Genomic DNA, 56,879 nt, shown 5'->3' on the forward strand with positions numbered 1-56,879 from the left:
CATGGCACTGTCTGGGTGAATGGCGGTAATGGCTATATTGCCATGCAGGTCAGTGGGTTAGAAGTGCTTCCGGGGGCCGGTCTCACGGATTCAGGATTCATTATATGAGTTGGTCGAGCAAGAATTAAACCCTGGTGTTTCCAGAAATGGGTTCGGATTGTCAGTTCAAGAACTTTACCGAGTTGAGAAAATTCATTGTGAGGCCATAGAAATACAAAACAAAATAATAGAAAAATTAGATTTTGTCAGGGGAGAAGGAGAAGTATTAAAGGGCCTTTTTAATCATTCTATAGATGCTTTTAATGCCTATCATGAAGCTGAGACGAACTTCAGGCTTGAATTGCATGGACTATTGTCATCCTCCGCTATGCGCAACATAGAGTCAGAAGTTACTGAGGCTAATTGGCGTTTTAGGAGTAATTATCTTAATGAGCTTGATGAGCACGTAGACTTTTATGCGGGCCCCTGTGAGTCCTGAAGCAGTTACTCCCTTTTTGACAAGAAATGGTATATTTAAGGGTATACTGCATCTCTATAAAATTATTTTTATTTTTTAAAAACAAATACTTATTAGGTTGGTGATGCTCCTGCCAGGGACGCCAACGGTCAATACGAACCTTCTAACTCTCTAGCAACCCCCATTTGAACCCCATCCCACCATCGCAATAGGTGCCCTAGGCAACTATTTGCCTACCTAGATGCATAATAACTACGCGTTCCCACATTGCTCCCCCATACTGCGCAGACAAATAATAATTAAAAGGAAAGCCCGTGCTGATCAAAGCAATGATGTTGATGCTGGCGCTATGTTTCACGAGTGTGGCCAGTGCTGAGCAACCGCCGGATGTGATCGATGAGTGGGTGACCCAAGCCGAGCTTATTGTCAGCGGTGAGTCCGTGGCGTGTGAACTGGCGTTCGATGCGATCCCCGAGGAGCTTTTACTGGCTCAAGGTGGATGCTGTCGTACGTGCTCCAAAGGGAAAGCCTGCGGTGACTCATGTATTAGCCGTAACTACACCTGCCATAAACCCAGGGGGTGCGCTTGTGATGGGTAGAGAAAAGGGTGGAGAGAAGGGCTGCAGCTTTATCTTTGAGTAGAGGTTAATCTAGCGAACATGCTTGGTGTTATCTGCTGTTTTGTTTGCCAGCATCCGCTATGGTCTTCGCCTGTCCACCTCTTGGCTGTTAATTGAAAAAGGATCTATCCATGCTTTTCGCAAAGCGCGTTGCCATCAAAACGCTAATTGTTGTGTTGGCGTTGCTTCCGACGATGTTGCTACCGACTATGGTGTTGGCTCAGGACGCCCACATTGGTAGCGTGCGCACTGAGTTCAGGATGCTAGGCCCTAACAATACTATTGAGGTGGAGCGTTTCGATGACCCTAAGGTTCAGGGCATCTCTTGCTATATTTCTTACTCACAGATTGGCGGGCTCTCCGGGGCGGTGGGGTTAGCGGAAGAGGCCAGTGAAGCAAGCGTCGCTTGTCGGCAGACGGGCGAAATTGTCTTTGACGCCGATGAGATCGAGCAGCAAGAGGTGGTTTTTTCACAGCGGCGTTCGGCGCTGTTTAAGAATATGCGAGTAGTGCGCATGCATGATTTGGAAACACAAACCTTCGTGTACATGTCATACAGCGCCAAATTGGTAGATGGCTCGCCTAAGAATGCGATTACGGCCGTCCATTACGGCGACCTTTAATCTAAACATTAGCCCGCAGCGAAAAGCTGAGGGCTAATGGTGTTAGGCATTTGGTGAGCTTAACGAGGATTGGCCAGTACTTGCGCCCAGTAGGATGAGTAGCGTGATTCGGTGCTATTGGGCTTGGCATTCGCCATGCCCATCTCGGTGAAAGCGTCACTCATAATATTGCCACAATGGCCGGGGCTCTCTAGCCACCCTTCAACAGCAGCTGCGCTAGAGGAGTGGCCAGCGGCGATATTCTCGCCTACCGCTTGCCATCGATAGCCAGTGTCGCTGACCCGGTGCTGGATCTCATTACCGTCGGGGCCGGTATGACTAAAATAGTCGTTCTCGGCCATGTCTTTGACGTGCATCTCAGCAGCCGCTTCAAGCTTGCAGTTCCAGGCTAGCGGCTCTGCCGCCGCAAAGTGTTGGCTTCCACACTGTCGCTCTTGGCTACGGGCCTCGTTGATCTGTGCAAGCATTTCGCGCTTCTGATCGGTGAGTTCGCATTCGCCCTGAAGACTTGCCGAGTCACTCTGTGTCTCATCACTTGCCCATGAGCTACTTGCGCCCATGAGCATGCCTATCAATAGAATGGTAAGCAACGAAATGGTAAGCAACGGAGTGGCAAGCGCCCAGGGAGCCGGGCGCATGCCTCTGGTGTCAGCCACCAAATTTTTCATTCTCACCTAAATTGGGCGTGGCATCTTTCTTAAGATTCGCCTTGGCAATCTCATAAAGCTGGTACGCTTTGCTCTCCTCGGACTTCCAGTGTTCGCCCATTTCAACCTTGATTTCCAGCAATGCAACGTCTGGGTCATCTTTGCCTTCAGGGAACCAAGCGCCAACAAAGGAGTTCCAGTATTTATCAATCAGCTCGCGGTTATCGGTCAGGTTGGCCTTGCCAGAAAGGGAAACGTAAACACCATCTTCTTGATCGGAGAAGCTAAGGCACACATCGTGATCGCTCTTTGCCTCAAATACCTTTTCGGCACTGCGACGGGTGAAGAACCACAATGTGCCGTCGTACTCTTCCTGTACTAGATGCATCGGGCGAGCCCGGGGCGTGTCGTGATCCAGGGTCACCAACATGCCGACTTTAATATCTTTGATCATCTTCCAGATCTTCTGCTTATGTTCTGGGCTGGACATAATTTCACTTTCCTTATGAAATGGGTTTTCTAGATGAACACAGTTAGCTTTGTGTACATGACCTGTATAAGGCTAGCTGTCATTTTCGATAACAGCAAATCGAGTGATCTGCATCTCGTCTTTAATCCAAGGGCTGCATTAGTGCTTCTAGCTCATCTGCGCGATCAGTCGTTTCAGTCAGTACGCAGGAGTTGGCACTCACCCGCGCCAAGGTGCCGCCTTCTGGGTCGGCATAAAAATCACAGTTAGCGTCTTTATATGCAATCCATGCACGCTGGGCGGTTAGCAGTTGTTCTTGGCGACCGTCACTCAACTGGTTGCGCAGTTTCTGATAGTTGTCGTTGAGACGCTGATCTTCGCGCTCAAACTCTTCACTAATGCATGCCACTATATCGGCCGTGCTAACGGCGTTTTCCATACAGACTTCGTGAGATTGCTGGGATTCTTCGCTATAAGCGATAGCACTCACCAGTAGGGTAGCGCTTAGCAGGCAGTGCGGAAGTAGGGAGTGTTTCATAAGGCTCTTTCTCACATTCGGGGCTGACACTAAGCCGACACCAGGTTGGTGGGATTGGCAACTTTGCCAATGTTCTACGAGTATGTAGGGTAGCCGATAAATGGCTAGCGACGCAGGGAGAGCACAATGTTGGTATATATTGGTAACGGTTATCGCTACTTAGCAATCCCCGCTGTACTTCTGCTCGTCGGTTGTGCCAGCAGTGGCGGAGGCCCAGATTCTCAAAATCAGATGACCCAATATGCCGCTGAATATTGCAGGAGCTTAGGCGGGGAGAATGAAATTCGTGAAAGTAGATTAGGCACTGGCAGATACTGTCGCTTGCCCGATGGGCGGGTCGAAAATGAGTGGCAGCTCTATCGCTCAGAACGTCTCTATAATCAGTAGCGCTGCTTGAGCGCTCTTCGCCGTTTAACGCTTAATACTGCTACTACCAAGCTACATGCTAAAGCTGGCAACACCACATCAAGAACTGAGTCGAGGGTCCAGCCGCGCCAAACGCCTTCGAATATGCCTACGGGGAGTGTTTCTCCCCACTCCCAGCCTCGCTGAATACCTAGCCTATATTCGTGCTGAGCGATCTCGCGCCCCATTAGCAACGCAACGGCGATAGAGCCTGCTACGCTAGCGGAGGCCAATGGCAGTAATGCGCCCTGAATGATTAGCGCAATAATGACATGCTCTAAATGGGTAATATTCAAGTGCATGCTCCATCATGATGACAAATTTTTTTCTAGATTACTGGTCTCGGCAGGCTAACACGCTATGGTAGAAGCGCTTCCACATTCTACATTTTGACCTTTAGGCAGTGCTATGCGTCTTAGTTACCAGGGCCCTTTGCCAGAAATGGTGGGGTTTTTACTGTTGCCGCAGTTTTCCATGATGGCGTTTTTCGCGGCGGTTGAACCGTTGCGGATTGCAAATCGTATTGCTAATCGCCCGCTGTTTGACTGGATCTTGATTAGCGCGGATGGCGAGCCAGTGACGGCGTCCAACGGTATGACGCTAATGGCTGATCACTCAACGGCGGATCTTCACCATCTGCCCTCGCTGGCGGTATGCAGTGGCTTTACTCCAGAGGCGCATCTTACCCGGCCGTTAATGGCCTGGCTGCATCAGTTAGATCAGGCGGGTTGCTGTTTGGGAGGCATTGATACCGGGGCATTTCTGCTCGCTGCCACCGGGTTATTAAAGCACGAGCGGGTTGCGCTGCACTGGGAGAGTCTGCCCGCCTTTCGTGAGCGCTTTCCGGGCATTGATACTACCGATGAGCTTTATGAGTTAGGCGAGCGGCGCTTCTCCTGCGCGGGCGGGGCGGCGGCGATGGATATGGCGCTGGAAGTGATCGCTCGGCGACATGGGGATAAGCTGGCCATTGATGTCTCTGAGCAGCTTATTCATGACCGTATTCGCACCCGCAGTGACCAGCAGCGTATGGCACTGGTCAAACGTTTGGGTAGCCACAATCGGCGCGTGATTGAGGCGGTGGCGTTGATGGAGCAGAACCTTGAAGAGCCGCTTACGCTTGAAGAGGTGGCGAGTCGTATCAATGTGTCGGTCCGCCAGTTACAGCGTTTGTTCGAGCAGGAGTTATCGGCAACACCACGCCAGTGGTACTTACAGCTACGCCTTAAGCGAGCCAGGCGATTGCTGGCAGAGACTGATTTAGCCGTATTGGCGGTGGGCATTGCCTGTGGATTTAGTTCGTCATCAAGCTTTGCACGTGCGTTTCGCGGCTATTATGGTTACTCGCCTCGGGCGGTGCGTTCTTTATCTACCATTAAGGACCTTTAAAGCCAAAATGGCGCTTTGTGCATAGTAAGAGTCGCTTCATACCTAGTTGTCGGTCAGCAGCGGCGCATACTCATTGAACCCAATTAATAAAAGGTTCAGCAAAATGTCTATCACTACCAAGTCGTTGTCGCTTAAAGCGGGTTTTTTGCTCTCTGCATTTGTTGCTGCACCTGCCATGGCAGAGCTGGATGAGCTGCGCTTTGGCGTGCCGCCCTGGCCTGGGGTCACGGTTAAATCTGAAGTGGCTGCTCAGTTACTTGAGACAATGGGGTACAAAACCCGCCAGCAAGACTTAGCCGTGAGCGTCATCCTGGCAGGCCTATCGCGTAACGACCTGGAAATCTATTTAGGTGGCTGGTATCCCGTTCAGACCGATATGGTCGAACCGTTGGTGGCCGAAGGAAAAGTAGAAAAAGTAGCTTCCAATATCCGCGGTGCTAATTCCGGGCTCGTGGTTCCCCAATATGTTTACGATGCAGGCGTCACCACGGTGGCGGAGTTGGCTGAGCATCGTGATCGTTTCGATGGTGAAATTCAGGGCATCGAGGCAGGCACCGGCATTAATGATGCAATTCTCAACGCCATTGCTAACGACCTGGCGGGGCTCGGAGATTGGCAGCTTCGTGAAAGCTCCACCTCGGTCATGTTGGCTCAGGCAGAGCAAAAAATGGCCGATGAGGAGTGGGTGACCTTTGTTGGTTGGGAGCCTCACTGGATGAACGTGAGTTTCGATTTGGCCTATCTAGCCGATAGCGATGACTCGGGCATTGCCGCTATAGAAAGCACTGTGTGGACCATTACGCCAGCGAGCCTGGCTGACGAGGCCCCCCAGGTTCATCGCTTCTTGTCACAATACGTGATTGATATTGAAGACCAGAACGAATGGGTGCATGAGTACAGCTATGAAGATCGCCCGGCGGATGAAGTGGCCCATGAGTGGATAGGTAATAATCTAGACACCGTGGCTGAGTGGCTCGACGGTGTCGAAACCCGCGATGGCGAATCCGCGATTGAGCAGGTGCGAGCCAGCTATGATTCTTAAAAACATGATTCTTAAAAAACATGACTCTTAACAACACGGCTCTTAAAGCCTAGTTTTAATTTGACTCTAAGCGGCGCCTTATCGATTAAGGCGCTGTTTTAGTGTGTGGCAAAAGTCCTGCCAAGCGGCTTCCATGTTGGGTAGCTGCGCGTGGGCGTGAAGGGCGGCGTGAACCATATTTGGGGCACAGCGATAGCCAATTGATGTGCCTGCTTTCTGCCAGTGAGCTACCGCTATCTCAATGGGGCGCGTTAATGGATCCCGCTCTACAGTGAGTATTTCCATGCTGGATGAGGGAGGTATGCAATCACGCTGCGTGGCGTTGATCTCGGGACAGAGGTGGCGAATGCTGAGCACATCGTTGCGCGACAGCAGTGGGGCATCTTCTCCCAGATATTCATGGGATAGCTCGCCAACGGGTGGATAGATCAAGCCCAACGGGGGCGCTTCGCTCAACGGGTGGGCAAGGTCGATAGCTAATCTTCCACCCGCGCTGTCACCCACTATCCCCATAGGTTTAATCGCTTCTAACACCGCTCGGCAGTCAGCCAGCATGGCGGGGTAAGCTACCTCTGGTGCAAGCCGGTAGTTAACGCTTACCACCTCACGTTCAAGCCGCTGGGCCAAGCTGGCGGCGGGGCCGTGGTGGCTCTCGTTGGAACCGCTGGTAAAACCGCCGCCATGTATAAACAGTATGCGGCCGGGCATTTTTTGCTGGGGGATAAAGCAGCGCACGCTAATGCCATTGATAGTGCCATTTTCGACCCGCATTCCTGCCGGGTCGTGTGGTGCGAACGTGCGGCAGAGCTTGTCGTAGGCGCGCCGTGCTTGAGGCAAGGGCAGTCCTTCCATGGCGGTCAGCCCTGCTTTAAAGCGCTGAATAAAGGCGTCTACATACATTGCTGTTGTTGCCCTTAGCGCCGTATAGCGATGGTTCGGCCAGCAAGCTCAGACCACGCATCGCTATCAACCTGGGGTAGCGCTGCCACCGCGCTAGCAATTGCTTCAGGGAATGGGCCTGGGCGGCCAGACGCTTTTTCAATACCCATAAGCATCTGTTCGCTGGTTGCCAGTAGGTTGCTCTCTTCATCCAACATGGCGAAAAACACGTGCAGACGTTTTGCATCGCTATCGAGCAGGGTTAAATCCACGTTTAACGACTGCCCTTGGTGCGCCTCGCGGCGATAGCAGAGGTGAGTTTCCAGCGTATAAATCGTATAGCCGTGTTGTTCACGACCTGCGTCATCCAGCCCGATATGTTCAATAAGGGCATCACAGGCTTGAGAAAAGACGCGGGCGTACTCCGCGTCGTTCATGTGCCCGTTGTAGTCGACCCACTCAGGAGCCACCTGGGTTTCATGGATAATCATTAGATGCGTCCCTTAAGGCCTTCGGCTTCCGGCCAATATTTTTGTACTACCTCAAGTAGCTCGACTAAAAAGTCATCACGGCGCCGGTCCAGCGTCGCGACCGACCGCCCCGCAGCTTGATGCTCACACCCCTCGACGACTTTATCAATCAATTCGTCGGTAAGTTCCGGGGCTTCCAGCTTGGTCCAGGGAAGTTTTAACGCCGGGCCAAACTGTTCCAGCATATGGCGCATGCCAGGCTCGCCGCCCGCTAAGTGGAAGGTTAAGAAGGTGCCCATTAATGGCCAGCGTAAGCCGCAGCCATAAACCACCGCCGCGTCGATCTCTTCAGTAGTCGCCACGCCATCATTGACCAAATGCAGGGCTTCCCGCCATAACGCTTCCATCAAGCGGTCGGCGATATGACCCTCTATTTCACGGCGCACCACTAGTGGCCGCATGGCGAGCGATTGATACAGCTCTTGAGCGCTGGCAATTTGCGAGGGTTGGGTGGCCTCTCCGCCAACCAGTTCTACCAATGGCAGTAAATAAACCGGATTGAAGGGATGAGCGACGATCACGCGCCCAGCTGATTGTTGGCACTGCTGCTGCAGGTCGGTGGGCTTAAAGCCAGAGGTTGACGAGCCAATGATGACATTCGGTGCAGCCGCGGCATCAATGGTGGCTAAGATCTGTTGTTTAAGCTCAAGGCGCTCAGGCACATTCTCCTGAACCAGATCGGCGTCGCTCACCGCCTCATCTATGGTGGCCACAAACAATAGTCGTTCAGGGCTGGCATCGGGCGCTAGGCCGAGCTGAGTTAACGAGGGCCAGGCGTTTTCGATAAACGCGCGGGTGCGTGCTGGCGCTTCAGGTGCGGGGTCGAAGGCGACCACATCCCAGCCTTGGGCGAGGGCGCGAGCAATCCAGCCGTTGCCAATCACGCCGGTACCAATCACGGCTAAGCGGCTCATATGTCACCTCCTGCCGGGTTACGCAGGTTGAGATGGGCGCGGGTTTCAGCGGGGGTCATTACTCGGGCGCCGAGATTCTCGATAATGGTTGAGGCTTTTTCGACCAGTTGGCCGTTATTGGCCAACACGCCTTTCTCTAAAAACAGATTATCTTCCAAGCCAACACGGGCGTGGCCACCCAGCAGCACTGCTTGAGCAACCATGGGCATTTGATGGCGACCAATGCCGAAGGCCGCCCAGTTAGCGTTGGCAGGTAATTTGTTGCGCATCGCCAGCATGGTTTCGGTATCGGCTTCGGCGCCCCAGGGAATGCCCAGGCAGAGTTGATAGAGTGGGTCTCCGTCGATAAGGCCCTCTTGCTGAAGCTGGCGGGCAAACCAGACATGGCCTAGATCGAAGCACTCCAGTTCTGGCTTAACGCCCGCGGCTTGCACCAGGCGGGCGTGCTCGCGCAGCCAATCTGCAGGGTTCACGTAGACCATATCGCCAAAATTGAGGCTGCCGCAGTCCAGAGTGCAAAGCTCGGGAAGCAGTTCGCCGACCGGCGCGTGGCGTTCGGCGGGCGTTTGAATATCTGTGCCAGGGCCGCCACGGGTAGGGTCTGCGGCATCGGGTATCCAGTCGCCGCCACCGCCCGCGGTGATGTTCATCACGATATCCACATCCGCTTCGCGGACACGTTCCATCACTTCGCGAAAGTGCTCAGTCGAGTGGCTAATGCCGCCGGTTTGCGGATCGCGAACATGGATATGCGCGATGCTGGCCCCGGCGCGGGCAGCTTCAATGCAGGAAGCTGCGATAGCCTTTGGGGTAATCGGGACGTTGGGGTTCTTAGCGGTGGTATCACCCGCGCCAGTAACGGCACAGGTAAGAATGACATTGCGGTTCATGGCGCACTCTCTAGTCAGCAGTTGATTCGCTATCTAGTGTGTCGCGATAAGGTTTATAAAGTTGTCGAAAAGCGACATTCGCTATACATAATCGGCTTCGCACGCGGAATTTTAGCTAATTTCGCCGCAAAAAAAAACTTGTCGCATAAAGTAAGGGGAGTCAGCCCGCATGGGAGGTGGCATCAACGGAGTAGCGGCTGCCTAGTCGATAGCGCATGGAGGGGTGCAGAAACTTAACGTAAGTGACCACCCGGGATGCACTCCAAGTGCGGCGCATCAGTGCTAAACAGGGCTCGTTTACATCAATCTCTAGCGCTTTAGCATCTTCTTCCGAGGGCAGTAGCGCGTCGACGATATGTTCTATTTCGTCTACCGGGATGCTATTGAGTAAGTAGCGTGAAGGTTGCAGCGCGTCATCAAACTGCTGGTGAATAAAATCAGGCGCCATGGTGGGCGAAACGTAACGATCCTCGAGCTGCACGGCGAGATCTTCCTCATAGTGAACGCAGCGCAGGTGGTAGACCGAGCTGCCGGTGGTGAGCTCAAGTGCTGAGGCAATAGCAAAGGGGGCCGCGACACGACCGAGTTCGAGTACTTCACAGTGGTAACGATGGCCCCGGGAGATGATCTCATCGGCAATATTGGCTATTTGCAGTAAGTTGGAGTGTGGTTTGCGCTCAGCAATAAAGGTACCTACGCCGCTGGTACGCTCTAAGTAGCCCTCGCTGGTAAGCTCCCGTAGTGCTCGATTAATCGTCATGCGTGACATGCCGAGTTCGTTAACGAGTTGATTTTCAGATGGAATCATATCGCCAGGCTTCCAGAAGCCCGAGGCGGTGCGCTCCAGGACAAACTGCTTGGCCTGTAAATAGAGTGCTTTTGGTGCGGTGACGCTATCGGTATCGGTTTTCTTCATCCGCTACTCCAGTTATGAAAAAGTTTGGCCTAGCGACTAGGGGTGCTGATAGACAATGGGGAACTCAGGCCCTGTTAATAGATCGCCATTTTGTAAGGTGAGATGGGCAAATGGTGGAGACCCTTTGCCGCCCCGGTCAACAAAGCGGGCATTGTCACCTAACCAACGAGCGGAGAACACCCTGCGGCGATGGTTGGAGGTGTTGGCGGATGCACCATGAACGGTGCGGAAATCAAAAGCGACGGCGTCGCCAGGTTCTAAAGCCCATTGCAGGATGCGGTACTGAGAAGGATCGACATCAATATCCGGTAGCTCTTCACGCGTATCTCCTTGATAAAGATCACTGCCGTCAAAGCGCTTGGGGCGGTGAAGTTTGTTCCAGTGATGTGACCCTGCAATACATTTTAGGGAAGTCTCACATGCCACGGGATCTAGCGGGATCCAAAAACTAATGCACTGCGTACTCTCAACACAATAATAGGGCTGATCCTGATGCCAGGGAGTCACTTGCGAGGAGCCGGGCTCTTTGACAAGTACGTGGTCGTGAAAGAACTGGGCCTGTCGTGAGCCCATTAGTTTGCAAGCTAGCTCCGCAATAGGAGATTCCATCACAAAGCGTGAAAAAGGCTCAATGCGCTGCCAGTTGCATAGGTCCTGAAAGAACGGTGCCGAGCCATCACTGGGCTGATAGGAGCGCTCCAGAGGGCTGGGCGATGCAATCAGCGTATCAACTCCTTCACGTAGTGGCTCCATCCAATCGTTAAAAAGGCCACGTAGTACCACGGCGCCTTCGCGTTGAAAAGCCTCGATCTCCGCATCATTTACAGTGACATTGGGGTTGGGAGTTGTCATTGGATTAGCCGCCTTATTTAGAGAGTTGAGTTATCTATGTCAGGGAGTATCGTCGTGAGCAAAGGGTGCTGGCGCGGGCTGAAGAGTTTCCGAAAGCGCGGTAAGAAACTGATCATTCTGCTCGCGGCTGCCGATTGAGACGCGCAGCCAATGGCGATAGCCTGGCTCGCGCCAAGGTTTAACGATTACACCGTGGCTCAGCAGTGCTTCATGCACGCTATCGGATGCTTGATCCGTTTTGAAAAACAGGAAATTAGTCAGAGAAGGCACTACCGTCAGGTGCATCTCGTTAAGCGCCTTGGCAACCCGCTCGCGTTCGCTAATGGTCGCTTCAAGCCCAGCCTTGAGGTGGGCCTCATCCTGCAGCGCTGCTAGCGCAGCCACTTGAGCAAGGCGGTTAACGTTAAACGGCGTGCGGAGGCGATCGATAAGATCGGCCAGCGCTGGGCTGCTGGCAATGCCATAGCCCACACGTAAACCGGCCAGCGCATAGGCTTTTGAGAAGGTGCGTAAAACGATCCATGGCGTCTGCTGTAGGGATAGCCGAGCCAGCACATCCGGATAGCCGGGGCTGCCCTGAGCGTACTCATAATAGGCCTCATCGAAGACTAGTAGGGTGGCGGGGGTTAGCACCTCAAGCAACTGCTCTAACTGGCTTGCCGATAGTGCGCTACCAACCGGATTGGAGGGGGATGAGAACATCAGCATACGTGGCGGCTCACTCAGCGCCTCAATCAGCCCGTCAATGTCAAAACGGCCGCCCTCCAGCATGGGCACTGCGCGAATCTTTGCCCCCAGTGAGTGTGGGTATAGGGTGTGCAGACCGAAGGCGGGGGTGACGGTGACTAAGCTATCGCCGTGGTCGAGAAACACCCGGCACAAAATCGCAATCAAATCTTCCGAGCCATTACCAAACACCAGCTGTTCGGGCGCAACCCCAAGGCGCACCGCCAGCACATCGCGTAATAGCCCACAGGAGGCATCGGGATAAAGGCCACTATCGCTAATGGCGTTTGAGATAGCGGCGGCTACCTGGGGGGAGGGGCCATAGGGGTTCTCATTGCTGCCTAGCTTGGCAATCTTTGACACGCCAAAGCGCTTGCTTACCTGTTCGCTGGAAAGCCCAGCATTGTAGCTTTCAAGCTCGCGCACTTCGCGGCGTGCCAGGGGAGTGGGGTCGATAGGCAGCATTAGTTTTCCAGCTCCGGGGTGGTATTCCAGAAGGCGTTGCGATCCAGGTAATTCTGTAAAAACTGGCGAAGGCGAGGGTGCTGAGTGTCGCGGAATACTTCACTGGGCGTGCCACGGGTGACGATGCGGCCTTGATCGAGGAACACGACGGTATCGGCGACTTGAGCGGCAAAGCCCATTTCGTGGGTCACTACCACCATGGTCATGCCTTCAAGGGCAAGCTGCTTCATCACCGCCAACACTTCGCCCACCAGTTCAGGATCAAGGGCCGAGGTAGGCTCATCGAAGAGCATAATCTTGGGCTCCATGGCCAGTGCCCGGGCAATGGCCACGCGCTGCTGTTGGCCGCCGGAAAGTCGCGCTGGGTACTCTTTGGCCTTCTCGGCCAGGCCAACCTTGTCGAGCACCTCCATGGCGCGTTTTTCAGCTTCGCTGCGCTTTAGCCTACGCACTCTCACCAGGGCCTCGGTGACATTGCCCAGCGCTGTCATATGTGGCCATAGGTTGAACTGCTGAAAGACGATGCCCAGGTTGCGCCGGGCCTGATTGAGGCGGTTGCGTCCGGCGTGTTGGCGGCGCCCCCGGTCATCGATTTCCCAGCCGAGTAGGCGCCCCTCGATATGGATCTCCCCTTCGTCATACTCCTCAAGAAAGGCCATGCTGCGCAGCAGCGTACTTTTACCCGACCCCGATGGGCCAATCAGGCAGACGACCTCGGAGTGATGCACATCAAGGTTGATATCAGTGAGTACTTGATGCTCGCCGAAACGCTTGCCGACGGCGGAGAGATGGATAATGGGGGACGCCTTATCACCCCCTTTTTGCGTAGCTTCGACTAAAGCCGCAGCAGGGGTAGGTGTGGACGACGATAGGGAAAGCGGCATAGCTAGCTCCTGTTCAGCGCTGTAAGTAGGTGCCGACGCGGTGCTCAAGCCACCTGCCCACCCGCGAGGTTATTTCGATAAGCAGTAGGTAGGCGATGCAGAGAACCAATAGCGTTTCAATAAAAGTGAAGGTGCGGGTACCAATCCCGGTGAGCACCGCAGTTAGCTCAGGGACGGTGATAATCGACAGGACAGCGGTCTCTTTGCATAGGATCGTCAACATATTGACGATCGCTGGCAGGATCAGCACCAGCATTTGGGGCAGCTGTACTCGCCACATAAGTTGCAGGCGGCCCAGTCCCAGGCACTCGCCGGCTTCCAGTTGCCCGCGGGGGACGGCGGCGAAGCCGCTACGAAAAATCTCCGCGAAATAGACGCTGCTGTAGAAAGCGATGCAGAGCACCCCAGCTGTAATCGCGCCGAGACGTAGACCGAATGATGGGCCGCCGTAGTAGACCAGAAACAGGATCACCAAAAAGGGGGTGCCGCGTACCAGCTCAATAAACACTCTCAATATGAGCTGCAGTGGCCGACCGCCAAAGAGCATCAGCGCAGCGATAAATAGTCCCGTTACCAACCCCAATACGCTGCCCACCAGCCAGGTATAAATGGTGACTAAAAAAGCGCTCCAGATGGCGTCGGCATTGGCGGTAATAATTGATAGATCGAAAATCACGCCAGACTCCTCTCTAGGTGACGCTCAAGTCGGCGCCCGAACATGGTCAACGGTATGTTGATCAGGCAGTAGATCCCTGCCAGTACCAGGTAGTGCTGGAAAAATAAGTAGTCTGAAGAGGCCAGGTTTTGGGCCACCCGGGTAAGATCCGCCAGGCCGACTACTGACACCAACGCCGAGGCCTTAATCAGCAGCACCAGCTCGTTTACCAGTGATGGAAGGGTGCTTTGAACCGCCTGGGGCAGCTCGATGCGTAGCAAAATAGCGGGGCGACTCATGCCGAGTAAGTGGGCCGCTTCACGCTGACCAGAGGGGATCGCCAATAGCCCGCCGCGTAATATTTCGGCGATATAAGCGCCTGAACAGAGTGAGAGCGCCATCACCGCGGCCACCATGGGGGAGAGGTTGGGTAGCCCGAACATGGGTGCCAGGTAGTAGATAACCAGTAGCTGGACGAGCAGTGGTACCCCTCGAAAGATAAAGATATAGCTGCCACCGAGGCGACGTAGCAAAGGCATTTTGGCCAGCTGCATGCTGGCAATCAGGGTGCCGATAACAAAGCCAATGGCATTGCCTAACAGTGACGTCTGAAGCGTTATAAGGAGTGCCTTACCCAGCAGTGGCAGGCTAAAAAGAAGCGTCGGCCAGTCGAACATTGGCAGTATCCCTTAAGGTGAGGGAGGGCGTGCTGGGCGGCCTACGCAACTGTCGCCCAGCACGCATTGAAGGTAGCTTAGATTTCGGGCTCAAAATCTTCGCTGGGAACATCCATCGGCGCGCCGAACCACTTGGTTTGTAGCTCGGAGAGGCTGCCATCTTCGTGCATGGATAGAAGCACCTCGTTGATGGCATCAACCAGTGACGCGGACTCTTCATCGTTACGCGCCATATAGCCGAAGTAAGCGGGTTGGCCAAAGGGGGGAAGGACAACTTCAAACATCGGGCGCTGAGTCGCCGTATAAGCAATATTGGGTAGCGAGTTGGCAACCGCATCGATACGTCCAGCGGCAAGGTCGGCGTAGGTTTGGCTGTAGTCCACATACTCGGTAATAGTCGGCGGATCCGGCAGCTCAGCGGCGAATGCCTTTAGCTGTTCAAGCTGTGCGGTACCGCGGCCGCCCCCGGCAGCTTTGCCAGAAATATCTTCGGGGGTTTGAATAGAGTCGTCGTCAGCGCGCTTGAGGATAGCGACAGTGGCATCGGCGATAGGCAAGGTGAAGTTGTAGCGTAGTTTGCGCTCTTGGGTAATCATCGCGGGGCCTGCAACAAAGTCGTAATTACCCGCCTCAAGGCCGGGGAGTACGCTGGGCCAGGGTAAGTCGATCCAGTTAATCGTGATCCCTAATTCGTCACCAACACGCTCCATAAGCTCAAGGTTTAAACCACTCTGCTGGCCCGCATCTAAATAAGCGAAGGGCGCGAAGTGAAACTCAGTGCCAACATTGAGTACGCCCCGCTCTTTAACCTCGTCAAGCAGGTCTGCAGAGGCGCTGGAGATCGCTAAGCAGAGGCCAAGGCCTAGGGTTAGCTGGGAGAGTGACCGGTTAAGCAGCGTGGATTTGTTCATCGAGTAATGACTCCATAGGGCTAGATGAGATAGTGCTAGATGCGATAGTGCTAGGGTTGATAGGGCTAGCGGCGTGGCTGATAGTGCGTATCAGCACTGCAGCGATTCGGAACCTCAGTTATCTAAAAGCAAACGGCGTGCCAAAATGTACTTACCTGTATATACATAATGGTTTTGCAGAGGTAGGCGTGAAATCGCTACCCACACCCTGCACAGTTTGGGTGCGTACCGCCCCGCCTATGAGGGCGGCTTAGGTGGGTGTCTTAACCGAATAGCTTGCCCGGATTGAGGATGCCGTTAGGGTCCAGGGTATGTTTGAGCGAGCGCATAACGTCCAGCGCTTCGGGGTGGACACTGTGGTGTAAGAAATCGCGCTTGAGCAGGCCAATGCCGTGCTCGGCAGAGATCGAACCGCTATAGTCACCGACTAGGCGATAGACCTCCGCTTCGATAGCATGGCGAGTCTCGGCGGTATCCTCGGCCAGGGACTGGCCATCCACGGTTAGGTGTAAATTGCAGTCGCCGATATGGCCAAAATTGACAATGCGGATGTCCGGCCAGCGCTGAGTGAGCATTTTGCTGGCGTCTTCGACAAAGGCGCCGATCGTGGCAACCGGCAGGCTGATATCAAAGTTGATGGGTGCCAGCTTGAGCGGGAATTCGCCAGTCGCCTCACGGATCGCCCATAATTCGCGGGCTTGTGTGGTGCTGCCTGCCAGTACCGCATCTTCCACCTCGCCGCTTGCCAGCGCGCTTTCCAGGGCAGCCTCCAGATGGCTGGCTGCGCCCTCTGCCTCACAAAGCAGGTAAATAGGGTGGCTTGTGTGCAGCGGTGGCTGGCCGTCTCGCCAGCCACAGCTCATGGTGTAAAAGTCCTGCCACATCACTTCAAATGCCTCTAGCGCCAGCCCAGCACCGCGTAACCGGTGGAGTAACGCAACAGCCGCCGGGTAGTTGGGCAGCCCGCACAAAAACGTATGGGTTTCACCCTTGGGAGGCGCCAGACGCAGCACGGCGCGGGTGATAATGCCCAGGGTGCCTTCGGCGCCGATAAAGCAGTGCTTAAGGTCGTAGCCGGTATTGTTCTTGATCATGCCGTTCATCAAGTCGAGAATCCGGCCATCCGCGAGTACCACCTCCAGGCCGAGCACCTGGTCGCGGGTCATGCCGTGACGAATCACCCCATGGCCACCGGCATTGGTCGCGATGTTACCGCCGATCTGGCACGTTCCCCGGGCGCCAAAATCGACCGGGTAGCGAAAACCTGCCTCTTCAGCCGCATCCTGGACGGTTTGTAGTGTGGTGCCCGCGCGCACCGTCAGGGTAGCGGCATCGCCATCGACGCTCTCGACACCGGTTAGTCGACCAAGCGATATTGCGATGCTGTCGGTACTGGGCACCGCCGCACCCGCCAAGCCGGTCATTCCCCCCTGGGGCACCACCGGGCGGCGGTGTTCATTGCACAGTCGTAGCAGGCTGGCAACCTCTTCAGTGGTAGCTGAGCGTACCAGTGCCAGCGGTCGGCAGGGGGCATGGCCTGTCCAGTCGCTGAAGCAGGATGTGGGAATCTCTTCGCCCAACAGCACGCTGTCGCCAAGCATATCTTTTAGTGTTTTAAGAAAGAGGTGGTCGGCTGTGTGGCTGGAAATCATGATCAATCTCGCTTGTTCGGCTTTGCGTGGTGGTTAGCGGCAGGCGCAGTGTCGTTTCATATCAACCTTCAGCGTAGAGCCGTGAACGGGGCAGTAGCGTCTCGAAGACAGCGTCGCTGACGAAGCGCTGGGCGGCTACCAGGTCGGGGGCGAAGTAGCGGTCCCGCTCATAACGTGCCACGTCGCGGCGAATGATTGTCAGGGCTTGCTCGAGAGCGGCTGAGGAGGTCATGGGACGGTGAAATTCGACCCCTTGGGCCGCCGCTAATAGCTCAATGGCGACCACGGCGCTGGAGTTAAACGCCATATCGGCCAGTCGCCTTGCCGCAAACGTCGCCATTGAGACGTGGTCTTCTTGGTTGGCGGAGGTCGGCAGGCTGTCTACTGAAGCAGGGTGAGCCAGGGTTTTGTTCTCGGACGCTAGGGCGGCGGCGCTGACCTGGGCGATCATAAAGCCGGAGTTGAGCCCGCTCTCCGTGACCAGAAAGGCGGGCAAGCCGGATAGCGCTGGATCGACCAATTGGGCGATGCGGCGCTCCGACAAGGCGCCGATTTCTGAGATCACCAGCGCCAGTACATCGGCGGCCATCGCCACCGGCTCCGCATGGAAGTTACCGCCAGACAATACATCGCCATTATCGAACACCAGCGGGTTATCGGAAACGGCGTTGGCTTCACGCAGAAATACGCCCGCCGCAAAGCGCAAGTGGTCCAGACAGGTGCCCATCACCTGGGGCTGGCAGCGCAGTGAGTAGGGATCCTGAACCCGCGGGCAGTCGCGGTGGGATTCGCGCACCCGGCTGCCCGCTAGCAGCTCGCGGTAGAAAGCGGCGACATCACGCTGACCGGGGTGGCCGCGAACGGCCTGAATGCGCTCGTCAAACGGGGTATCTGAGCCCTTCAATGCATCCACCGACAGACTGCCTGCCACCACGGCTGCGGTGAATAGTTTCTCGGTGGCGAACAGCCCGCGTAGCGCCAGAGCAGTGGATACCTGGGTGCCGTTGATCAGTGCCAGCCCCTCCTTGGGTGCCAGCGTAAGCGGCTCGATACCGGCCAGGGCCAGCCCCTCACTGGCGGGCATCTCTCTTCCTTGATGACGCATGCGGCCTTCGCCGAGCAGGGTGGCCGCCATATGCGCCAGTGGCGCTAGATCCCCCGACGCGCCAACCGAGCCCTTGGCAGGAATGCAGGGATAGACCCGCGCATTGTAAAGCGCCAATAGGGTTTCAATAATCAGCCAGCGGACGCCGGAGTGGCCACGGGCCAGCGAAGCCGCTTTGAGCGCCAGAATCAGCCCCACGGTGGCGTCATCCAGATTGTCACCGACCCCGGTGCTGTGCGACAGCACCAAGTTACGCTGCAGCTCGGTCAGCGAATCGCGTGGAATGGAGGTTTGGGCCAGCACGCCAAAGCCGGTATTAATACCGTAAACGGTTCGGCCGCTGTCGAGAATGGCGCTAACCGTAGCTTCGGCACGATCGACCCTGGCGCGGCTCTCGTCGTCGAGCTCGATTGTGGGGCTGCCCTCAAAAAGCTCGCGCAGTGCCGCAAGCGTTAGTTGGCCTGGGGAGAGTCGTTGTATCGATGTCATGGTTACCTCTATCGGCGCTTGGTCAGCAGCATGCCGTGATGAAAGTGGCAGTGATGAAGTGAATGTCTCTATTATGTATATACAGGTAAGTAGGTTTGATGCAAGCGCAAAAGTGGATGCTATGGGTTGAATCCTAAATTTATAATTTTTGCGTATTTTGAGTGCGATATTTGTCTTTATGTCTCTTTTTTGTGCATTTTTGTTTTCTTGTAGGTCTGGTTCGCCTCTTGGTATGTATATACTTATTGATTATTTAGCCTCTTAATATCTTTTGGCACGCTCATTGCAAAATCGTCATTGCAAAGCTTTAACGACCACTTTTTAAAAAAGACAGCTAAGAGAATGTGCGCGAGTACGTTCTATTAACGTTAGGAGACACATTCGATGAGCAACGCAGCAATGACCATTCCTCTTGTTGATATGCAGGGCGTACGGGAAGGGGACGCTCAATGTCTCGCTCGGGCGGGTGAGGCGATACATAACGCCTGCACCCAGGTGGGCTTCTTCTACATTATCAATCATGGTCTTCCCCAGGCGGTGATAGACGATGCCATGGAGGCCGCTCAGCGCTTCTTTGCTGAGCCGCTTGAGCGCAAGGCGCAGGTGGCGGTCAATAAACGCCACCGGGGTTTTCATCGCCGTGGTGGGGCGACTATGTATCAGGCCACCCGGCCCGATGAGAAGGAGTTCTATGGCTTTGGGTTGGATCTGGCCGAGGATGACCCGAGCGTGCTGGCGGGTGAAGCGCTACGGGGGCCGAACCAGTGGCCGGACTTTATGCCCGAATTTCAGCACGCAATGGATCGCTACTTTGTTGAGGTAGGTCGCTGTGGCGCAGACCTGTTGCGTGCGATTGCAGTGAGCCTAGAGATCGACCCTGAGTTCTTCGCGGCTAAATATACCAAGCCGTTGCAGCGTACCCAGGCGGTCTACTATCCCGTGCAGGCTGATGATCGACCGGCGGATCAGTTTGGCGTTGCCCCGCATACCGATTATGGCTGTGTGACGCTACTCTACCAGGATGCGGTGGGTGGTTTGCAGGTGCGCGAGCTGGGTAGCGAGCGCTGGATTGATTCGCCTTTTATTGAGGGCTCGCTGGTGGTTAATGTCGGCGATCTATTAGCGCGATGGTCTAATGATCGTTTTCGCTCGACGCTGCACCGGGTCATCAATACCAGTGGCCGGGAACGCTACTCCATCGCGACCTTCTATGACCCCGACTATACGGCTCTCGTTGATCCTGCCGACCTTGGTGTCTCAGCAGCAGAAGCTCACTATCCGCCAGTAGCCGCGGGTGACTACATCTTGGGCCGCATTGATGCCTCGATGAGCTACCGCAAGGCCGCTGCATCCTGATGAGGAGCCATCAATGAAGCTGCCTGAGAGGTTACGCTTTACCGATCTTTTGCCCATCGCTTGGCAAAATGGCGGTGGCGTAACACGTGAAGTGGCGCGCCAGAAGGGCGATGGGGAATCGCCAGGCTGGCGGGTTTCGGTGGCTGAACTTGACAGGGAAGGGCCATTCTCGATGATTGCGGGGATCAGGCGTCACTTTACGGTGATAGGTAAGCATCCGGTCACACTTGTTTTGCCTGATCAGCGTGCTGTTTTGGCGCCTCGGGAAAGCTTGATCTTCGAAGGTGAGGCAGCGGTGAACTGCTTGTTGCCAGAAGGGCCGAGCCGGGCGCTGAATTTAATGTACAATTCAGCAAACTGGCAGGCTTCTGTTCGTTGGCTAACGTCTGGGGAGTCGCTAAGGCAAGCCCCGAGCGCTGAGACACTTATCTTAGCCGTTGATGGGCAGGCGTGGCTGGTCGGTGAGCCGTCACTGCCCCTTGATGGTGGCGATATTTGGCACTGGCCCAGACTAAGCGCTGATGACGAGTTAGCGACCGATAGCTGTCACACAATGACATTTGAGACGCTGCCTGCAACGCGCCTGATTAGGATCGACCTGTTTCCGCGGGTTTGATGTTCCTTTCGGAGTGTTAATAAGCGGGGTGGTGAAAGGGATTTGAGGAGAGCACGTGGGACGCCAACCGCCCCGGTATCAACAGATCAAACAGTACTTGCTGGATAATATCCAAACAGGTCATTTTCCCGTCGATCATAAGATCCCGCCTGAGGAGCAGCTTGCGGTTACCTTCGGTGTCAGCAGGATGACGGCCAACAAGGCCATTCGTGACCTAGTGCAGGAAGGCTATCTGGTGCGCCAATCGGGGATCGGCACTTTTGTGACGGATCGCCGCTCTGAGTCGCCATTGGCCGAAATTAATAATATCGCCGATGAGGTACGCAGCCGTGGCCACGTATACGCTAATCGTGTGGTGAGTTGCGAAGCGTTGCATGCTGACGATGAGATTGCCCTGCGGATGGGTGTGCGTATTGGGACTAGGTTGTTTCATTCGATTCTTATTCACCTGGAAAATGGCCAACCGATCCAGCTCGAAGAGCGCTTCGTCAATCCGCGCTGGGTGCCCGGCTATTTGGAGGCAGACTTTGCTCGCCAAACACCCAACGAGGTGTTGGTTGCCGCTTGCCCGATTACCGATATGGAGCACGTGGTAGAGGCGGTGCTGCCTGAGGCGGGCGCAGCAGAGTGGCTAGAAATTGATGCTGCGCTACCCTGCCTGAGTGTTCGTCGGCGCACTTGGTCAGGCGACCGCCTAATTAGCTATGCTCACCTGTTGCATCCCGGTGACCGCTATAAATTGCGCACCATGGCGCGCTCCCCTAGTTAATCGATTTCGCTAGCCGTTCTCGCGCAAAAGGGCCTAGCTTATTTCGCGAAACAACTAGCCTATCTCACGAAACAGTTTGGTAAGCGCCTCACTGTTGGCTTCATCGAGGGCGTGACGCCGCTGCTGGATAACCCAGCGGCCTGCGACCATGACATCGCGTATCTGTTGCTTGGAACCGCCAAACAGCCAACGCCCTAGCCGCGTTTCGTCTGAACTGGTGGCGAGGTAGGGGTCACTGCCATCAAGAACGACAATATCGGCCCGCTTGCCCGCTTCGAGCGCGCCGATGGGTTGGCCAGAGGCCTGGGCGCCTCCCGCTAATGCATGGCGGTAAAGCCAGTCGCCCACCGGGCGTATGTCGCTATTGTGCAGGCAGTTGCGCTGTTGGGTGGCAAGGCGCTGGCCGTACTCAAGCAGCCGTAGCTCTTCAACCACATCGAGTGAGACATGGCTATCAGAGCCAATGCCCAGACGCCCACCCTGGGCGGCATACTCCACTGCGCGGAAGATGCCGTCGCCCAGATTGGCCTCGGTGGTCGGGCAGAGCCCCGCTACGGCGCCGCTAGTGGCGAGGTCACGTACTTCTGAGTCGTCTAGGTGAGTGGCATGGATCAAACACCAGCGCTCATCCACCTCAACGTTATCCAGTAGCCAGCGCACAGGGCGTTTGCCTGAATAGGCGAGGCTGTCTTCCACTTCGCGTTGCTGCTCGGCGACATGAATGTGGCGTGGGCCAACAGGGTTCGTCGCCAGCACCGCCTGGATCTCTTCCAATGTCACCGCGCGCAGGGAATGAAACGCCATGCCTAGTGCTTGTGTGGGGTGGTCGGCAAAGCTTGGCTTCAACGTCTCAAGCAATGTCAAAAAATCTGGGACGGCGTGAATAAAGCGTCTTTGCCCATGATTGGGTGGCTGGCCGCCAAAGCCGCTGTGGGCGTAAAGCACCGGCAGCAAGGTAAGCGCAATGCCGCTGCGCTCGGCGGCTTGGCTAATCGTCCAGGCCATTTCAGCCGGATCGCTATGGGCTTGGCCCGATACATCGTGGTGCAAATAATGAAATTCGCTGACCTGGGTATAGCCGCCCTTGAGCATTTCGATGTAGAGCGCCTGGGCAATGGTGCCCACTTGATCCGGAGTCAGGCGGTCAACCAAGCCGTACATGCGGTCTCGCCAGCTCCAGAAGCTGTCTGGCTGGGGGCTACCGATTTCTGCCAGGCCCGCTATGGCGCGCTGAAAAGCGTGTGAATGTAGGTTAGGCATACCGGGTAGCGCTGGCCCGGCTAAGCGCTGGGCGTTGCCGGGCGAGCTGTTGGGCAGTACCGATATAAGCATGCCGGTGGCATCGACTTCGAACAGCACCTGAGAGGCCCATCCAGTCGGCAGTAGGGCATGATCAGCAAAATAGCAGTGGGTCATCGGGGCTCCTTTTTGTTAACGAATAACGGCTAATGTATATACATATAGCGAAGTCCGCTTCTTAGGTAAAGAAGAGAGTTGGAATTTCCTCGTAAAGTCCATTTTGGTGCGTAATTTTGCCCTATTGTTGGCGTTTGCACTATGTTGGCGAATATTTAGGGCTGAGTTGTTTTTTTGCTAAAAAGGGCGATTTAGGTGATTGCACAGAAGTGGTTGTTGTCATAATGTATATACAAACTTTGACAACAAACAGGAGTTACCATGTCTCTTTCACGTTTTCGCGATACCGAAATTCGAGCACCCCATGGAACCGAGCTCTCCTGCAAGAGCTGGCTGACGGAAGCGCCGCTGCGCATGCTGATGAACAACCTAGATCCAGATGTTGCCGAGAATCCCAAAGAGCTGGTGGTGTATGGCGGGATTGGCCGCGCCGCCCGTAACTGGGAGTGCTTCGATGCCATCGTTGAGACCCTCAAGCGTTTGGAAGATAACCAGTCGCTGCTGATCCAGTCCGGTAAGCCGGTGGGGGTGTTTGAGACCCATAAGGATGCGCCACGGGTATTAATCGCCAACTCCAACCTGGTGCCCGCCTGGGCCAACTGGGAGCACTTCAACGAGCTGGATAAGAAAGGCCTGATGATGTACGGCCAGATGACGGCTGGCTCGTGGATCTATATTGGCTCTCAGGGGATTGTTCAGGGCACCTACGAAACTTTTGTTGAAGCGGGTCGCCAGCACTACGACGGCAAGCTGGCCGGGCGCTGGATACTCACTGCGGGTCTTGGCGGTATGGGTGGGGCGCAGCCATTGGCGGCAACCCTGGCGGGTGCCTGCAGCCTTAATATTGAGTGTCAGCAGAGCCGTATTGATATGCGTCTGCGTACCCGCTATGTGGATGAACAGGCGAGTGATCTTGACGATGCCCTGGCGCGCCTGGAGCGCTACACCTCAGAAGGTAAAGCAGTCTCGATTGCGCTGCATGGTAATGCGGCTGAGATTCTGCCGGAATTGATTAAGCGTGGCGTCAAGCCGGATATGGTGACTGACCAGACCAGCGCTCACGACCCGCTGCACGGTTATCTGCCCGCAGGCTGGTCATGGGATGAATATTTGGCACGCGGAAAGACCGAACCCGAGGTGGTGGTCAAGGCGGCTAAGCGCTCCATGGCGGTGCATGTGCAGGCCATGCTCGACTTCCAGGCAATGGGCATACCTACCTTCGATTATGGCAATAACATTCGCCAGATGGCTCAGGAGGAGGGCGTTTCTAACGCGTTCGACTTCCCCGGCTTTGTGCCTGCCTACATTCGCCCGCTGTTCTGCCAGGGGATTGGCCCCTTCCGTTGGGTAGCGCTCTCCGGTGACCCAGAAGATATCTATAAAACCGATCAGAAAGTCAAAGAACTGATCCCTGACGACCCCCACTTGCATAACTGGCTGGATATGGCCAAGGAGCGTATCAGCTTCCAGGGATTACCGGCGCGTATCTGCTGGGTGGGTCTAAAGGATCGTGCTCGCTTGGGGCAGGCGTTTAACGCCATGGTCGCCAGCGGCGAACTCAAAGCGCCGATTGTGATTGGTCGCGACCATCTGGATTCCGGCTCGGTGGCCAGCCCCAATCGCGAGACTGAATCAATGCAGGATGGCTCGGATGCCGTCTCCGACTGGCCGCTGCTCAATGCGCTGCTCAACACTGCCGGGGGCGCTACCTGGGTTTCTCTTCACCATGGCGGTGGAGTGGGCATGGGTTACTCCCAGCATGCAGGGGTAGTGATCGTCGCCGATGGCACGGATGACGCTCATGCTCGATTGGGCCGCGTGCTGCGCAATGACCCGGCCACCGGGGTTATGCGCCACGCCGATGCCGGCTACGACATCGCCAAGCAGAGTGCCACTGAACAGGGGCTCGACTTACCGATGGTTAAGCCAATGGTGAAGTAGCCGTTCTTATCAACAACCTCCTTACCGTTAGCGTTGCTGGATACACAGGTACAGGTGCCGACAGAGAGCCGTCGGCAGCTGATAAAAAAGCGTCATAAGAATAAACCTCGACAGGAGACATTAAATGTCACTATCAGACGGAAAACAGTTAAAACGCAGCGTCTTTATCCCGGCCTTCGCCATTATTATGGTGGCCGTTATTATTGGCTTGGTTAACAACGAACTACTGGTTAGTGTTGCCAGGCAGTTGTTCTATCTCTCGCTTTCTGACTTCGGTTGGCTTTATCAACTGCTGGCCATTTCGACCTTGGGTGTCACCGCTTTTATATTTTTTTCCAAGGCAGGCAATATTCGTTTGGGTGGGGCGAACGCGAAGCCAACGTTTTCGTTAGCAACCACCTTTGCTATGGCGTTGACCGGCGGCATCGCCACCGGGGTGGTGACCTATTCAGTTAATGAGCCCATCATCTATCTCGGCAATGTCTATGGTGAAATCGGCAACCAGTCATTTGAACCTAACAGTGGCGAAGCGGCGATTTTTGCATTGGCCAGAAGCTTTCATAACTGGAGCTTTATTCCCTACGCCATGTACTCCATTGTTGGTTTGATGATTGGCTATATGCACTTTAATCGCAAAGAGCGCTTCTCGATCTCTTCAACACTCGCTCCGTTATTGGGCAATAAAGAGCGCAATCCTAGCGTGCGTGCCGTGGTCGATATTATCTCGATTCTTGCCATTGCGCTGGGCCTGGCTTCGTCGTTAGGGGCTGGTCTTGCGCTGATCAGTTCTGGCATTGAAGCCGAATATGGCATTGCCTCTAGCCCTACCACTTGGCTGATTTTAACGCTGGTTATTTCGGCTATCTTTATTACTTCGGCGGTGTCCGGTCTTAAGCGGGGTATCCGCTTTCTTTCATCGGTCAATGCTTACATCTTCTACGCCTTTGTGCTCATTCTGCTGATTATTGGCCCAGTGAACTACATCCTGAGTCTGTCGGTGACCAGTTTGGGCTACTGGTTCGATAACTTCTTTCTCTGGTCATTCGATACCAAAGAGTCTGGTGGTGAAGCGCTGGTTACCTGGTGGACCATGTACGACTGGTCGATATGGATCGCCTATGCGCCTTTGATGGGCCTTTTTTTGGCGCGTATTTCCTATGGCAGAACGCTACGGGAATTTCTGGTGATTAACTGGATACTGCCTTCACTGTTCGGCATCGTGTGGTTTGCTATCTGGGGTGGATCGGCAATCAAGTGGCAAATGGATGGCACCCTGGATCTGGTGAGTGTAGTGACTGAGAACGGTGCAGTTTCAGGTCTCTGGGGCTTCCTGCAGCACTTGCCTATGTCTGCCTTGCTGATCCCGCTGGCTATTTTTACGCTGATTATCTCCTTCTCCACGGCGGCTGACTCAATGTCATCGACCATTGCCACCATCTGCACTAAAAACATGACCGCAGAAGAGGAGGCCCCCCGTAAGCAGAAGATCCTTTGGGGGCTGTCAATCGCGATTATCGCTTATGTGATGGTTGCCTTCGGCGGCGGCGCCCAGGGTGTCGATGGTATTAAATTCCTGGCGGCGGCAGGCGGTTTTACCGTGCTGTTTCTGTTTGCGTTGATCGTGGCTTCTGCGGTGAAGGTTTTTATTATGGATGGCACTAATAAACCCTCAGCAGAGCAGGCTCCTACGGCACAGGTTAAGGATGCCTATGAGTGAGTTGCCTCGCTGCGTTGAGATCGGCAATACACCTCCCGCTTGGCGGGAGGTGGTCAAGGTCGCTCGTTACCAGTATCGCCTATCGCTGTCGCTGCCGGTGTGGGAAAAGATAAGCGCCGCCCGGCAGGTCGTTGAGAAGATCGCCGCTTCAAGCGTGCCCCATTACGGGATTAATACTGGTTTGGGTGCCCTGTGCGATGTAGTGCTAGCTCACGATGAGCTGCAGCGGCTTTCCCATCACACCTTAATGAGCCATGCCTGTGGTATTGGTACCCCGCTGCGAACGGAGCAAGTGCGAGCCATTATGTGCAGCGCGGTGGTTAACTACAGCCATGGCTACTCCGGGATTAGTCCGGGCGTGGTGGAGGGGCTGATCAGACTGTTGAATGAGCAGGTCACGCCGATCGTACCCTCGCGCGGCTCGGTGGGTTACCTCACCCATATGGCCCATATTGGGCTGGTGTTGATTGGCCACGGCGACGTTGAATTTCGCGGTCAACGAATACCCGCCAGCCAAGCGTTGGCTGCCATCGGTATGTTGCCGCTAACCCTTGGGCCCAAGGATGGCCTGAGCCTGGTTAATGGCACCCCGGCGATGACGGGGCTGGCCTGCTTGACGCTTGACGATACTGCCCGGCTGGCCGCCTGGGCCGACATTGTTGGTGCTATGAGCTTTGAAGCATTAGGCGGTCAGTTGCAGGCATTTATGGCCGAGGTAACGGTTCTCAAACGCCACCCAGGCGTTCAGCAAACGGGGGATAACCTGCGTCGTTTGCTTGAAGGCAGTATCCACTTGGCTCGCCATGAGGGGGCGCGGCTACAGGACGCGCTTAGCCTGCGCTCTATGCCTCAGGTGCACGGCGCCTGCCGCGACCAGTTTGACCATGCCGCTAGGCAGATTGAGAAGGAGCTGCATTCCGCCACCGATAACCCGTTAGTGGTGCCGGTGGGTGATAGTTACCAGATTGTATCCCAAGCCAACCCTCACGGTGCTTCGGTTGCGATGGCGTGCGACCTGCTGGCCATCGCTGTTTGTGAATGGAGTTCGATCTCCGAGCGGCGTGCTTACCGGCTAGTGACACCCCAGGCGAACCAGCTGCCGCCTTTCCTGACCACTGAAGGCGGCGTTAAATCCGGCATGATGATCGCTCACTATTCGGCGGCCTCCTTGGTGGCTGATAACAAGCGACTGGCACAGCCCGCTGTTACTGATAATTTTATCACCTCGGGGCTGCAGGAGGATCACCTAAGCTTGGGTGAAAGCGCTGCTCTGAAGCTGGATCAGGCTCTCGAAAATGCTTTCTATGTGCTTGCCATTGAGTATCTGCTGGCTGCCCAGGCCTTCGATTTGGTCGACGGAGAAGACTTCTCTCCTGGCACATCACTGGCCTGGAAATCACTGCGAGAAGCGTTGCCTGCCTACCAGGAAGAGCATGCGCTGCACCTGGATATTCAAGCGACTTACCAGCGTCTCCAGGAGACTCAAGTGATCGATAAGCTCCTGTCTATTGCCCCGAACTTACTGCCGAGTCGGCAGCCTAGCGATTAGGAGGAAGCATGAAACAGCTATGGCACCACTGCCATGCGGTGACCCTGGCGGGTGGCCACTATGGAATTGTGCGCGATGCGGCGCTGATTATAGAAGCAGGACGCATTGCCTGGATTGGCATTGAGGCGCAACTTGACCGCGATGCTAACTTTGATGAAGTGCGTGACCTGGGGGGGCGCTGGCTAACGCCGGGGTTGATCGACTGCCACACGCACCTGGTATTTGGCGGTGACCGCAGTAATGAGTTTGAGCAGCGCCTGGAAGGAGTGAGCTATAGCGAGATAGCCAAACAGGGCGGTGGGATCGTCAGCAGCGTGCGGGCAACTCGCGAGGCCAGCTTTGACGAATTACTGGCTAGTGCCGAGGCGCGCGCGAGGGTGCTGCTACGCGAAGGCGTCACCACGCTAGAGATCAAGTCGGGGTATGGGCTTGATCTGGAGAGCGAGCGCAAAATGCTCAAGGTGGCCCGGGCGCTGGGAGAACGGCTGCCTGTCGACGTGCTTACGACTTGCCTTGCGGCCCACGCGCTGCCCCCCGAATATCGCGAACATAGCGATGGGTATATTGATCTAGTCTGCGAGACGATCCTGCCGACGCTGGCGAAGGAAGGTCTTGTCGATGCCGTCGATGGGTTCTGTGAAGGTATCGCCTTCTCTGTCGAACAGATGCGGCGTGTGTTTGAAACTGCAAAACAACTGGGCCTGCCGCTCAAGCTACATGCTGAGCAACTGTCGCACCTTGGCGGTTGCCAACTGGCGGCGGAGTTTGGCGCGCTTTCCGCTGACCATGTTGAGTACGCCGATAAAGCCGATTCGCGTGCGATGGCTCAAAGCAGCACGGCCGCGGTGTTACTGCCGGGGGCCTTCTTGACATTACGTGAAACCCAACTGCCGCCGATTGCAGACTTTCGTGAGCAGGGGGTCACCATGGCGCTGGCCAGCGACCTTAACCCCGGTACGTCGCCGGTGCTGTCGTTACGCTTGATGATGAATCTTGGCTGCACGCTGTTTCGCCTTACCCCTGAAGAAGCGCTGGCAGGCGTGACCATCAATGCCGCTAAGGCGTTGGGTATTGATGCCACTCACGGTTCGCTAGAAGTAGGTAAATGGGCAGACGCGGTCGTATGGGATATTACCGGGCCAGCGGAGCTTAGCTACTGGCTGGGCGGGCAATTGCCGGTCACGGTATTCAAAGCAGGTAAGGAGGTAGAGGTATGAGCGACAGTTATCAACTCACCCAGGGCGATACGCCGCTATTGATTTCAATGCCTCACGCAGGCACTGCGTTAACGCCGGAGGTAGAAGCGGGGCTCAATAAAGCAGCTCTCAGCCTTGCCGACACCGACTGGCATATTCCCAAGCTTTACGACTTCGCCGCTGAACTTGGGGCGAGCCGTATTGAGGCGCGCTATTCGCGCTACGTGATTGACCTTAATCGGCCGGAGAACGATACGCCCCTCTATGCTGGCGCGACGACCGGGTTGTTCCCCAGCACCGACTTCGACGGTGAGCCGCTGTTTGAAGAGGGGCAGGAGCCCACTCAGGCACAGCACGAGTGGGCCAAAGAGCATGTATGGCGGCCCTACCATAACGCCCTGGCAGGCGAATTGGCACGCTTAAAGGCGCGCTTTGGCTATGCGCTGCTATTTGATGCGCACTCTATCCGTTCAAAGATACCGCGGCTTTTCGACGACCAACTGCCTGATATTAATCTGGGTACCTTTGAGGAGCAAAGCTGCAATCCTGACCTTAGTAAGACCTTACAGGTGGTGTGTGCTGCTCAATCGCGTTTCACTCACGTGATCAATGGACGCTTCAAAGGGGGGCATATCACCCGGGGGTATGGGGATCCTGCTAATAATATTCACGCTGTACAGCTCGAACTCTCCCAGCGCACCTATATGAACGAACCGAACGACGATAAACCGGTCTTTGCCTATCGGGAAGATCGCGCCGCTGAAGTGCGCCCGCTGCTCCGTGAGCTACTTGAGGCTATGCAGCGGTGGGGCGAGGTTAGCTACAGCCAAGGTAAATAAGCCAATGTGGTGTTGATCTACTCAATACCCGGTCATCTCAAGATAACCTTCGCCCAGCGGTTCGCCGCTGGCGCGGTCGTTGACCAGCACTTCCCCTTCCCAATAGGGCACGCTGGTGTCCATCCAGCGGTTGGCTTGGGGCGCTTCGATGTTGATATCGAGCTCCAGTGACGCTATCTCTAATCGCCAGCGGGTAGGGACATCGCGCCCGGCGACGGACGACGTTGCCAGTGGTGTTAGCGTGATGTCGTCGGTCGCTAAAGGAGTAGCGTCACCCTGGGGTGAAATCCAGGTGCCGGAGCGGTAGTCCGCGCCTTGTTCGGTACTTGTGTTGTCACTACCGCTATCCCCACTGTCATCGCCACCGCCACGTAGTTGAAACGCCATCAGCTTATGGCCATCTTCAAAATGAATCGAGAACCAGTCCCAGCCTGATTGGCGGGCATCAAGCAGTTGGCTGCTCCATTCGCGATCCAACCAGCCGCGACCGCTGACGGTTTTGGTTTCGCCATTGAGGGTGACGTTGCCGTCTATCCGCCAGAAAGGCTGGCTGTAGTACATCGAGCCTTGGCCATTGGCGGCTTTCTGGCTGAACCCCTCTTCGCCGTGAAACACTAGCGGCCCCTCGGCGGTAAGTTCCAACGTGTAGCCAAAACGCGACGCATCTTCGCCGCTGTAAGCGGTGAGGGTGAGGTGATTGAAATCGTCGCTATTGGCGTCGGCGCTTGCTTTAAGCTGCCAGTCGTCTAGCCAAGCGTGGAAAGGGCTGGTAATGACACCGGCCTGAGCATCGTGGGGTTGATAAAGCTCAGCTTGGGAGTGGCTGCGCCCAAAGCGCTCGCCAACCTGGTGCTGTTCGCCCTGTGAAATAGCCATATGGGCCATCCACAGTTGGTCGGCGGCCCAGGGTGTGGGGTCGGGACGTTCGCTGGGCGGCATTAGCGCCTGACGAAAAAGTGTCCACTGTAGGCCGAGGGGCTCACCGTCAGCGTCTTCCAGATTAGCGGTGAGATACCACCACTCGATACGATAATCCGGGTGGGCGGCATGGTCTTGGGGAAAACGAATGGTTTGATTGGGCGATGCATATTGGAAACCATCAGCCGCTTGCCCCAAACCGGCAAAGCCTGCGCTGCTGGTGTCGCTTTTCTGTTCTTCTCCACAGCCGTAGAGCGTTAGCGACCCTCCGATTAGTAGGCTGAGAGTTAACCATCGATGTAGGCTCATTGGTTGGCCTCTTCCGCCAATAAGGCGCGTGGTGAGGCGCGCCAGAAGCGCAGAGTGGGCAGGGCCGCTGCCAGTAGCGCCACAGCAATAGCCGTGGCAAGGGTAACGGCCATTTCCCCAGGGAACAGATAGAGCGGCAGTCGCCAGCCAAACGCAGCTACATTGATGATAGCCACTAAGCCCCAGGTGATTGCAATGCCCAGTGGAACCGCCAGCAGGCCAGTGACTAATGCTGTGCCGCCCAGTTGCGTCAAATTCAATTGTGCCAGTTGTGCTCGGGGAACGCCCAGCGCCCAGAGCGGTGCTAGCTGTTGGCGTCGACTGCGCGCCTGGGCCAACAGGCTAGCCAACAGTGCCAGCGCGGCTACCACTAAGGTCAGCGCATTCAGGGCGCGGGTAATGGTAAAGGTGCGTTCAAAAATTTCGGTGGCGATGCGCTTGATCTCGCGCTGATCGCTAAGTGCATCGCTGCCTAGGCCAAAGCGCTCGGTAAGGGCGGAACGTAACGTATCCACATTAGCGTCGTCATAGAGCACTAACCCCATGGAGCTGGGGGGTGCATCAAAACGTGCGGCCAATTGGGGGGAAGCCATCAGCACTTGTCCGCTGGGATTACCGTAGTCAGGGTAAATCGCGGCAATGGTTAGCGTTTCGTTGGCGCCCGACGCGCTCAGGGTAAGTTGGTCGCCAGGGGTGAGGTTTTCTGCAGTGGCGAGTTGTTCGTTTACAAATACTGCGCCCTCGCCAAAAGCCGCCCAGGCGGAAGGGCGGTCTTGCTGGGTTGCCAGTAGCGGCCAATGGGGGGTAAGTGATTCGCCTGGGGTAATGCCGTAAAGCTCAACGGGTGTGCCTAGGCTGCGGCTGCCTTCGGGGGTGCTAATGGTGGTGAGCGTTGCTTCACTGCGCCGAGTCAGCAGGCGTTCAGATACCTCGGCGCGATTAGCAAGCCATACATCAATATCGGCGTACTGTTCGCTAGGGGCATTTAAGTAGAGCGGGGCGACTAAGCGTTGATCAAGCCAATCGAGAAACGTAATCCTAAAACCGCCGACCATGCTACTGACCCCCAGGTTGGTGGCTAAGGCGACCAACAGCGCCATCATGGCCAGTGACAGTTTGGGTAACTGAAGCTGCATATCGGCCACTGCCCAATGGATAAGTGGGCGACGGTGGGCCAGGCGGATTAGCCCTTTCAGCAGTAGTCCCAATAAGGGCGGCAGCCACAAGGCACTGGCTAATAACAGCGCTGCAATGAGCACAAAACCTGCTACTAAGCCTTCACCGGGACGCTGGAAGCTCAACCAAATATAGAGCGTTAATGCCGCTGTAAAGGCGATTGCACCAGCGATACTCATAAGCGTTAATTGGCGTCGATAACCGCCGCGCCAGGCCTGCAACTGGCCTAGTTGCAGCATGTTTAAGTGTGCCGCACGCCATAACACGCCGCTACCCGCCAGTAATAATCCCCCTAGGCTAACCGCTAACCCGCCCACCCAGTAGTGCCAGGGCAGGCTAAGCTCCTGCCCAACGCCTGCGCTATACAGTGAGCCTAGGGTTGCTGCTACATCCGGGAGGAGCACGCGGGCCAGCCAAACGCCGCTGGCAATACCGGCAAGTGCGCCGATGACTCCCAGTAAAATCAGCTCCAAACTGAGCGCTACAACTAAACTGCGCCCTGAAACACCCAGCACCCGTAGGGTGCGCAGCATGCCCATGCGCTGCTCTAACGCTAGGCCCAGTGCAGCCTGAACAATAAATAACCCTACCACCCAGGCGAGTAGTCCTAGTGCGGTCAGGTTTAAGTGAAAGCTTTCAGTAAGTTGACCGGGGGAGGCAAGACTGGTGGCACGGGTAAACGTGAATTCGGGTGGTGCTTCTGATAATGCGCCTGGTGCAGTCACCATACGTGTAATTTCTTCGCCGATTTCGAGTAACTGCGCTGCGGCAGCGATATCCATGATCAGCGTGTTGGGCGGTAGCGCTGGCGATAAAGTCAGCGGGGGAAGTTGTTTGCCACTTGCCAAGGTTGGCGTGGCGCTGACTGCGTTTGCTCGCTCAAGTCCTAGGGTCGCCAAAGTGTCAGGTGCGATACCTGTCTGCCATGGGGGCATTAGAAAGCCAGTCAGCGATGCGGTGGTATCTGTTTGGCCTAACGCATTACCGCTTGGAAGTGTTAGCGGATCGATACCGATGATTGACAGCCGAGTCCCATCTTGGGTCGCAACCTGGCCTTCTATAATGGGGGAAATGGGTAAGCCCTCTTGTCGCAATGCATAGTATTCGGCACGTGTGAGCGGGGCACCATCGCGTCGCTCCAATTGATCAAGTTGGCTATCAAACATCGCATCGGCACGGGCGTAGCTGTCGCGGGCGGTCGCGTTGATCGCTTGGATGCCGCTCCATAGGGCGCTGGCTACCCATAGCCCGAGCAGCAGCATAGCCAATTGGCCTGGGTGACGACGGTAGTGAGCGAGTAGCGTTGCCAGTACCGTGGGCATTGCTTTGATCATAAAGCGGTATTGATCAGTTGGCCGTGGCGCAAACGTAGGCAGCGATCAAGCGGCTCGGCCACTTGCGGGCTATGGGTTACCACCAGTAGCGCACACTGAGTTTCGTGAACAAGCTTTAACAGTAGTTGAAGCACTTCACCTGCAGTGGTTTCATCCAAATTGCCCGTGGGTTCATCGGCAAGCAGCAGGGGCGGTCGTGGTGCCAAGGCCCGGCCAATCGCTAAGCGCTGCTGCTGCCCGCCTGAGAGTTGTTCAGGGTAACGTTTTTCAAGGCCATTAAGACCTAACCGTTCGATAAGGTAGGCGGTCCAGTCGGCATCGTCGCGGTTGGCTAAGCGTGCCTGCAATCGGATATTGTCGATAACCGCTAGACTGGGGATTAAGTGAAATTGTTGGAACACCAGGCCTAATTGTTCGCGGCGTAGCTTGGCTCGCGCGGGTTCAGGTAAAGAGGCTAGGTTTTGACCAGCGAGAGTGATGTTGCCTTGGTCTGGCAGATCTAGCCCAGCAGCAAGATGCAGTAGCGTGGATTTGCCGCTCCCCGATTCGCCCATGAGCGCTAGGCTTTGACCCGGCGCCAAATGAAGGGTGACATCTTCCAATACTCGAATGGGGCCTTGGGGTGTTGAGTAGGTTTTATATACTTGATCGAATGCCAGCATGAATTACTCTTGTTTACAATATGGGCCCCTACTCTTCAAAAGGAGTATCAGTAGAGTTACGCTCTCCATATACCGCTATGCCGCCTCTTCCGGTACGCTTTATGAAATACATGCTTTTATCGGCTGCATCAATGAGTTCACTTGCATTACCAAATCCACCGTCATCTAAGCAGGCAATACCTATTGAGACCGATACATGGATAGGATGTTGGTCATCGTGAGCCATGGGGGTTTTTTCTAAGCGCTGGGCAATTCTTTGAGCGAATAAGTGGGCTGCTTTAGCATCTTCATCTGGCAAAATGATGAGAAACTCTTCCCCTCCCCACCGTCCTGCCAAGTCTCCCTCACGGACCAATGCCTGTAAGGTTTTACCAAATTTTTCGAGCACAGCATCGCCCATTTGGTGACCATACTGGTCATTAAGTTTCTTGAAGTGGTCGAGATCAATAAACACCACTGACATGGTTCGAGACTGGCTTTGACACAGTTTGAAGCGTTTTTGCAGTTGCTCCTCAAGCCATGCACGGTTAGCGAGACCAGTGAGTGTATCTGTGCGCGAGCGTTCTTCTAAATCATCTTGACGCTTATGCAGTGAAGCGAGTTCTGCTTGCTGGCTATCAAGGCGTGCGTTTAACAATAGCGTTTGGTGGAACAGCAATTGCTGAGCTTCAGCCAGCAGTGACTCATTATCTTGCATGGGGGGGGCTGCCATTTGCAACATATCGACTAAGGCAGGTAACTGCTGCTGAATATTCTCCAATAAATGACGCAAAGAAATTGTATGGGCCCCCTCATGTGCTTCAAATTCTCGTATCACATTAACCAGTGCCTGCGCGGGATGGGATGAGAGCCAAGCATCCGCGATCGGCCCGGATAGCTGAATACACAGCATGTCGGGAGAGGCAATATTGTATTCACCGTGGCTATCGCAAATACGCTGGGCTAGAGGCGTAGGAACGCCCCATTTTGCCGCAAGCCAAGCCCCTACTTGTGAATGGTCACAGCCAAACAGCTCTTGCTCCGCCGCTGATAATTGACGATGGTTATACGTAGCAGTTGAATATAGCTTGTTGATTTCTGAAGGATATGTCGCCCGTAAGGCTAGGATGCCAATATCTTGAAGTAGAGCAGCGGTAAAGACAGGCCCGGCTGAATCGGGGCAAATATGTACGGCTAGATAGCGTGCTGCTAAAGAGGCAATGATGGACCGCATCCATACTTTCTGGTAGTGGATGTCAACGGCTTTATTTTGTAAAAGACTGAAGCTCAAAACCGCAGCAAGGGTGGCATCTAATCCCAGGCGAGCTGTCGCCTCCCGGCAAGCATGTACTTTTACGGGAGTACGTGAAAAGAAGGCGCTATTGGCTAGTGCTATAATCCGCAAGGTTAGTGCTGGGTCGCGCTCAATGGCATTGGCGTAATCGCTAACCGAAGGTTGATCAGAGCGCGCTATTTTTAGAATTTTAATAGCCACCGTGGGCAACGTTGGTAGGTTAGAGCATTTGAGCAGATCCGCTATCAAAAAAGCAGGTACTTCAGTCGATAAAACCAGACCTTTAGAATAGTCCTCTACTGGGATGGACCGCATTGCTCTCTCCTAACTCGTATTGGCTTCCAGCAAAGGCTTTCCACCGTTCCTCGTCACTTCAATTACTAAGGGTAGATGGCTGTATTTCAGTGCGTTGTTGTAGTTCATGATAGCGCGATGAGGAGCAAAAAGGTGCTTGCTACGCATATAATTAACTGAAAATTCCTTATATTTTGTGCTGAATGCATGATGATTTTGTTTGCAGCTTTAGAAGACGGGTATGCAAAGCTTACTTTTGAAAAAATTTTTTCAAAAAAATGAGCCAAAAAAATTTTAAGTAACGCTACTTTGTAATTTATTTCTTAAATTTTTGTAAGCTCTTTCTTACAGAAGTTAGTGGACAAATAGGTTGTGTAAGTGGTACCAGCGCTCGACTAAAGGTTAAGGAACTTAGCCTTTTTTTATTTCCTCCATACTACCATACTAGTTGTGTCAGTCGTGGCTGCCACTTGCTACGGACGCTCACATTCGGATTTAGGTGTTATGCACACGACCTTACAAACGCTTTGGCAGGAAACCCGTGACAGCGACTCGGTTCGCCATCGTCTTCATGACGTATTGCGGCAAGCGATCATTCGAATGGTACTTGCGCCTGGGCAAGCGCTTTCTGAGAAAGAGATTGCGGATCTATTTGCGGTTAGCCGTCAACCAGTGAGAGAGGCATTTATACGGCTATCGGAGTCTGGATTGGTGGAGGTGCGCCCTCAGCGGGGTACTTATGTGGTGCGTATTTCCCGCCAAGCAGTACTTGAAGCACGCTTTATTCGTGAGTCGCTTGAGGTCTCAATAACGTTGGAAGCCGTCAAACGGCCACTTCAGCCTAGTGTGTTAATGGAGCTTAACGAGTTAATCGTTCGTCAGCGCAGCTGTATTGAGCGCCAGGATCATGACCGCTTTTTCTTTCTTGATGAGATGTTCCATCGCACGCTGGCATTCTCGACGGGGCAGGTCATGGCTTGGAAAGTGGTCGAGGATGTGAAAGCTCAGTTAGACAGGGTGCGCTACTTGAGTATTCCTGATTCTACACCTATCGCTAAGTTAGCTGATCAGCACCAAGCCATCGTGGATGCGGTAGCTGCAGCTGATACTCAAGCGGCAGTAGAAGCGATGAGTATTCATCAACGTGAAATCCTTAACTCGTTACCTGAACTGGAGCGTCGTTTCCCGGACATGTTTGAAGAGGTGGCGTTAGTTACGCCAGCGCTGGCTATTTAAATCAGCCATTAAGAGCTACGACACTGAGTTTATCGAATGTCCTTACTAGCTATGTGTATAGGCTGGTGAAAACCCAACAATAAATGAAGACCTTTAAGGAGCATAAAATGAAACTTACAAAATTACTTCCCGCTATTGCGCTGCTGGTAGTTGGTAACTCAGCACACGCCGCTTACCAGCTGAATATTTCAATAGCATTAAGCCCTCAAGATCCTATCGCTCAGGCAATAGTAGATGCTCAGCAAGCAATTGAGGAGCGCTCTGAAGGAGAGCTCACGGTTCAGCTTTTTCCTAATAGTCAGCTTGGCTCAGATGAAGATGTGGTAGAGCAAATTCGTAGTGGTGCCAATATTGCGATCCTTATTGATGCTGGGCGTTTATCAGAGTACCAGCCAGAACTGGGGATTTTAAGCGCCCCTTATTTAGTTGAAGACTATAGTGATTATCATCAAATCACCAACTCACCACTTTACCTGGATTGGGTAGAGAGTTTGGCCGACTCAAGCGGTTTGCGGCTGCTTAATTATAACTGGTTCCAGGGCACTCGACAGATGTTGACCCAAAAGGAAGTTAATACACCCGGTGATTTGCGGGGTGTGCGTGTGCGAACCATTAACTCGCCTGTCTGGGTGAATACCATTGAAGCCATGGGGGCTACTGCCACCCCATTACCATGGTCGGAGGTTTACTCCGCTCTACAGCTAGGCTCCATTGATGGTGCAGAAGCGCAGCTTACCGGTGCTGAAGGGCAAAACCTCCACGAGGTAATCACCCATATAGCATTGACGAATCATATTCACTTAATGACAGGTATCGCCACCTCTGAGCAGTGGTATCAATCCTTGCCTGAAGAGTTACGCACCATTCTTGATGAGGAGTTACTAAAAGCCGGAGAAGTTGCTAGTCAGGCGACGGCCGATGAGCAAGAGGGCGTCCGCGAGCGTATGGAAGCCGCTGGCGTAACGTTTAATGATGTTGATCTCGATGTTTTTCGTGAGCGGGTGGGGAGCGTCTATGAGGGACTAGGTTACGACCAATACCGCGAACAACTGCTGACTGAGGAGTAATCAGCACCAACCCCCACCCCCACATGTTTTAAGGTGGGGGTACTTCCTTTTCGCTAGTTTCTAACAATCCGCATGCCCCATGGGGCGAGGAATGCTGTATGTGGTATTGGTACGATAAAGGTGAGGAGTGGCTAGCCATTACGCTACTCGGTGGTACGTCTCTTTCCATGTTAGTAAGTTCAACGGCTAGAGCCATTGGGCAACCCTTTGCTGGTGGTGCTGAGCTGGCTCAATTTCTATTTATCTGGACCGCGGTATTAGGCGCCGATATTACCTTGCGGCGGGGCGGGCAGGTGCGAATCGATGCATTTGTAGTTCGAATGCCAGCCAAGCTGCAATGGGTCGTGACAAGCCTTTGCCTTGCGATGATGGCGCTCTTTCTCGTTCTTCTCATCTGGTATGGCTTTGCTTTAGCCACCTCAAATTGGCAGCGGCCTATGGGGGTAGCTGGGCTGAGCTACGGTTATATCACGCTAGCGTTGCCAGTCGGTGCTTCATTAATGCTGCTAACCCTAATACGTCGGGTTGTCGCAAACGGCATCATCGGTAGTTTGGTGACTGACGATGATGAGATTGTGGAGGAAGCGCTATGACAGCTGTTTTACTGCTGGGCTTCGGCTTACTCCTCATGGCCATTGGCATGCCCGTTGCTTTCGCCATTGGCATTGCGGGTTTTTCTTACTTTCTACTGCCGGACACCTTTTTACCTACTAGCATCGCGGTGCAGCGAATAGTCTCATCAACACAATCATTTCCCTTGTTAGCCGTCCCGCTATTTATATTTATTGGCCACCTGATGAACGCCAGTGGTATTACCCCACGCCTGGTTCATCTTTCTACCTTGCTGGCGGGATGGATGAGCGGTGGTTTAGCCCAGGCAAGTATCGTGTTGAGCACCTTGATGGGCGGTGTGTCAGGTTCAGCCGTGGCGGATGCCGCTATGCAATCTCGTGTGCTAGGTAAAAGCATGATTAAAGGTGGGTATTCACCTGGCTTTACAGGTGCTGTGCTCTCTGTAGGAGGGTTAATCACCGCGACAATACCGCCTAGTATTGGCTTGATCCTGTATGGCTACCTGGGTGAAGTTTCCATCGGGCGTTTGTTTATTGCAGGCCTTGTGCCGGGGTTCCTGTTAATGGTGGCGCTTATGGTGACCACGTATATTGTGTCCAAGCGGCGGGGATACCTTCCAGTAAGGGAGAACCTTCCCACGGGTAGCGAGGTTTTAAAGGCCCTGCGTAGTAGCATTTGGGCAATTCTTTTCCCGGTATGGTTAGTAGTAGGTATTCGCTATGGCCTGTTTACGCCTTCAGAAGCGGGCGCGTTTGCAGTGGCTTATGCACTATTTATCGGCTGCGTTATACATAGGGAAATGGGGATTAAAGAAATCCTGAACGCTATGCGTGCCAGCGTTAGAGATATTGGCATGATCATGCTGATTATTATGTTCTCTGGAATTATTGGCTATGTCGTTTCATTCGAAAGAGTGCCACAAACAATAGCTGAACTGACCCTGGGCTTATTCTCTAGTCAAATAACGCTGCTGCTTACCTTGGCCGTGCTACTTATTTTTCTAGGGATGTTATTAGAAGCTACGGTCGTTGTAATGTTGTTAACACCTATTTTGGTGCCTGTTGTTAAAGCAGCGGGTGTTGATCCTGTGCATTTTGGGCTACTAATGATGACGCTGGTTACCTTTGGTGGCATGACACCTCCCGTAGGCATTTCCATGTATACGGTGTGTGGCATCTTACGTTGCTCTTTTTATGATTATAGTCGTGAACTGTTGCCCTTTGCTTTAGCGGTGTTTGCGGTAGTGCTGGGCATTATATTTTTCCCCAATGTAGTGCTCTTTTTGCCTAATTTACTGCTGGGTTAAAACTACCTGTGACACTCACCTAATAAAAGGAGAAACAATAATGTTTAACGATAATATTGAGTTCATGGGTAAAGATTTCCTGTTAGAAAATGAAGCAGCCCGACGGCTTTACCATGAACATGCGGCCATTATGCCGATTTGCGATTATCACTCACACTTAGATCCGGTTGAAATCGCTAATAATATCCAGTTCGATAATTTAACCCAGCTATGGCTCAAAGGGGATCACTATAAATGGCGCGCCATGCGCTGTGCAGGCATTGCCGAGCAGCGAATTACCGGCGATGTCAGTGACCGAGAACGCTTTCAAGCCTGGGCGGAAACAGTACCCGACTGCCTTGGTAATCCGCTCTATCACTGGACGCATCTTGAGCTGCAAAAACCGTTGGAAATCGACAATCTGCTGCTTTCACCCCAAACAGCTGAGGAAGTTTGGCACCTGTCTCAACAGCGATTAGCAACTCCACAGCTGAGTGCCCAAGGTATTTTGGAGCGCTTTAACGTGCGTACCGTTTGTACCACCGATGACCCCGTCGACAGCTTGGAAACCCACCAACGCCATGCGCAGGCGAACAATGGGCCGACTATGCTGCCGACATTTCGGGCCGATACGGTGCTCAAAATAGAGCAGCCAACCTTTGTTGACTACCTTGCCACGCTGGAAGTTGCCAGTGGCGTCACGATAAAGCGTTTCGATGACTTGCTAGGGGCCCTGTTCCTGCGTCTTGAGCATTTCGCCAGTCTAGGTTGCTGCCTTTCCGATCATAGCCTAGAGAAGCCGGTCTTTGTCGCGCCTCCTTCGGTCCAGGAGCTGGATCGGATACTCGAAAGCAGAAAGCGTGGCAAAGAGCTGAGCCACGACGAGGCCCACGGCTTTACCACTGCGGTACTGCTATGGCTTGGCAAGGAGTACGCCCGACGAGGCTGGGTAATGCAGCTTCATATTGGTGCTTTGCGCGATTTAAGCCAGCGTGGTCGACGCGAAATAGGTGCTAACAGTGGTTTCGATGCGATTGGCGATATCACGTACGCAGAGCCCTTGGCGGCGCTATTGGATGCGCTTGATAGCGAGCACCAACTGCCACGCACCGTGCTGTATAACCTCAACCCAAGGGATAACGAAATGCTTGCAGGGTTGGCGGGCTCCTTTCAAGGCGATGGCATCCCCGGCAAGGTGCAGTTTGGCGCCGCTTGGTGGTTTAACGACCAGCGCGATGGTATGGAGCGCCAGCTGACGACCCAAATGCAGTTTGGTCTGCTGCGTCACTTTGTGGGCATGCTGACGGATTCGCGTAGCCTGCTATCGTTCTCTCGCCACGACTACTTCCGACGTATTTTTTGCCAAATGTTAGGCGCTCAAATGGCCCGCGGTGAGTTACCCAATGATATCGATCGTGTCGGTGAGCTGGTGCGTGCGGTGTGTTACCACAATGTGCAGCGTTACTTATTTGAGCGTTAATTCTTTTTGCGACTTACTCCTTACTCCTTGTGATGGATTTACCATGATCATTAGCGATGCATATTTAATCGTAACGTCTCCAGGCCGCAATTTCGTCACCCTGAAAATTGTTACCGAGTCCGGCGTGTATGGTATAGGCGATGCCACTTTAAATGGCCGTGAGCAGGCGGTGGTCGCCTACCTTGAAGAGCATGTGCTACCAACCCTGATTGGCCGCGACGCCAGCCGCATTGAAGATATCTGGCACTTTCTTTACCGCGGTGCTTACTGGCGGCGGGGGCCAGTCACCATGTCGGCCATTGCGGCAGTTGATTTAGCGCTATGGGATATCAAGGCGAAAGCGGCAGGCATGCCGCTGTATCAGCTGCTGGGTGGCAAAAGCCGTGAGCGAGTGATGACCTATGCCCACTGCACTGGTAAAGATATCGAAGGCTGTCTTAGCGAAGTAGAGAAGCATGTGAAGCTTGGTTACCGCGCAGTTCGGGTGCAAGCAGGTGTGCCAGGCATTCCCACCACCTACGGCGTTACCAAAAAGGCAGGAGAGCGTTACGAGCCCGCCGATGCAGAGTTGCCCAGCGAGAATGTGTGGAGCACTGAAAAATACCTCAATCATGTGCCTAAACTATTTGCCGCGGTGCGCGATCAGTTCGGTGACGATTTACATATCCTGCATGATGTTCACCACCGTTTGACGCCCATTGAAGCAGCCAGGCTGGCTAAAGAAGTTGAGCCTTACCATCTATTTTGGCTGGAAGATTGTGTGCCCGCTGAGAACCAAGAGAGCTTTCGGTTGATTCGCCAGCACTCCACCACGCCGCTGGCGGTGGGTGAAGTGTTTAACTCGATACACGATTACCGTGAGCTACTGGAAGGACAATTGATTGACTATGTCCGCACGCCGCTTAGCCATGGTGGTGGCATTACCCATGTGCGCAGAATTGCTGATTTAGCCTCGCTTTACCATGTGCGCACCGGCTTTCATGGCGCGACGGATCTATCTCCTGTGTGCTTAGGCGCCGCGATCCATTTTGATACATGGGTACCTAACTTTGGTATCCAGGAGCATATGCCCCACGAAGCGATAGTGGATACGGTGTTCTCCCATGATTACCAGTTTGTCGATGGGCACTTTATTGTTGGCGAAACCCCTGGGCACGGCGTGGATATTGATGAACAGTTAGCCAAACAGTACCCCTACAAGCGTGCCAGTCTGCCGGTGAACCGGTTGGAAGATGGCACTCTTTGGCACTGGTAAGGAGCGATCGATGCCGAACGTTGAACACTTTCCGTCATCCAAAAAGCATGCGAGTAACATAGCGATTGTCCACTTGGGCTTGGGTGCCTTCCACCGTGCCCATCAAGCGGTATATTTAGAGCGCTATCGCCAGCGCAGTGGTGATGGTGAGTGGGGCATATGTAGCGCGAACTTGCGCTCAAGCGTAGGTTTGGTTGATAGCCTGCGTGATGCTAACTACCGCTATCAGGTAGCCGAGTACGCCGATAGCGATAGCGTTACGCTGCGCGAAATCGGCGTGATCGAAGAGACGTTGTTCTCTGGTCGTAATAGCTCTGGCAATAGCGCGGACGATAGCATGGATAGCTGGGGCCGCGACCGGGAAGCGCTGTTAGTGCGAATGGCTTCCGCCGATACGCGAATGGTGACTCTAACGGTGACCGAGAAGGGCTATTTTTTAAACCCTGCCAGCGGAGTGCTGAGAGTCGATGACCCGATGATCATCGGTGATATTGCCTCGCCTCAGCAGCCGCGCACGGCCCCCGGGCTAATCGTAGAGGCGTTAGCTCGGCGGCGTGAAGCAGGCATCGCCCCCTTTACCGTGCTGTCTTGTGACAACATGCCGGATAACGGGCAGCGTGCACGCCAAGCGGTGGTACAACTGGCTGAGCAGCGCGATGAGTCCCTGGCGAGTTGGATTGCCAGTGAGGTTGCCTTTCCTTGCAGCATGGTCGATCGCATCGTGCCTGCCATGACCAATGTGGATTTTGAACGCTTGGCGGCGCTGGGAGTTAATGATCCCAATGCGGTGGTATGCGAGGCTTTTTCTCAGTGGGTGGTTGAGGATAACTTCCCCATGGGGCGCCCAAAATGGGAAGCGGAGGGCGTTGAGATGGTTGCCGATGTGGCGCCGTTTGAAACCATGAAGCTACGTATGCTCAATGGCAGCCACTCTTTGCTTGCCTATCTTGGCGCGATTGCAGGTATCGAAACAGTTTATGACGGAGTAAATGATCCGAAGCTTCGCGCTTTATTACGTCGTTATATGCTTGAAGAGACAGCGCCTACACTTGAGATGCCCAAAGGCATCGATTTAGACGCTTACGCTGACTCGCTGCTGGCACGTTTTGCCAATGACAGTCTACGCCATCGCCTGCAGCAAATTGCCATGGACGGCAGTCAAAAGCTTCCGCAGCGTTGGCTTTCCGGCACCCTGGAACGCAGCGCAGCAGGGCTATTATCTCCCTGTGTAGCGTTGGGAGTGGCTGCCTGGGTTCGTTACACTCAAGGCGAAGATCTATTGGGGAATGGCTACATCGTCGATGACCCGCTAGCCAAGCGCTTCGCCGACTTACACAGCACCCATGGTGCCGATGCAAGTGCGTTGGTGGCCGCTTTTTTGGCCATGGACGATGTGGTGCCTAGCGCATTAGCGGCGGATAAGGTGTTTGCTCAGTTTGTACTCACGGCGTATCAAACGTTGACCCAAGACGGGCTGAATGGGGCGCTCTCGGTGCTTGAGCGCAACTAATTAAAAGGAGAGATCTCCATGGAGCATACCTGGCGCTGGTTTGGCCCTAATGATGCTATTCGATTGGAAGAGATTCGCCAGACAGGCGCCACCGGTATCGTTACGGCACTGCATGAGGTGCCCAATGATCAGGTATGGTCGGTTGAGGCGATCCGTGAGCGACAGCAAATGATCGAAGCCGCTGGCCTGAGATGGTCGGTGGTAGAGAGCGTACCGGTACATGAGTCGATTAAAAAAGGTCTGCCCGAACGGGATGCCCTGATAGCTACCTACTGCCAAACACTGCGCAATTTGGCGGCTTGTGGTGTCGACATCGTTTGTTACAACTTTATGCCGGTGCTGGACTGGACGCGTACGGATCTAACGTATGCGCTGCCGGATGGCGCCTTGGCGCTACGCTTTGATCAAACAGCGTTTGCCGCCTTTGATCTTTACCTGCTCAAGAGACCCGCGGCAGAGGCTGAGTACAGCGCCAAGGAGCAAGCACAAGCAAGCCACTATCTTGAGGGGCTAGATAGCGCTGGCCGTGACAAGCTGGTCAATACGCTGATCGCAGGGCTGCCAGGAGCAGAAGAGCACTACACCCTTGAACAGTTTCGCGCAGTGTTAAAAGAGTACGCTGAGGTTGATGCTGCTAAATTACGGGAGAACCTAGGTTACTTTCTCCAGAGAGTTATTCCGGTAGCGGAAGAAGTGGGCATTCGTATGGCGATTCATCCAGATGACCCGCCACGGCCACTGCTAGGGCTGCCCCGGGTGGTTTCGACTCGTGAAGATGCCCAGTGGATTATTGATCGGGTTCCCAGCCCCGCCAATGGATTAACGCTTTGCACGGGCTCTTACGGCGTTCGTGAAGACAATGACTTGGTGGCCATGACTCGCCATTTTGCCCCACATATTCATTTTATCCACCTGCGCGCCACGAAGCGGGAAGCGGATACGCTCTCGTTCCATGAAGCGCCGCATCTAGCGGGTGATGTCGATATGGTGGGCGTGATTCACGCCTTGGTGGAGGAAGAGCGGCGCCGAGCGCGCGAGGGTGGGGCGCGGTTGCCGCTGCGCCCGGATCACGGCCACCAGCTTCTTGATGATCAGCAGCGCAACACGGCTCCGGGTTATCCACTCTATGGGCGCCTGCGCGGCTTGGCCGAACTGCGCGGTGTGGAGCTAGCGGTGAGGCAGTTAACTATTCGATAAGCTCGCGGCTCATTGTTCTTCAAAATCGGCTTATTGCTCTTCAAAAACTGCTCTTCAAAAGTTGCTCTTCAAAATAGACAAGCCCCGCTGCTTTAACGAATCAGCGGGGCTTTTTTGCGGTGCAACGACTAACGATTAGCGAGGTGCAGGGGGTGCTTCAGCACTGATCAGTGTCGGTTCGGGTACCTGCTCCATACGCTGGCGCTCTTGGTCAAGAATCGCTAGCGCCTGCTCATTGGTAACCCGTGAAGCGGGCGTGACTAGACTCACTACCACACCCACTAGCAGTGCTACTAGCACCGCGGGAATGCTTGGGTTACCCCAGAAGGCCGTCCAGTCGCTATTGGCGATAATCGTTAAAGAGGTTGCTGACGCGCTGATAAGCGTTGCGATAGCGCCCTGCCAGTTGTAGCGGGGCCAGAAGCGACCGAGCATGGCACTCACAAACAGCCCAGAAAGAATCGTCGAGATCATACGGGTGATGTAGGTGATCACGTTATCCGAAGCCAGTGCGAACAGCAGCGCCAGACCGATCGTTGCCACTAAGGCAATACGCGAGAAGCGTACTACGTTGCGCGCTGACGGCGTGCGTCCCGTTGCCAATACATACAAGTCGCGGATCAGGGTAGAAACCCCGGCAATCGCATCGGAGCTGGCGCTGGACATCGTCGCAGAGAGGCCCGCAACCAACAGTAGCAGACCCAACCCTAGCGGCATGATTTCAGTAGCTAGAAAAGGGAAAGCGTAGTTGCTGTTTTCAAGCCCGGGATTAAGCGCGTGGGTGGCCATACCAATAATGGCGGGAATGATTGAGAAGCCTAGATAAAGAACGCCGGTGATTAAAAAAGAACGGCGCACTGACTTAACTGATTCGCCAGAGTAAATCCGTTGGCGGAAAGAAGGAGTGGCGAGTACACCAATGGCAATAACAGCAGCTAATGATAGCGCTGGCAGTGCACCAATTTGACCGATACCTAGAAAGCTTGTGGCGCCCGCATCCATACCTGCGGTCAGGCCTGAGAAGCCGCCCACTTCCACCAGCGCCAAAATGGCCATCAAAATAAAACCTGCGAACAGCACCACCGCTTGAATAGTGTCGGTCCAGATAACCGCAAAGTAACCGCCTACGACACAGTAAATACCAAAGCCTAGCGCAACCAAAATGCGCGCAGTGGTTAGATCAATACCCGCCATCCATGAGAGGTAGAGGCCACCGCCAAGAATATGCGCGCCGAGCCAGCCGATACAGGCGATATAGATCAGCAGTGCGACCACATTGCGCACCAGACGGTTGGCGCCGACGTAGTAGGCGAGCTCTTCACTCATGGTCATAAAGCGCAGCTTACGTACTGAGGAAAAGCAGACGGCAAGTAACAGCACCCCAACTGCGCCACCGATACCGTACAAAGCGCCTGCCCAGCCATTCGCATAACCAAACCCGACGGCACCCATACTGGAACCGGTGCCTACCATCGTGGCCACAGTGGTGCCCACGGTAAGAAAGAGTGGAACGCTGCGTCCACCGAGTAGAAAGTCGTCTCCGTTGCCGCGCTTATGCCTGGAAACCCACCATCCAAACACAATCATGGCGACAATATAGAGCACGAAGGTGACGAGGAATATTTGACTGTTCATGTTAACCTCTTGTCGTTGTTTATCCGGCCGTTGCCGCGGCTGGAAATAGGCAATGGAAGCGATTGCCGCGAGGCTTTTTTATCCTAATCGCGCGGTAATCTGGCGCTGCGCCCTTGCCGGGGCGCAGCGCTTTTTTTGGTACTTAAAATTGGGTGTTTAAGCGCGATCAGCGCGGAAACACTTCACATCAACTTCTACTTTGCAATCCACCACCAAGTCTTGAACGCTACAGATACGCGCCGGTGGGTTGTCGCCAAATATCTCCTTGAACACCTTGTTAAACGAGGTGAAGTAGCGCGCATCGGTCAGCACCGTAGTGACATGCACGACATCTTCGACGCCGTAACCGGCTTCTTGCATAATGGCCAGACAGTTGTCAAAGGCGAGACGGGTCTGCTCAACAATGCCGCCTTCAACCACTTCGCCATCGGTCATAGGCGTTTGGCCGGAGACGTATAGCCAGCCACCGGCCTCTACGGCGCGGGCAAAGGGCAGCTTCTGACCGCCGGTTCCCACACCGCCTTCGGTGCCATATCGAGTAATACTCATGGGGTTTGCTCCTGTTTGGGGGAAAGGGGGGTAATGGTTTGAGAAATACGTTCTGTTCTGCGTAGCATTCGGCCAGCGCGCTGGTCGCTAATAGCGCCTTGGTGGTAGGCGATCTTTCCATTCACCACCACCAGATCGATACCTTTAGCGGCCGCGATGGGGGCCTCGTAATTGGCGGTATCTTCCAGCACCGTGAGATCAAACAGGGTGAGGTCTGCATAGGCGCCAATACGAATTTCACCGCGATCGGTTAAGCCAAAATTCGCCGCCGAGAGGCTGGTCATCTTGCGCACCGCTTCGGCCAGTGGCATGAGCTTTAAGTCGCGGCTGTAGTGAGCCAGCACCCGGGGGAAAGCTCCCCACAGGCGCGGATGTGGGTGCGGATCATTCGGTAAGCCATCGGAGCCCACCATGGAGAGCGGATGTGCTAACACCTGTTGCATATCCGCCTCACTCATATTGTGGTAAACCGCACCCGCTGGCTGTAGCTTCCTGGCGGCGTCTAGCAGTGACAAATCCCACTCGGCGGCGATCTCTTTAAGGGGGCGACGCGCCTGCTCTGGGTGAGGGGTAGACCAGGTAATCGTGATCTCAATCTCGTCTGTGACTTGACCTAAGTCGAGAGTGGAAGAGCCCGCCGTGTAGGGGTAGCAGTCGCAGTGGGCATGCTGGTGTTGGGCGGCAGTCTCTAATTTACTCAGCGCCTTGCCTGCGCCGCCCCAATTACCCGCGCCCGCGCATTTAAGATGCGAGATCACTAGCGGTACTCGCCCATCCCGAGCGGTGCTAAAGGCTTCGTCCATAGCCTCCAGCAGGCCAGCAAACTCATCACGCAGGTGGGTGGTATAGACACCGCCTGATTTTCCTACCGCCGCCACCAGAGGGGCCATTTCAGTGGTCGGTGCACTTATCGCATTACGGTAGGCAAGCCCTGAGCTCAGCCCCAGTGCGCCTTCCTCAAGCGCTTGGCGTAGCAGGACTTCCATTTTGGCGACTTCTTCTGCAGAAGCGGGGCGGGCAAAGCTATCCATTACCTGGCTGCGCAGGCTGGTATGCCCTACTAAGGCGGCGACATTAATGCTTGGTTGGGCGGTGTCTACCGCATTGGCGTAGGCGGCGAAGCTTGGGTATCGGAAGTCTTCTACGTTGCCCAATAGATTCATTGGGTCAGGGACTTCGCTGGTGAGTGTGACCGGGCTTGCGCTGATGCCGCAGTTGCCCACAACAACGGTGGTTACCCCTTGGGTCAGCTTTGGCAGCATCTCGGGGGTACGAATCACATTGGTATCGTCGTGGGTGTGAACATCAATAAAGCCTGGGGCTAAATAGCGCTCTTCGGCATCGATGATTGTTGTAGCGGTGGCATAGGGCATGGTTCCGATAGCGCAGATACGCTCGCCTTGAATAGCCACATCGGCACGAAAATGAGCAGCGCCTGAGCCATCCAGCACATTGGCGTTACGAATTAATAGGTCGTAAACCATCTTAATCTCCTAGCGGCTGGCGGTTGTCGCCACCGCGATGGTCATCCAGGCTCAGCTTGAGTCGGCGCAATTTGGTACGCGATCGCTCGCGATGGCGCATGGCAAGTTCAAGTGCCAACACATCGATAACGGCCAGCATGGCGTAGCGAGAGGCGGAAGGATGGAAAATAAAGTCGGTCTCCCGGGAGGTCACCGGCAGCACGATGTCGGATGTTGCGGCCAATGGAGAATTCATTGCGGTGATGGCGATCACCTTGGCGCCGTACTGCTTGGCAATCTGTGCAGACTCGACCATCTCAGGGGTGTAGCCAGTGGCGGAGAGCACAACCACTACATCTTCGGGTTCAAGGGTTGATGCCACCATGCGGGGTAATAATGCTTGTGGGTAAGCACTGATCGCATAGCCAAGGCGTACCAAACGAAACTGGAGCTCCTGGCTAAGCATGCTAGAACCGCCGCCAGCACCAAACACCAGTATCTGGCGTGCCTGATCTAACTGTTCAACCGCGCCTGCCACATCGGCCTGGGCGAGTAGGTCACGGTTGAGCGCAAGGGTTTGCGTGGCGATGTCATACACCACGCTTGAGCTGTCTTCGGGGGTTGCTTCTTGAATGAATCGGCGGCCAGCGGCCAAGGCGCGGGTTAAGCGTGTTTTTAAGTCGCGTACGTTAGTGCAGCCGATAGCGCGGGCAAAGCGGGTGACGCTGGCGTCGCTCACCCCGGCGCGCTGGGCAATATCACCAATGCTGGCTTCGGTAACAAACTCGATGTCAGCGAATATCAGCTCCGCAACTTTCTTTTCTGCGTCGCGCAGCGCGGCAAAATCAGTGGTAATGCGTGACAAAATGTCTATTTCTTGGCTCACCGTGGACTCCTGATGGTTGCCTCACTTAAAAAATATGTTAGTTTCTAACTTGAAGTCAATGGTTGTGAAAATAACTAACATGGTTAGATTTATTTAAACAGAGAGATAGAGAGGAAGTGGGCGCATGCAAACGACGTCGTTAACGGTGGATAAGGGGAGTGTCGAACTGGTGCCCAATGTACTGTCGGGTGTCAGCCTGCCTGCGGCGGTCGTGTATGAAGATCCGCTTACCCATAACGTAGAGTGGATGCAGCGCTTTGCTGAAGCTCACGGTGCCCGTCTAGCGCCCCATGGTAAAACTACGATGACGCCCGCACTTTTCCACCGGCAGCTTCAGGCAGGGGCGTGGGGCATCACCTTGGCGACTGCCCCGCAGTGTCGTGCGGCCTTCGTCCATGGCGTTACTCGGTTGCTCATGGCCAACCAACTGGTCGGCAAAGCCAATATGGCTATCATCGCCACTCTAATTGAGCAGGGCGCTACGTTTTACTGTGTGGTCGATAGCCATGAGAACGTACGGCAGCTGGGACGCTTCTTTGCTGAACGGGACTTGAGGCTATCGGTGCTAATTGAGGTCGGCGTAGAGGGTGGCCGCTGCGGCTGCCGCAATCAGCAGGAGATTGTTTCGCTAGCAGAGGCGATTGCTGAAGAGCCTGCACTTTCATTAGCGGGGCTTGAAGGCTATGAAGGGGTGGTTCACGGCGATAATCCTGAGTCGGGTATTCGTGCTTATGCTCAATATTTGGTGGATGTAGCCGTGGAGCTTGAGGCCGCTCAGCGCTTCTCCGAGCCTAACCCCATCGTGACGGCCTCAGGCTCCGCTTGGTATGACTTGATCGCAGAGGCTTTTCGTGGGGCACCGCTGCAGGGGCGATTTACCCCGGTGCTTCGCCCGGGGTGCTACGTGGTTCACGACCATGGCTTGTATCGGGAGGCGCAGACTGCTGTCATGGAGCGCCGCCCCGATTTGCAACAGGGGCTTGAGCCTGCACTCGAAGTATTCGCTCAGGTGCAGTCGCTGCCTGAGCCTGGGCTTGCCATTGTGGCGCTGGGTAAGCGCGATATCGGTTACGACCAGTTGCCTATCCCCCTTCGCCGCTACCGGGAAGCCGGTGAGGTTGCGCAACCGTTGTCAGTCACTGGTTGGGAAGTGACTAAAATCATGGATCAGCACACTTTTGTGCGACTTCCGGAAGAGGCTCAGGGTATCGAGATCGGTGATATCGTTGCTTTTGGTGCTTCTCACCCTTGCCTGACGTTTGATAAATGGCGCCAGCTGCTGCTTGTCGACGACCAATTAAACGTTAAAGAGCACTTGGCGACCTGCTTTTAAAAGCCGCCTCGTTCCTTCCTGCCGCTAAGCGGTAACGGCTGTCGATATGCGCGCGATAGCGGCGGGAAGTTCGCTGGCATGGTGGATACCAATCGCGCCCTCAGGGGTTACTTCTTCATTCGGGAAGTGATTGAGATGAATCACGTGCATACCTGCCGCCAACCCCGCTTCCACACCCACTGCCGCATCATCAATCACGATACACGCTTCTGGCGGGTAACCCATGGCGGCAGCGGCCTTACGATACAGTTCTGGATCAGGCTTCCACACGTTCAATGTGTAGGCGCTAAATAGCTTGTCAGCAAAATGGTGGCCTAGTTCGGTACTTTCCAAAGCGCAGCGTATTTTGCGCTCAGGGCCATTCGATACCACTGCTTTGGGATGGAGGTTTAGCTGCTCTAGCGCGGCAGGCATGCCAGGAATGGCCACAAGCTCGGCTCGCATGCGGGCTTCCATACGCGCCCGCATGCCTGCCTCTAGGCTGGCAAATTCACCTTCAGCCAGCGCTTGAAAACGGCCTTCAAGCGTTTGGACGATGGTATGAAAACGCACGCCTCTAAACTCCTCCATATACTGTTGGGCAGAGAAGGGCAGGCTGAACTCGGGAAGAATGTCGCCCATCACTTCGGCAAGCAGTATTTCGCTATCCACCAGGGTGCCATCGCAGTCAAACAGTAGGCAGAGGGGCTTGGCGCTTTGCTTCATCGATAAGTTTCCTCGTTAACTAAGCTGATAGGACGTTCACCCTGCAGTGCCAAGCGAATATTATCCACTGCCCGCTGAGCCATGGCATGGCGGGTTTCATGGGTGGCAGAGCCAATATGGGGAAGTGCAACGACATTCGTCATTTTGGTTAGAGGAGACGAGGCGGGTAGCGGCTCCTGCTCAAATACATCGAGCCCGGCACCCTGAATAACACCGTTCTCAAGGGCCTTTATCAATGCCGCTTCATCAACGACTTTGCCACGGGCGATATTGATGAAAATGGCAGATGGCTTCATCAGCGCAAACTCACTGGCGCCAATCAAGCGTTCGGTCTCGGGTGTCAGCGGTACCGTGACACAGACGAAATCGGCCTCGGCCAGCAGCTCGTTTAGTTCCCGCCGCTCGGCGCCCAACCTGCTTTCTACCTCGGGCTTGGGTGATGCGTTGGAATAAAGTATCTTCATGCCAAAACCCAGGGCACCACGCCTGGCTACCGCTTGCCCGATGCGTCCAAAACCGACCATGCCTAGGGTTTTGCCATGCACATCGCTGCCAAATAGCGCGGGGCCAATACCGGCCTTCCAGTTATCGCTTTTGACTAACTCAGCGAGTTCCACCACGCGGCGTGCGGTGGCCATGATCAGTGCAAAGCCAGTATCAGCCGTAGTTTCGGTGAGCACATCGGGCGTGTTGCACAGCATAATGCCGCGCTTAGTGAGTTCATCCACTGGTATGGTGTCGTATCCGACTGAGATAGTGGCAACTGCCTCTAAGTTTGGTGCCGAGTCTAAAAGCTTAGCTGTAATGGGCAGGCCTGAACCAATAATGCCGTGGGTTTCGGCCAATAGGGCACTGTTCTCAGCATCTGCCAACGATGACGATTTAGGTAGCTCTGTTACCTCGAATAAGTCGCTAAGCTCTGCTACCTGAGCATCGTTAAGCCTTCCTTGAACCAATAGGCGTTTTTTCATTGTTATCTCCTGGTCACTTAGCTTTTATTAAAATTCGTTTAAACAGCCTGTTGGCTGGCTTCAAGGGTTTGTAGCTGGTTGCGATTTGGCAAGCCTTCCATGTCACCCACCACTTGGATAGCTTGAGCACCAATCAAATTACCCCGCTGGGTGGCGTGGCGAGCCGAGTAGCCATCCAGTAACGCACTAATAATACCAACGGCGAAGCCATCGCCAGCACCTACGGTATCTACCACCTCTGCTACGCGGCAACCGGGCACTGTGAAATGCTCCTCTTGGCCGTCTAGGTTGCCACGATAATAGCTGCCTTCAGGGCCTAGTTTAATGATCACGGCAGAGGCACCTTGATCCAGATAGTAGCCTGCTACGTCATAAGGCGTCTTCTGCCCAGTGAGCAGTTGCCCTTCGGAAAGCCCAGGTAGTACCCAGTCTGAGCGCGCGGCAAGGGCATTAAGCGTATCACGCATATCGGCTTCGCTAGCCCAAAGGCTGGGGCGTAAATTAGGATCGAAGGAGATACTGGCGCCGCTGTTGCGGGCTTGTTCGAGCGTATGGAAAGCGAGTTCTCGGGCAGAAGTGGATAAGGCCGGAGGAATACCCGTGGCGTGTACATGGCGCAGCGCAGTGAAATCGATATCCCTGGCGTCCTCTGTGGTTAAGTGGCTGGCAGCGCTGCCGCGCCGGAAGTACTCCACTTTGGGGTCCGCACCACCCAGCGCGCGCTCTTTAAAAAGCAGTCCAGTGGGATGCTGGGTGTCGGTATGAAGGTGGCGGCAATCCAGTCCTTCGCTTTCCAAGGTATGGCGGATAAAGTCACCAAAACTGTCGCTGCCAACACGGCTTAACCAACCCACATGAAATCCTAAACGTGCTAAGCCGATCGCCACATTGGTATCCGCGCCTGCAATACGGCGTTGAAAATGCTCAATCTCGGAGAGCTTGCCTGGCGAGCCTGCTACGAACATGGTCATGGCTTCGCCAAAAGTGAGAATTTCAGGAGGGTTAGAGAAGGTCTGAAGCATGGCAAATAATCTCGTTGGGTTGTTTATTTTCTAATAATGGGAACGATACCATTTGTAGCGATGGTTTTTGGATAGCGCTATAAAACTTTATTGCTGAGTGGAGCCTCGTTTGATCAAGGTAGGTGCAAAACTCAATTCTGTCGGCATAGCTGTGGCGTGCGGCGCAATTTGATGCATCAGGCAGTGAATTGCTGTTTGGCCAATCGCATCCGTGGGTTGGGCAAGCGTCGTAATGCCGGGAAGCACTAAGCTACACCAGTCGAGCTCATCAATCCCCATGAGACCAACCTTGCCGAGCGTCAGGCCAAGCTGCTGAAAAAGGCGTGTTACCGCGAGCGTTGCATTGCCGTTGCCACATAGGACGGCGCAGGGGAGATGTTTGTGGTCAACAATAAAGTTGTCCAACGCTTTAAGTGTTGCAGTGTCGTCTGGTGGGGTAAGCAGTAACGTTGAGTGGCTTAGTGACCGTTGTTGGGCACCCTGATTAAAGTAGGTTAAACGTAGTTGGCGTGTGCTTGATTGTTCTGGTGTTTCGCTAACATATAGAATGGCTTGGTAGCCTTGCTCAGCTAAGTGTTCAAGTGCCATGTCAACCGCTTGATAATTGTCCAGCCCGACCACTGCAGCATCCACATGGTTGACCTCACGATCTAGCAGTACAATCGGCGTTCCCCTGTGAATAAAAGTGTGAAGCTGGCGCTCTGGGCTGCCAGCCGCATTAATCACTAAACCTTCCACTTGATAGGCACCTAGAAGCGCTAAATGCTGGCGTTCCTGTTTAGGATCGTTGTCCGTATTGCCTACCAATAAAGAGTAGCCATATTGGCGGCAGGCCTGCTCCACCCCGTGAGTAATGGCGACTGAAAACGGATTGCGGATATTGGCTACCAGCATTCCCACTAGTTTTGAGCGTCCACCTTTTAAGCCACGCGCCATTTGGTTGGGTTGGTAGCCAAGCGTTTGAGCGGCTTGAGCGATACGATTTTGAAGGGCGGGAGAGAGCCGTTCACGCTCTTCGCCGAAATAGCGAGAGACGCTGGTTTTAGAAACACCTGCGAGATGGGCGACTTCAAGAATAGTAGAACGTCGATGAGCCGAAGGCATGATCTGCTTCAATTAATGGTAACGATTCCATTTTGAGCAGTTTTGTATTGCTTCGCAAGGATGGGAGGAGCGCTTAATTATACTTTTTCATGCTCACATTGTAATCAGTTGGGTTGACGGTTCCCTCCAACTGACCAATTTGGCTAAAATCGCTGTTTAGTAGAATGGTATCGATAGCGGTATCCCGAAAAGCCAAGTTTTTAACCACATTGACTTTGCAAGGCATTCCCTTAGCGTCAACATCCATAATCCATGCCAGAAAACCGTTTGAAAACTTAGCCAAACTGCCAATGGGATAGAGACCAAAGTGTTGGATGTATTCAACTAGCAGAGCCCTTTCATAAACATCAGAGCGGCTGTTGGCCCACCGGTAAGCATCTAAAGGCTGCTGTGGGTGCTGCCCATTACGTTCATGAGTCAGTTTATTGATTATTTTAATAACGCTGATTAAGCGTGCAAAATCGGATAGTTCGGCGGACCACTTTCGATTTGGATAACCGCTTCCATCAAGCCGCTCGTTAGCATTGAGAATTATATCGTTGCAGGTTGGGCTAGGTTTCCAATTTAAGCTGTTGAGTTTAATGTCGAGAGCCTGGACGTGCTGTTTGAGTATTTCCGCTTGCGACGGTGACATATGAATTTTTAGCGAGGGTAACTGCTCACTTATCAGCAGAGGTTTACCCATGGTGTGGAGCAGTGCGCCGGTGACGGCTTCTCTGGTTTTGGAGGCGAACGGGTCACGGCTAATCAGTGTCATGGCGAGCTGACTAGCCACTTGGATGGCATGGCGTACCCACTCCGGCTCTTCGTGCAAATACGTTAAGGCATATTGCAAGGATTTGCGGTCATAGTTAACCATGTACAGTATGCTATCAACACACTCGTAGAGGATGTTTAATGGTATTATGTTTTTGTTTTTAATAAACATTAATATTATTTGCAGCTGTTGGGATATTTCAATGACGCCGCGTAATAATGGGGTTCTTTGCGCATTTATGTGTTGCTCTTGCTCTTCTTTATGCAGCATTTTTCTCTCTTTCGCATCCGCTATAAAAAGCTTTGATTTTGGCCGAGAAATATTTTGTGTGCCTAGACGTAAAGCAGCCTCAGCCTCCACTTCCGCCACATAATGAAAAAGTGTTTCCGTCAAAATGGGAGGGATATTGGTGAATGCTATGCCAATGGCGGCATGTCCATGGTTACCAAAAGGGCGCATATGACGAATTTGCCCTTGAGTGCTAAAGGCCTCTCCGTTGGGAAACTCTATCGTGATACCTGGCAGAGAGTGGTCGACAGACAGCGCAATACTGTCCTCAAGGCTTATGTCCACCATGCAGCCACTTATCGAAAGGTTGCGAACTCGCCCTTCTATATGAAGCTCATGGGCAAACACTTCTATGTGAGCACGGGCATGCATACCAAGAATAAAGGGAACCCTGAGCGCACCACGATTATCTAAGGAGAAAATAGAGTTAGGCAGTTGACACTCAAGATGGTAGGTGTGGGTA

At 54.3% G+C, this 56,879-nt stretch carries 54 protein-coding genes (1 of these 54 running past the window's edge); 23 read left to right on the plus strand and 31 right to left on the minus strand.

What is annotated here, in order from left to right; genetic code table 11:
- Positions 1–109: 109 nt before the first annotated feature.
- The 3 genes from ACQKE4_RS12915 (at position 110) to ACQKE4_RS12925 (ending at position 1,700) form a co-directional block, all read left to right on the plus strand.
- Positions 110–478, plus strand: a complete 369-nt coding sequence (locus ACQKE4_RS12915; RefSeq protein WP_427388790.1) for a hypothetical protein — start codon at positions 110–112, stop codon at positions 476–478.
- Between the two features lie 293 nt (positions 479–771).
- Positions 772–1,056 carry a hypothetical protein gene (locus tag ACQKE4_RS12920; RefSeq protein WP_427388791.1) on the plus strand — a complete coding sequence of 95 codons (285 nt, stop codon included), beginning with the start codon at positions 772–774 and terminating at the stop codon, positions 1,054–1,056.
- A 152-nt stretch (positions 1,057–1,208) separates the two neighbouring features.
- On the plus strand, positions 1,209–1,700 hold the full coding sequence (locus ACQKE4_RS12925; protein ID WP_427388792.1) for a CreA family protein: 492 nt from the start codon (positions 1,209–1,211) through the stop codon (positions 1,698–1,700).
- Between the two features lie 59 nt (positions 1,701–1,759).
- On the opposite strand, the gene ACQKE4_RS12930 is transcribed toward ACQKE4_RS12925, so the two are convergent.
- The 3 genes from ACQKE4_RS12930 to ACQKE4_RS12940 form a co-directional block, all read right to left on the minus strand.
- Positions 1,760–2,356: a CAP domain-containing protein gene (locus tag ACQKE4_RS12930; RefSeq protein ID WP_427388793.1), complete on the minus strand. Its 597-nt coding sequence runs from the start codon at positions 2,354–2,356 to the stop codon at positions 1,760–1,762.
- Positions 2,349–2,837, minus strand: coding sequence for a pyridoxamine 5'-phosphate oxidase family protein (locus ACQKE4_RS12935; RefSeq protein WP_290832717.1), 489 nt, complete (start codon positions 2,835–2,837; stop codon positions 2,349–2,351). The genes ACQKE4_RS12930 and ACQKE4_RS12935 overlap by 8 nt, the downstream gene beginning before the upstream one ends.
- 121 nt (positions 2,838–2,958) lie before the next feature.
- A complete protein-coding gene (locus ACQKE4_RS12940) occupies positions 2,959–3,354 on the minus strand; it encodes a lysozyme inhibitor LprI family protein (protein ID WP_427388795.1) in 396 nt (131 codons plus the stop codon).
- A gap of 231 nt (positions 3,355–3,585) precedes the next feature.
- On the opposite strand from ACQKE4_RS12940, the gene ACQKE4_RS12945 reads away from it, so the two are divergent.
- The gene (locus tag ACQKE4_RS12945) at positions 3,586–3,741 is read left to right on the plus strand and encodes a DUF333 domain-containing protein (protein ID WP_427388851.1); all 156 of its coding nucleotides are present in this window, start codon (positions 3,586–3,588) and stop codon (positions 3,739–3,741) included.
- On the opposite strand, the gene ACQKE4_RS12950 is transcribed toward ACQKE4_RS12945, so the two are convergent.
- The gene (locus ACQKE4_RS12950; RefSeq protein ID WP_427388797.1) at positions 3,735–4,055 is read right to left on the minus strand and encodes a hypothetical protein; all 321 of its coding nucleotides are present in this window, start codon (positions 4,053–4,055) and stop codon (positions 3,735–3,737) included. The genes ACQKE4_RS12945 and ACQKE4_RS12950 overlap by 7 nt on opposite strands.
- A gap of 112 nt (positions 4,056–4,167) precedes the next feature.
- Between ACQKE4_RS12950 and ACQKE4_RS12955 the strand changes: the two genes are divergently transcribed.
- Both ACQKE4_RS12955 and ACQKE4_RS12960 read left to right on the plus strand, forming a co-directional pair.
- Positions 4,168–5,148, plus strand: a complete 981-nt coding sequence (locus tag ACQKE4_RS12955) for a GlxA family transcriptional regulator (protein ID WP_427388798.1) — start codon at positions 4,168–4,170, stop codon at positions 5,146–5,148.
- A 103-nt stretch (positions 5,149–5,251) separates the two neighbouring features.
- Positions 5,252–6,190 (plus strand): ABC transporter substrate-binding protein, encoded by a 939-nt coding sequence (locus ACQKE4_RS12960; protein WP_427388799.1) that lies wholly within the window; start codon positions 5,252–5,254, stop codon positions 6,188–6,190.
- A 78-nt stretch (positions 6,191–6,268) separates the two neighbouring features.
- Here ACQKE4_RS12960 and ACQKE4_RS12965 read toward each other — a convergent pair whose 3' ends face one another.
- The 13 genes from ACQKE4_RS12965 to hutH all read right to left on the minus strand — a co-directional run bounded on the left by ACQKE4_RS12965 (position 6,269) and on the right by hutH (position 18,735).
- Positions 6,269–7,090: an alpha/beta hydrolase fold domain-containing protein gene (locus ACQKE4_RS12965; protein WP_427388800.1), complete on the minus strand. Its 822-nt coding sequence runs from the start codon at positions 7,088–7,090 to the stop codon at positions 6,269–6,271.
- Between the two features lie 14 nt (positions 7,091–7,104).
- Complete coding sequence (locus ACQKE4_RS12970; RefSeq protein ID WP_427388801.1) at positions 7,105–7,560, minus strand: thioesterase family protein; 456 nt, start codon at positions 7,558–7,560, stop codon at positions 7,105–7,107.
- On the minus strand, positions 7,560–8,513 hold the full coding sequence (locus ACQKE4_RS12975; protein WP_427388802.1) for an L-carnitine dehydrogenase: 954 nt from the start codon (positions 8,511–8,513) through the stop codon (positions 7,560–7,562). The genes ACQKE4_RS12970 and ACQKE4_RS12975 overlap by 1 nt, the downstream gene beginning before the upstream one ends.
- On the minus strand, positions 8,510–9,403 hold the full coding sequence (locus ACQKE4_RS12980; protein ID WP_427388803.1) for a 3-keto-5-aminohexanoate cleavage protein: 894 nt from the start codon (positions 9,401–9,403) through the stop codon (positions 8,510–8,512). Before ACQKE4_RS12980 ends, ACQKE4_RS12975 begins: the two co-directional genes overlap by 4 nt.
- A 160-nt stretch (positions 9,404–9,563) precedes the next feature.
- Positions 9,564–10,319, minus strand: a complete 756-nt coding sequence (hutC, locus tag ACQKE4_RS12985) for a histidine utilization repressor (RefSeq protein ID WP_427388804.1) — start codon at positions 10,317–10,319, stop codon at positions 9,564–9,566.
- Between the two features lie 36 nt (positions 10,320–10,355).
- Entirely contained in the window at positions 10,356–11,171 is an 816-nt protein-coding gene (locus tag ACQKE4_RS12990; RefSeq protein ID WP_427388806.1) for a phytanoyl-CoA dioxygenase family protein, read from the minus strand.
- A gap of 39 nt (positions 11,172–11,210) precedes the next feature.
- The gene (gene hisC / locus ACQKE4_RS12995) at positions 11,211–12,362 is read right to left on the minus strand and encodes a histidinol-phosphate transaminase (protein WP_427388808.1); all 1,152 of its coding nucleotides are present in this window, start codon (positions 12,360–12,362) and stop codon (positions 11,211–11,213) included.
- Complete coding sequence (locus ACQKE4_RS13000; RefSeq protein WP_427388809.1) at positions 12,362–13,246, minus strand: amino acid ABC transporter ATP-binding protein; 885 nt, start codon at positions 13,244–13,246, stop codon at positions 12,362–12,364. The genes hisC and ACQKE4_RS13000 overlap by 1 nt, the downstream gene beginning before the upstream one ends.
- Positions 13,247–13,259: 13 nt before the next feature.
- Positions 13,260–13,922 (minus strand): amino acid ABC transporter permease, encoded by a 663-nt coding sequence (locus ACQKE4_RS13005; protein ID WP_137094841.1) that lies wholly within the window; start codon positions 13,920–13,922, stop codon positions 13,260–13,262.
- Entirely contained in the window at positions 13,919–14,578 is a 660-nt protein-coding gene (locus tag ACQKE4_RS13010; RefSeq protein WP_137094839.1) for an amino acid ABC transporter permease, read from the minus strand. The genes ACQKE4_RS13005 and ACQKE4_RS13010 overlap by 4 nt, the downstream gene beginning before the upstream one ends.
- 77 nt (positions 14,579–14,655) lie before the next feature.
- Positions 14,656–15,489 (minus strand): transporter substrate-binding domain-containing protein, encoded by an 834-nt coding sequence (locus tag ACQKE4_RS13015; protein WP_427388810.1) that lies wholly within the window; start codon positions 15,487–15,489, stop codon positions 14,656–14,658.
- Between the two features lie 263 nt (positions 15,490–15,752).
- Positions 15,753–17,141 carry an FAD-binding oxidoreductase gene (locus ACQKE4_RS13020; protein WP_427388811.1) on the minus strand — a complete coding sequence of 463 codons (1,389 nt, stop codon included), beginning with the start codon at positions 17,139–17,141 and terminating at the stop codon, positions 15,753–15,755.
- A 61-nt stretch (positions 17,142–17,202) separates the two neighbouring features.
- Positions 17,203–18,735, minus strand: a complete 1,533-nt coding sequence (hutH, locus tag ACQKE4_RS13025) for a histidine ammonia-lyase (RefSeq protein WP_427388812.1) — start codon at positions 18,733–18,735, stop codon at positions 17,203–17,205.
- 384 nt (positions 18,736–19,119) lie between these two features.
- Between hutH and ACQKE4_RS13030 the strand changes: the two genes are divergently transcribed.
- Genes ACQKE4_RS13030 through hutC (ACQKE4_RS13040) form a run of 3 tightly spaced genes read left to right on the plus strand, consistent with a single transcriptional unit; the run spans position 19,120 to position 21,476 of the window.
- On the plus strand, positions 19,120–20,091 hold the full coding sequence (locus ACQKE4_RS13030; RefSeq protein ID WP_427388813.1) for an isopenicillin N synthase family dioxygenase: 972 nt from the start codon (positions 19,120–19,122) through the stop codon (positions 20,089–20,091).
- Positions 20,092–20,104: 13 nt separating this feature from the next.
- Positions 20,105–20,707: a HutD/Ves family protein gene (locus ACQKE4_RS13035; RefSeq protein ID WP_427388814.1), complete on the plus strand. Its 603-nt coding sequence runs from the start codon at positions 20,105–20,107 to the stop codon at positions 20,705–20,707.
- Positions 20,708–20,762: 55 nt separating this feature from the next.
- Entirely contained in the window at positions 20,763–21,476 is a 714-nt protein-coding gene (gene hutC, locus ACQKE4_RS13040; RefSeq protein ID WP_427388816.1) for a histidine utilization repressor, read from the plus strand.
- Positions 21,477–21,530: 54 nt separating this feature from the next.
- Here hutC (ACQKE4_RS13040) and ACQKE4_RS13045 read toward each other — a convergent pair whose 3' ends face one another.
- Positions 21,531–22,892, minus strand: a complete 1,362-nt coding sequence (locus ACQKE4_RS13045) for a formimidoylglutamate deiminase (protein ID WP_427388817.1) — start codon at positions 22,890–22,892, stop codon at positions 21,531–21,533.
- Positions 22,893–23,153: 261 nt separating this feature from the next.
- Here ACQKE4_RS13045 and hutU point away from each other — a divergent pair, with 261 nt between their 5' ends.
- From hutU to hutG, 5 genes are all read left to right on the plus strand, one after another.
- Positions 23,154–24,833 carry a urocanate hydratase gene (hutU, locus tag ACQKE4_RS13050; RefSeq protein ID WP_427388818.1) on the plus strand — a complete coding sequence of 560 codons (1,680 nt, stop codon included), beginning with the start codon at positions 23,154–23,156 and terminating at the stop codon, positions 24,831–24,833.
- Positions 24,834–24,957: 124 nt separating this feature from the next.
- A complete protein-coding gene (locus tag ACQKE4_RS13055) occupies positions 24,958–26,550 on the plus strand; it encodes a BCCT family transporter (protein WP_290832677.1) in 1,593 nt (530 codons plus the stop codon).
- Positions 26,543–28,099, plus strand: a complete 1,557-nt coding sequence (locus tag ACQKE4_RS13060) for an HAL/PAL/TAL family ammonia-lyase (RefSeq protein ID WP_290832675.1) — start codon at positions 26,543–26,545, stop codon at positions 28,097–28,099. The genes ACQKE4_RS13055 and ACQKE4_RS13060 overlap by 8 nt, the downstream gene beginning before the upstream one ends.
- Positions 28,100–28,107: 8 nt before the next feature.
- Positions 28,108–29,316: an imidazolonepropionase gene (gene hutI / locus ACQKE4_RS13065; RefSeq protein WP_290832673.1), complete on the plus strand. Its 1,209-nt coding sequence runs from the start codon at positions 28,108–28,110 to the stop codon at positions 29,314–29,316.
- Entirely contained in the window at positions 29,313–30,134 is an 822-nt protein-coding gene (hutG, locus tag ACQKE4_RS13070; protein WP_290832671.1) for an N-formylglutamate deformylase, read from the plus strand. The genes hutI and hutG overlap by 4 nt, the downstream gene beginning before the upstream one ends.
- A 21-nt stretch (positions 30,135–30,155) precedes the next feature.
- Here the strand turns inward: hutG and ACQKE4_RS13075 are convergent, their stop codons facing one another.
- The 4 genes from ACQKE4_RS13075 to ACQKE4_RS13090 are packed head-to-tail and all read right to left on the minus strand — an operon-like array spanning position 30,156 to position 36,121.
- Positions 30,156–31,361: a lipocalin-like domain-containing protein gene (locus ACQKE4_RS13075; protein ID WP_290832669.1), complete on the minus strand. Its 1,206-nt coding sequence runs from the start codon at positions 31,359–31,361 to the stop codon at positions 30,156–30,158.
- Positions 31,358–33,859, minus strand: coding sequence for an FtsX-like permease family protein (locus ACQKE4_RS13080; RefSeq protein ID WP_290832667.1), 2,502 nt, complete (start codon positions 33,857–33,859; stop codon positions 31,358–31,360). Before ACQKE4_RS13080 ends, ACQKE4_RS13075 begins: the two co-directional genes overlap by 4 nt.
- Positions 33,860–33,867: 8 nt before the next feature.
- Complete coding sequence (locus ACQKE4_RS13085; RefSeq protein ID WP_290832665.1) at positions 33,868–34,533, minus strand: ABC transporter ATP-binding protein; 666 nt, start codon at positions 34,531–34,533, stop codon at positions 33,868–33,870.
- A gap of 28 nt (positions 34,534–34,561) precedes the next feature.
- Complete coding sequence (locus ACQKE4_RS13090; RefSeq protein ID WP_290832663.1) at positions 34,562–36,121, minus strand: sensor domain-containing diguanylate cyclase; 1,560 nt, start codon at positions 36,119–36,121, stop codon at positions 34,562–34,564.
- Positions 36,122–36,604: 483 nt separating this feature from the next.
- Between ACQKE4_RS13090 and ACQKE4_RS13095 the strand changes: the two genes are divergently transcribed.
- The 8 genes from ACQKE4_RS13095 (at position 36,605) to uxuA (ending at position 45,703) form a co-directional block, all read left to right on the plus strand.
- A complete protein-coding gene (locus ACQKE4_RS13095; RefSeq protein ID WP_290841664.1) occupies positions 36,605–37,336 on the plus strand; it encodes a GntR family transcriptional regulator in 732 nt (243 codons plus the stop codon).
- A 107-nt stretch (positions 37,337–37,443) separates the two neighbouring features.
- The gene (locus ACQKE4_RS13100; protein ID WP_290836136.1) at positions 37,444–38,403 is read left to right on the plus strand and encodes a C4-dicarboxylate TRAP transporter substrate-binding protein; all 960 of its coding nucleotides are present in this window, start codon (positions 37,444–37,446) and stop codon (positions 38,401–38,403) included.
- Positions 38,404–38,501: 98 nt separating this feature from the next.
- Positions 38,502–38,996, plus strand: a complete 495-nt coding sequence (locus tag ACQKE4_RS13105) for a TRAP transporter small permease (RefSeq protein ID WP_290836135.1) — start codon at positions 38,502–38,504, stop codon at positions 38,994–38,996.
- Positions 38,993–40,282: a TRAP transporter large permease gene (locus ACQKE4_RS13110; RefSeq protein ID WP_427388819.1), complete on the plus strand. Its 1,290-nt coding sequence runs from the start codon at positions 38,993–38,995 to the stop codon at positions 40,280–40,282. The genes ACQKE4_RS13105 and ACQKE4_RS13110 overlap by 4 nt, the downstream gene beginning before the upstream one ends.
- Positions 40,283–40,322: 40 nt before the next feature.
- On the plus strand, positions 40,323–41,741 hold the full coding sequence (gene uxaC / locus ACQKE4_RS13115; protein ID WP_427388820.1) for a glucuronate isomerase: 1,419 nt from the start codon (positions 40,323–40,325) through the stop codon (positions 41,739–41,741).
- Between the two features lie 43 nt (positions 41,742–41,784).
- The gene (gene manD / locus ACQKE4_RS13120; RefSeq protein ID WP_427388821.1) at positions 41,785–42,996 is read left to right on the plus strand and encodes a D-mannonate dehydratase ManD; all 1,212 of its coding nucleotides are present in this window, start codon (positions 41,785–41,787) and stop codon (positions 42,994–42,996) included.
- 10 nt (positions 42,997–43,006) lie between these two features.
- Positions 43,007–44,506, plus strand: coding sequence for a mannitol dehydrogenase family protein (locus ACQKE4_RS13125; RefSeq protein WP_427388822.1), 1,500 nt, complete (start codon positions 43,007–43,009; stop codon positions 44,504–44,506).
- An 18-nt stretch (positions 44,507–44,524) separates the two neighbouring features.
- On the plus strand, positions 44,525–45,703 hold the full coding sequence (uxuA, locus tag ACQKE4_RS13130) for a mannonate dehydratase (protein WP_427388823.1): 1,179 nt from the start codon (positions 44,525–44,527) through the stop codon (positions 45,701–45,703).
- 135 nt (positions 45,704–45,838) lie between these two features.
- On the opposite strand, the gene ACQKE4_RS13135 is transcribed toward uxuA, so the two are convergent.
- The 4 genes from ACQKE4_RS13135 to ACQKE4_RS13150 all read right to left on the minus strand — a co-directional run bounded on the left by ACQKE4_RS13135 (position 45,839) and on the right by ACQKE4_RS13150 (position 50,236).
- The gene (locus ACQKE4_RS13135) at positions 45,839–47,338 is read right to left on the minus strand and encodes a sodium:solute symporter family protein (protein WP_427388824.1); all 1,500 of its coding nucleotides are present in this window, start codon (positions 47,336–47,338) and stop codon (positions 45,839–45,841) included.
- 156 nt (positions 47,339–47,494) lie between these two features.
- Positions 47,495–47,887, minus strand: a complete 393-nt coding sequence (locus tag ACQKE4_RS13140; protein ID WP_427388825.1) for a RidA family protein — start codon at positions 47,885–47,887, stop codon at positions 47,495–47,497.
- The gene (locus tag ACQKE4_RS13145; RefSeq protein WP_427388826.1) at positions 47,884–49,371 is read right to left on the minus strand and encodes an N-acyl-D-amino-acid deacylase family protein; all 1,488 of its coding nucleotides are present in this window, start codon (positions 49,369–49,371) and stop codon (positions 47,884–47,886) included. Before ACQKE4_RS13145 ends, ACQKE4_RS13140 begins: the two co-directional genes overlap by 4 nt.
- Position 49,372: 1 nt before the next feature.
- A complete protein-coding gene (locus tag ACQKE4_RS13150) occupies positions 49,373–50,236 on the minus strand; it encodes a MurR/RpiR family transcriptional regulator (RefSeq protein WP_427388827.1) in 864 nt (287 codons plus the stop codon).
- Positions 50,237–50,360: 124 nt separating this feature from the next.
- On the opposite strand from ACQKE4_RS13150, the gene ACQKE4_RS13155 reads away from it, so the two are divergent.
- Positions 50,361–51,569: an amino acid deaminase gene (locus ACQKE4_RS13155; RefSeq protein WP_427388828.1), complete on the plus strand. Its 1,209-nt coding sequence runs from the start codon at positions 50,361–50,363 to the stop codon at positions 51,567–51,569.
- A gap of 24 nt (positions 51,570–51,593) precedes the next feature.
- On the opposite strand, the gene ACQKE4_RS13160 is transcribed toward ACQKE4_RS13155, so the two are convergent.
- The 5 genes from ACQKE4_RS13160 to ACQKE4_RS13180 all read right to left on the minus strand — a co-directional run.
- Entirely contained in the window at positions 51,594–52,274 is a 681-nt protein-coding gene (locus ACQKE4_RS13160; protein WP_427388829.1) for an HAD-IA family hydrolase, read from the minus strand.
- A complete protein-coding gene (locus ACQKE4_RS13165) occupies positions 52,271–53,245 on the minus strand; it encodes a 2-hydroxyacid dehydrogenase (RefSeq protein ID WP_427388831.1) in 975 nt (324 codons plus the stop codon). Before ACQKE4_RS13165 ends, ACQKE4_RS13160 begins: the two co-directional genes overlap by 4 nt.
- Positions 53,246–53,283: 38 nt before the next feature.
- Positions 53,284–54,267, minus strand: a complete 984-nt coding sequence (locus ACQKE4_RS13170) for a sugar kinase (protein WP_427388832.1) — start codon at positions 54,265–54,267, stop codon at positions 53,284–53,286.
- A gap of 87 nt (positions 54,268–54,354) precedes the next feature.
- Positions 54,355–55,371 carry a LacI family DNA-binding transcriptional regulator gene (locus tag ACQKE4_RS13175; RefSeq protein WP_427388833.1) on the minus strand — a complete coding sequence of 339 codons (1,017 nt, stop codon included), beginning with the start codon at positions 55,369–55,371 and terminating at the stop codon, positions 54,355–54,357.
- 73 nt (positions 55,372–55,444) lie between these two features.
- On the minus strand, positions 55,445–56,879 hold the 3' portion of the coding sequence (locus ACQKE4_RS13180) for an HD domain-containing phosphohydrolase (RefSeq protein WP_427388834.1). 299 nt of this gene lie beyond the right edge of the window; 1,435 of the gene's 1,734 nt are visible here — the last part of the coding sequence; its start codon lies off the right edge, out of view — the gene reads right to left on this strand; its stop codon occupies positions 55,445–55,447.

It is taken from the genome of Halomonas sp. NPDC076908, from assembly GCF_050269715.1.
GTDB lineage: Bacteria > Pseudomonadota > Gammaproteobacteria > Pseudomonadales > Halomonadaceae > Vreelandella.

Excerpts from the sequence above, each read along its gene's own strand:
- ACQKE4_RS13165 (WP_427388831.1), bottom strand. The coding sequence starts at position 53,245 with ATGAAAAAACGCCTATTGGTTCAAGGAAGGCTTAACGATGCTCAGGTA.
- ACQKE4_RS13125 (WP_427388822.1), top strand. The coding sequence starts at position 43,007 with ATGCCGAACGTTGAACACTTTCCGTCATCCAAAAAGCATGCGAGTAAC.
- manD (WP_427388821.1), top strand. The coding sequence starts at position 41,785 with ATGATCATTAGCGATGCATATTTAATCGTAACGTCTCCAGGCCGCAAT.
- ACQKE4_RS13095 (WP_290841664.1), top strand. The coding sequence starts at position 36,605 with ATGCACACGACCTTACAAACGCTTTGGCAGGAAACCCGTGACAGCGAC.
- ACQKE4_RS12955 (WP_427388798.1), top strand. The coding sequence starts at position 4,168 with ATGCGTCTTAGTTACCAGGGCCCTTTGCCAGAAATGGTGGGGTTTTTA.
- hisC (WP_427388808.1), bottom strand. The coding sequence starts at position 12,362 with ATGCTGCCTATCGACCCCACTCCCCTGGCACGCCGCGAAGTGCGCGAG.
- ACQKE4_RS12945 (WP_427388851.1), top strand. The coding sequence starts at position 3,586 with ATGACCCAATATGCCGCTGAATATTGCAGGAGCTTAGGCGGGGAGAAT.
- uxaC (WP_427388820.1), top strand. The coding sequence starts at position 40,323 with ATGTTTAACGATAATATTGAGTTCATGGGTAAAGATTTCCTGTTAGAA.
- ACQKE4_RS13075 (WP_290832669.1), bottom strand. The coding sequence starts at position 31,361 with ATGAGCCTACATCGATGGTTAACTCTCAGCCTACTAATCGGAGGGTCG.
- ACQKE4_RS12935 (WP_290832717.1), bottom strand. The coding sequence starts at position 2,837 with ATGTCCAGCCCAGAACATAAGCAGAAGATCTGGAAGATGATCAAAGAT.
- ACQKE4_RS13135 (WP_427388824.1), bottom strand. The coding sequence starts at position 47,338 with ATGAACAGTCAAATATTCCTCGTCACCTTCGTGCTCTATATTGTCGCC.
- ACQKE4_RS13110 (WP_427388819.1), top strand. The coding sequence starts at position 38,993 with ATGACAGCTGTTTTACTGCTGGGCTTCGGCTTACTCCTCATGGCCATT.
- ACQKE4_RS13145 (WP_427388826.1), bottom strand. The coding sequence starts at position 49,371 with ATGGTTTACGACCTATTAATTCGTAACGCCAATGTGCTGGATGGCTCA.
- ACQKE4_RS13100 (WP_290836136.1), top strand. The coding sequence starts at position 37,444 with ATGAAACTTACAAAATTACTTCCCGCTATTGCGCTGCTGGTAGTTGGT.
- hutU (WP_427388818.1), top strand. The coding sequence starts at position 23,154 with ATGTCTCTTTCACGTTTTCGCGATACCGAAATTCGAGCACCCCATGGA.
- ACQKE4_RS13030 (WP_427388813.1), top strand. The coding sequence starts at position 19,120 with ATGAGCAACGCAGCAATGACCATTCCTCTTGTTGATATGCAGGGCGTA.
- hutG (WP_290832671.1), top strand. The coding sequence starts at position 29,313 with ATGAGCGACAGTTATCAACTCACCCAGGGCGATACGCCGCTATTGATT.
- ACQKE4_RS12960 (WP_427388799.1), top strand. The coding sequence starts at position 5,252 with ATGTCTATCACTACCAAGTCGTTGTCGCTTAAAGCGGGTTTTTTGCTC.
- ACQKE4_RS13140 (WP_427388825.1), bottom strand. The coding sequence starts at position 47,887 with ATGAGTATTACTCGATATGGCACCGAAGGCGGTGTGGGAACCGGCGGT.
- ACQKE4_RS13155 (WP_427388828.1), top strand. The coding sequence starts at position 50,361 with ATGCAAACGACGTCGTTAACGGTGGATAAGGGGAGTGTCGAACTGGTG.
- ACQKE4_RS13000 (WP_427388809.1), bottom strand. The coding sequence starts at position 13,246 with ATGCCGCTTTCCCTATCGTCGTCCACACCTACCCCTGCTGCGGCTTTA.
- ACQKE4_RS12925 (WP_427388792.1), top strand. The coding sequence starts at position 1,209 with ATGCTTTTCGCAAAGCGCGTTGCCATCAAAACGCTAATTGTTGTGTTG.
- ACQKE4_RS12965 (WP_427388800.1), bottom strand. The coding sequence starts at position 7,090 with ATGTATGTAGACGCCTTTATTCAGCGCTTTAAAGCAGGGCTGACCGCC.
- ACQKE4_RS13085 (WP_290832665.1), bottom strand. The coding sequence starts at position 34,533 with ATGCTGGCATTCGATCAAGTATATAAAACCTACTCAACACCCCAAGGC.
- ACQKE4_RS13105 (WP_290836135.1), top strand. The coding sequence starts at position 38,502 with ATGTGGTATTGGTACGATAAAGGTGAGGAGTGGCTAGCCATTACGCTA.
- ACQKE4_RS13045 (WP_427388817.1), bottom strand. The coding sequence starts at position 22,892 with ATGACCCACTGCTATTTTGCTGATCATGCCCTACTGCCGACTGGATGG.
- ACQKE4_RS12990 (WP_427388806.1), bottom strand. The coding sequence starts at position 11,171 with ATGACAACTCCCAACCCCAATGTCACTGTAAATGATGCGGAGATCGAG.
- ACQKE4_RS13020 (WP_427388811.1), bottom strand. The coding sequence starts at position 17,141 with ATGATTTCCAGCCACACAGCCGACCACCTCTTTCTTAAAACACTAAAA.
- ACQKE4_RS13090 (WP_290832663.1), bottom strand. The coding sequence starts at position 36,121 with ATGCGGTCCATCCCAGTAGAGGACTATTCTAAAGGTCTGGTTTTATCG.
- uxuA (WP_427388823.1), top strand. The coding sequence starts at position 44,525 with ATGGAGCATACCTGGCGCTGGTTTGGCCCTAATGATGCTATTCGATTG.
- ACQKE4_RS13170 (WP_427388832.1), bottom strand. The coding sequence starts at position 54,267 with ATGCTTCAGACCTTCTCTAACCCTCCTGAAATTCTCACTTTTGGCGAA.
- ACQKE4_RS13175 (WP_427388833.1), bottom strand. The coding sequence starts at position 55,371 with ATGCCTTCGGCTCATCGACGTTCTACTATTCTTGAAGTCGCCCATCTC.
- ACQKE4_RS13060 (WP_290832675.1), top strand. The coding sequence starts at position 26,543 with ATGAGTGAGTTGCCTCGCTGCGTTGAGATCGGCAATACACCTCCCGCT.
- ACQKE4_RS13055 (WP_290832677.1), top strand. The coding sequence starts at position 24,958 with ATGTCACTATCAGACGGAAAACAGTTAAAACGCAGCGTCTTTATCCCG.
- ACQKE4_RS12940 (WP_427388795.1), bottom strand. The coding sequence starts at position 3,354 with ATGAAACACTCCCTACTTCCGCACTGCCTGCTAAGCGCTACCCTACTG.
- ACQKE4_RS12975 (WP_427388802.1), bottom strand. The coding sequence starts at position 8,513 with ATGAGCCGCTTAGCCGTGATTGGTACCGGCGTGATTGGCAACGGCTGG.
- hutI (WP_290832673.1), top strand. The coding sequence starts at position 28,108 with ATGAAACAGCTATGGCACCACTGCCATGCGGTGACCCTGGCGGGTGGC.
- ACQKE4_RS13080 (WP_290832667.1), bottom strand. The coding sequence starts at position 33,859 with ATGCCCACGGTACTGGCAACGCTACTCGCTCACTACCGTCGTCACCCA.
- ACQKE4_RS12980 (WP_427388803.1), bottom strand. The coding sequence starts at position 9,403 with ATGAACCGCAATGTCATTCTTACCTGTGCCGTTACTGGCGCGGGTGAT.
- hutC (WP_427388804.1), bottom strand. The coding sequence starts at position 10,319 with ATGAAGAAAACCGATACCGATAGCGTCACCGCACCAAAAGCACTCTAT.
- ACQKE4_RS12970 (WP_427388801.1), bottom strand. The coding sequence starts at position 7,560 with ATGATTATCCATGAAACCCAGGTGGCTCCTGAGTGGGTCGACTACAAC.
- ACQKE4_RS13010 (WP_137094839.1), bottom strand. The coding sequence starts at position 14,578 with ATGTTCGACTGGCCGACGCTTCTTTTTAGCCTGCCACTGCTGGGTAAG.
- ACQKE4_RS13015 (WP_427388810.1), bottom strand. The coding sequence starts at position 15,489 with ATGAACAAATCCACGCTGCTTAACCGGTCACTCTCCCAGCTAACCCTA.
- ACQKE4_RS13035 (WP_427388814.1), top strand. The coding sequence starts at position 20,105 with ATGAAGCTGCCTGAGAGGTTACGCTTTACCGATCTTTTGCCCATCGCT.
- hutH (WP_427388812.1), bottom strand. The coding sequence starts at position 18,735 with ATGACATCGATACAACGACTCTCCCCAGGCCAACTAACGCTTGCGGCA.
- ACQKE4_RS13160 (WP_427388829.1), bottom strand. The coding sequence starts at position 52,274 with ATGAAGCAAAGCGCCAAGCCCCTCTGCCTACTGTTTGACTGCGATGGC.